The organism is Haloferax sp. ATCC BAA-644 (assembly GCF_000336975.1).
In the GTDB taxonomy this organism is placed as follows: domain Archaea; phylum Halobacteriota; class Halobacteria; order Halobacteriales; family Haloferacaceae; genus Haloferax; species Haloferax volcanii.
Map to the genome: position 1 here is coordinate 1 of NZ_AOLF01000025.1, position 54,996 is coordinate 54,996.

The window sequence follows — 54,996 nt, forward strand, 5'->3', positions numbered from 1 at the left end:
TTCGATATGTCTCAAATCCCCTTCGGCGTCCCCCGCCTCGACAGCATCATCGGCGGCGGCGCACCCCCGGGGAACGTCGTGCTCCTCGCGGGGGAGTCCGGCGCGGGCGCTCGCGAGTTCCTCTACACGAGCGCGACGATGAACGCCCTCTCGCACACCGACGAGGAGCTGTTCGACCTCCACTACGGCTCGCTCGCGGACACCGCGACGCCGCCGCCGGAGATTCACTACGTCTCGTTTACCGCCGGCGAGGAGTACCTATGCCGCGAGATGGGGTACACGATGGACGACGAAGTCGTCGAGTCCGCGGTCGAACACATCGAGTTTCACGACCTCTCGCCGGAGTACTTCCAGCTCAGCCCGATTCCGCGCGAGTGGTACCTCGGCCAGCCGACGAAGTTAGAGGACCTCGGCCACCGACACAACCGCGAATCCGTGTTGGGCGCGCTGGGGAGCACCCTGAGCGAACACGCCGCCGGGAACCTCGTCGTCATCGACTCCCTGACCGACCTCGTGGCCAGTCAGTCCGACGAGATGACGTGGTCGGACATCGCCATGGTCATCAAGGGACTGGAGAAGGCCTCCTACCAGTGGGGCGGGCTCATCCTCGTGCTCGCGAGCACCGAGGCGCTCTCGAAGACCGAACTCGGCGTCCTCAAGGGCGCGACCGGCGGGACGCTGCTGTTCGAGTGGGAGTCCGGCGGGTCGAAGCGCGCGCGGACGATGGTCGTCCAAGAGTTCCGCGGCGTGCTCGCCCGACTGGAGAGCGAGAACATCGTGCAGTTCGAGACCGAAATCAACGAAAGCGGCCTCGACGTGAGCGACGTGCGGAAGATTCGCTGAGCGACCCGCCGCGACGGGGACGCGATGAACTGTCGAGAATTCGGGGATAGTTCTTAAGTCCACAGGGACAAAGAGGGGACGAAGATGCAAGGGGAAGACCGGGCGTCGCTCCCAGACGACCTCCGCACGTGGGTCGAAGCGCGCGCCGACGAGGAGGGCGTCGACCCGGAGACGGTGCTCGCGCGGGCCCTCGGGACCTACCGGCTCGCCGTGAGCGATGCGGGCGAATCGCTCGACGGCGACGCGACGGTCCCCGAACGCCTCGACGGGGTCGAAGGGCGCGTCGAGGCGCTCGAAGGCGAACTGGACGAAAAAATATCCGACGTGCGGACGCGCGTCGTGCAGGTCAAACGCGAGACCGACGAGAAAGCGCCGCGCGACCACGCGCACCCGGAGTTGGACGCCGAACTCGACCGACTGGCCGACGACGTGCACGCGACCCGAAACCGCATGGCTGACCTCGACGAGCGGGTCGACGCCGGCTTCGAGAACTTCGAGGAGATTCTCACCTATCTCGACGAGACGACCGCGACGGTCGACGAGAACCTTCGGACGGTCGCGCGGACGCTGTTGGACCTCCGCGCGAGGGCGGCGGACCTCGAAGCCGCCGAGCGCGAACGGACGGCGCTCTCGGAGCTCCTCCGGACTGCGAACGCGACCGGAGAGAAGAAAGCCCGGTGCGAAGACTGCGGCGAGACCGTTCACTTAGACCTGCTCGCCGAGCCCCGCTGTCCGTCGTGTCGGACCCCCTTCCGCGACCTGTCGTCGTCGCCCGGCTTCTTCGGCTCGGCGACGCTCCACACCGGTCGCCCCCCCGCGCTGGAGTCGGCCGATTCGGCCCGCGCGACCGACGCGGTCGAAGACCTGCTCGACGAGGCGCTCACCGGCGTGGTCGACGACGACCCCGCGACCGGCGACGTGACCGACCGCGACCGACCCGCGGCTCCCCGAGAGGAGGAGTCGCCCCAGCAGGGCGCTGCGGCGGGGAGCGAACACGGTGACGACTGACACCCCACGAGGACGATGACCGACGACAACGACACGGACGACGCGGCGAGACACGAGCCGTTCACCCTCGGTGACCGCGACGACGGACGACCCGAGCGCTCCGACCCGACAGACGGCGTCTCCGACGCCGAGAACACCCCGGAAGCGGACCGTGACGGCCGCGACGACGATTCGGCCCCGCTTTCGGACCTCGCGGGCCGCGTGGCCGAGCGCCGCGGGCGCTCGCACGTCTCCGACCAAGGCGACGACGTGGACGAACTGTTCGAGTCGGTCGAAGTCGGGGAACTCGACCGCGACGACGTGTGGACGGCGCTCGTCGAAGGTGGGGACGCGGCGGAATCGGAGGGTGTCGGCGTCGGCGCCGAGGCCACCCCGGTCGACGACGGCGAGGGCGCCGCGGACCACGTCGTCCCCAAGACCGAGTTCTGCCAGCGCTGCGAGCACTTCGCCGCGCCGCCGAAACTCGCGTGCCACCACGGGGGGACGACCATCGTCGAACTCGAAGACGGCGACCACTTCCGGGTGCGGAACTGCCCGATGGTCGAGAACGACGACTGACGGCGGTCGCGCGGCGGGCCGGACCCGACTCTTCCCGCGACGGCTCGGAGTGACAGCTTCTTTGCCCTCGGTCCGCTACCGGCGGGTATGCAGTTCTGCGACGAGTGCGGTTCGATGATGGTGAACCAGAACGGCGCGATGACCTGCACGAACGACGACTGCGGGGGCACCGCCGAGCGCGACGAAGAACTCGCGGCGGAGTTCGTCTCTACCGAGGCGCAGTCGGGCGACGAACTCATCGAGACCGAAGAGGGCGCGGAGTTCGAGGGCAAGCCGACCGCGAAGGACGTGCACTGCGACGACTGCGGCCACACGAAGGCGTGGTACACCATCAAACAGACCGGCTCTGCCGACGAACCGCCGACGCGGTTCTTTAAATGTCAGGAGTGCGGGTATCGGTGGCGGGAGTACAACTGAGAGCCTGACGACGCCCCATTTCTCCACGCTCACGAATCAAGCCCCGAGAGCCGAATCACCCCTCTCCCAACTCCGCGGCCGTCACCGCCCCCGGCCCATCCTCACGCTCGTCCTCGGAATCGCTCGCGAGCGCGTAGCCGTAGGGGACGAGCAACAGGCTCCCGAACCAGCCGACGACGAGTCCCAGAGCGCCGAAAATCGTCCCGACGAGGCCGATGGCGACGGCGTCGGCCGCGATGACGACCGCGACGAGCGCGACGCTCCAGCCGACGAGCGACTTCCACGACCCGCGGCGGATGCAGAAGCCGGCGAACAGGCCGAAGGCGGCCACGGCACCGATACCGGGGATGAGGACGTAGCGCATGCCGAGCGACCCCGAGTTGGTGAGCGTCGTCGCCAGCCACATGGCGACGAGCGTGCCGGGGACGACCAGTAGGGCGGTTCTGCGGTCCAGCGGGCGGGCGCGGCCGTGAATCCGGAGCGCGCCGAGGAGACCGAGGCCGGCGACGGTGTACGCCCAGCCGATGGGGTTGAACAGGAACCCGCCGATGAGGGCGAGGAAGTTCCCGAGAATCTCGCCCTCGTTCGCCGGGTGGACGAGGTAGTGCGCGTCGCCGCGCTCGTAGAGCCCCGGCACGACGAAGGTGCTGTTGGTGACGGTGCCGCCGTCGATGGCCTCGCGCACGTCGGCGCTGGCGTTCGCGGCGGGCGACGACGCCCCGGCGGCGACGGTCTCCCAGTCGGTCGGGTCGAGTTCGATGGTCGCGCGAACCGGGTCGCCCGAGACGTTCAGCGAGAACCGATAGTACCGGCCGTCGTAGACCGCGAACGCGGCGTCCTCGTTCACGTCCGAGAGGGTCATGTACGCCTCGGGTTCGATGTCGCCGTCGTACCGGCCGGTGCGGGCGGCGGTGGCGACCGGCTCTCGGAGTTGCGGCGTCCGGTTCACCGCCTCGTCGAGGTTGACCACGTCGGGGTCGTAGGAGGCGACGCGGCCGGGCGGCGAGTCGGCGGTCACTTCCTCGGCTTCGTACGTCGATTCGAGCGACGAGGTGGTGGTTGCGACGGCGAACGACTGACTCAGCGCGACGCCGACGAGGAGAAGGGCGACGACGGCGGCGAGTCGCTTTCGGGGGACCATAATCCCGGCTTCGGAGTCGAACCAAAAATGTCGTTCGGTCGAATTTTCGTCGGGCGGTTCGTCGCAGGTCGCTGACGGCGGGGGCGACCCAGTCGCTCACTTCCGTTCTCACTCGACGCCGAGGTTCGATACGAGGAAGTCAGCGACGGCGGCCGCGACCTTGTCTGCCTGTCCGACGAAGAAGTGGTCGGCCGCGAACTCGACGACCGGCTGGTGGTACTCGCGGGCGCGCTCGACGACGGGCTTCCAGTCAGCGATGTCGTCGCGGGTGCCGTAGACGACCTGCACGGGGACGGGGATGCGGTCGAAGGCGGCGACCGCGTCGAGGTCGTCGGCGAGTCGCCCGGCGGGGCCGAGCGCGGAGACGGCTCCCACGTCAGCCCCCTCGGCGGCCGCGAGGAGCGCCATCGCGCCGCCGAACGAGAAGCCGAACAGGCCCACGCGGTCGTAGCGCTCCGCGGCCCACTCGACCGCCCGAAGGGTGTCGGCGCGCTCGCCGTAGCCCTCGTCCCACGCGCCGTAGTCGAACCGGAGGCAGTCCACGCCGCGGGCGGTGAGCGCATCGCTGACGGCGACGAGGCGGGCGTCGCCGCGGTGACCCTGCTGTTGCGGGTGGGGTGGACAGGCGACGACGACCGCGTCGCGTCTGGCCGCCGCGTCGACGGTATCGTCAGTCTCGTCCGCGTCGTCGATACCGTCTCCGCGGGCGCGGTCGAGGGTCGCCCGCACGTCGCGGCCGCCGGGCACGAGAATCGTCTCGGTCATGGGGACAGGTTGCGCTGGTGAGGTTTTAAGCCGAACGTCGCGTAGTAATGGGGTATGGGAATTCTCTCTCGCACGTCGTACGTCATCCGGTCGAAGATAAACTCCCTCCTCAACCGTGCGGAGGACCCGACGGAGACGCTCGACTACTCCTACGAGAAGATGCGCGACGAGCTACAACAGGTCAAACAGGGTATCGCCGACCTGACCACCCAGAAGAAGCGACTGGAGATACAGAAGCGTCGCCTCGAAGAGAACGTCGAAAAGCACAACGACCAGGCCCGCGAGGCCGTCCAGCAGGACCGCGAGGACCTCGCCCGCAAGGCGCTCGAAAAGAAGCAGGCCAAGATGAGCCAAATCGAGGAGCTGGAGACGCAAATCGCCAGCTTGCAGGAGACACAGGACCAACTGGTCAACAAGAAGGACGAACTCCAGAGCCGCATCGAGGAGTTCCGCACCAAAAAGGAGACGATGAAGGCCCGCTACGAGGCCGCCGAGGCGTCGAGCCGCGTCTCCGAGGCGATGACCGGCGTCGGCGACGAGATGGCCGACGTGGGGCGCGCGCTCGAACGCGCCGAGGAGCAGACCGACGAGATGGAGGCCCGCTCGGCCGCGATGGACGAACTCATGGACTCCGGCGCGTTCGACGACGCGCTGTCGGACAAGGATTCCATCGAGCGCGAACTCGAAGCCGGCCGTACCAGCGCCGAGGTCGACACCGAACTGGAGACGCTCAAAGCCGAGATGGGCAAGTCGTCGGGGTCGTCGAGCGAGAGTTCGGCCGACGCCGACGTGGACGTCGAGACCGACGTGACCGACGAGGAGGTCGAAGCCGAACTCGAAGAGCTGAAGAACGAAGACGACTCCTCGTCCTCCTGAGCGCGCCCGCCCGAACCGACGCCGTGCAGTCCCCCACGGCCCACCCGCTCCCGCGACTCGCCCGCCAGTACGCACTTGACCCCGCCCCGCGATAGCTTCGGTCATGTCGAACACCGGCGGGCCGTCGGCCGGCGAGCCCGACGACACGATGCGGGAGCGCGGGACGACGAGCCGCGCGAAGCTCCGCGCCCTCCTCGACGCGGACCGCCGCGTCGTCGCCGCGGCCCCGCTCGTCGTCGTCTTCTGTAGCGTCGTCGTCCTCGGCCAACTGGACCCGACCCCGCTCCGGGTCGCCGTCGAGTCGTCGGACCCAATCGAGACGCTCGCGCAGGGGCTTCTGACCGCGATTATCACGGGCGTCACGCTCGTCGTCACCATCAACCAGCTCGTGCTCTCGCGGGAACTCGGGCCGCTGGGCGACCAGCGCGACCGGATGGAGGGGTCGATGAACTTCCGCGAGGACGTGGCCGACCTGCTGGACGCGCCGGTCGCGCCGCCGGAGCCGTCGGCGTTCCTGCGCGCGCTGGCCGAGGGCATCGCGTCGCGGGCGCGGGCGGTCGAAGACACGCTCGATGCGGATGGGAACGGGGACGCCGGCGAGAGCGACGGCGCGGCCGCGAGCGACGCCGACCCGCCGACCCGCGTCCGTGAGTTCGCAAGGGAGGTCGAGTCGAACGCCGAGGCGGTCGCCGGGCGGCTGGAGGGCCGGCAGTTCGGGACGTTCGCAGTGCTGTCGGCGGCGCTGGACCTCAACTACTCGTGGAAAATCTATCAGGCGGCGCGGCTCCGCCGCGTCCACGACGCCGACCTCTCGGCGGAGACGAAGACGGCGCTGTCGGAGCTTCGCGACGCGCTCGAACTGTTCGGTCCCGCGCGCGAGCACGTCAAGACGCTGTACTTCCGGTGGGAACTGGTCGACCTCTCGCGGACGATGTTCTACGCGGCCGTTCCCGCGCTGGTTGCGAGCATCGGCGCGATTCTCTTTCTCGACGACCCGACGACGATTACGGGCGCGACGCTCGGCGTGTCGAACCTGCTTCTCACCGTGGCGTTCGTGGTGGCCGTCTCGCTCGCGCCCTTCGCGGTGCTCGCGGCCGCGGTCCTCCGCATCTCGACGGTCGCAAAACGGACGCTCTCCATCGGGCCGTTCGTGCTCCGGTCGGAGACCCGCGAAGACGACCTCGACTGGGAGTCCTGACAGGGGTTCGGGTCGGCGTCGCCGCGTTACCGCGCCCGGCTCACCGACGCTGCGCGCCGGTCCCCGGTCGGTCGAGCGCGTCGAGGTCGATTTCGCCGTTCGGCATCGGGACGCCCTCGTAGGGGTCGTCCGCGAGGAGGAGCGAGCCGTCGAGGTCGGCGTAGTCGAGCAGCGGCGCGAGGTGACAGCCCGCCGCGATGGCGGCGTTCGACTCTATCATGCAGCCGAGCATGACCTCCAGCCCGTGGGCGCGGGCGGCGTGGATGGCGCGTTTCGCCTCCGTGAGGCCGCCGCACTTCATCAGCTTGAGGTTCGCGATATCGACGCGGTCAGCGATGCGCGGGATGTCGGCGGCGGTGATGCAGGACTCGTCGGCTGCGATGGGGAGCGCCCCGCGGTCGTAGACGAACTTCAGGCCCTCGTGGTCCTCGGCGGGGACCGGCTGTTCGACGAACTCGACGCCGTGGTCCGCGAGGAACGTGGTCATCTCGACGGCCTCGCGGGGCGTCCACGCCTCGTTGGCGTCGACCCGGACGGTCGCGCCGGGGGCCTCGTCGCGGACGGCCTCGATGATGGCGCGGTCGCGGTCGGTGCCGAGTTTGACCTTGAGCACGTCGTAGCCGGCCTCGTAGGCCTCGGCGGTCTTCTCGCGCATCGTGTCGAGGTCGTCGAGACCGACGGTGTACGACGAGGTGGGCGTCCGCGAGGGGTCGAGCCCCCAGAGGCGGTACAGCGGGACGCCGAGGCGCTTGGCCGCGAGGTCGTGCAGCGCGATGCTCACGGCGGTCCGCGCGGCGGGATTGCGGCGGACCGTCTCGGCCATCTCGCGCTCGATGCGGTCGATGGCGTGGGCGTCCCCGACCGCCTCGACCACAGACAGCAGGTCGGGGAGGACGGCCTCGACGGTGTCGGCGGTTTCGCCGTAATGGGACGACGGGGCGGCCGCGCCGACGCCCGTCATGCCGCCTTCGTCCTCGATGCGGACGACGACGTTCTCGGCGTCGGTCTGGACGCCGCGGGCGATGCCGAACGGCTCCGCGAGCGACATCGAGACGCGCTCGAACTCGGTCGCGAGCATCTAGAACACCTCGTCGACGAGGTCGGCCGAGCCGAACCGCACGGGGTCGACCGCGGGGACGCCGAGTTCGTCCGCGAAGGCGTCGACGGCCTCGGCCGCCTCCACGTCGTCGTCGACGTGGGAGGTGTTGAGCATCCCGGCGACCACGTCGGCCTCGTGGACGGGGTCCGCGAGGTTCTCGTACAGCGAGACGTACTCCGAGAGGTCGGGCAGGGCGAACTCCTCGTAGCCGTGAATCGCCTCCCGGGTGGCCTCGTGACAGAGGACGAGTTTGTCGGCCATCGCGCCGTGAAGGATGCCGCAGGTGACCGCGGAGTACGCCGGATGGACGATGCTCCCTTGGCCCTCGACGAACAGCACGTCGTGTTCGTCGCCCTTCTCCAGAATCATCTCCTCGACCGCGCCGGCGGTGAAGTCGCTCACGACGCGGTCGACGGGGTTCCCCCAGCCCGCAATCATGATGCCGGTCTGGCCGGTCGGGATGAACCCCGCGTCGATGCCGCGCTCGCGGGCGGCCTCGACGAGTTCGAGCGTCGCGGTCATCTTGCCGACCGAGCAGTCGGTGCCGACGGTGAGGACGACTTCGGCGTCGACGTCGGCGGCTTTGCCCTGCGCGACCCCGAGGTCGTCGCGGGGCTTGCGAACGTCGTTGATGTCGCAGCCGTGTTCGGCGGCGAGGCGGGCGAACTCCTCGTCTTCGGTGAGGAAGTAGTGGAGGCCGGAGATGAGGTCACAGCCGCGTTCGAGGGCGGTGCGAACGTCGTCGCGCCACGTCTCGTCGAACGCGCCGCCGATGGGCGAGATGCCGACGAGGAGGGCGTCGGCGTCGGGCGCGTCGGCCATCGAGGCGACGACTGGCACGTCGGGGAGGTCGCGGCGGTGGTCGGCCGCGGAGGTGCCGGGGTTGTCGCGGTCGAGAACGGCCACCACGTCGTAGTCGGCGTACTTCAGGACGCCCGTGGCGGTCTTCGCGCGGCCGGGGAACTTCTCGTGTGCGAGGACGACGACTCGCTGTGGGTCGCTCATACAGGGTGTCACTACGTGCCACCCTAAAAGGGGAGGCGATTCGGCGGCGACTGCCGGGTCGCGCCGCCGAGTCGTCCGCGTGTCTTCGGCGTAATCGGAGAGTCGCGGGCGAACATCCGCGGCGTCGCCGCCGGCTCAGAGCCGGTAGAGCCGCGTGGTCCAGAACTCTCTGGACGCCTCCGTGAGCGCCGTCTCGGGGTCGCCGCTGGCGTCGACGGTCGCGGTCAGCGCGGCGCGGTCGCGGAACTCACCGAGGACGGTTCGCTCGCCGAGCACGACGAGGTCTGCGTCGTCGCCGGCGGCTTCCGCGACCGCGCCGGAACCGCCGCCGAGGAACTCGTCGAGCGTCTCGTGACAGCGGTCGAGGTGGTCGTCGATTTGGCCCTCGCGGATGCGCTCGAAGCGCGCCTGCGAGAACCCGCCCTTCGAGTGGGCCGACTTCACGTCGCTCTCGAAGCCCTCGACGAATTCGAGGTCGCCGCCCTCGTAGCGGCCGAGGGCGAACAGGTCGCCGCGGACGAGCGCGACGGCGGTGGTCTCGGTCGGGTGGAACCACGCCGGGTCGAGGTCGAAGCCGTCGCTCCAGCGGTCGAAGTCGTCGGGCTGGCGGGGCGGCGAGAGCGCGACGCTCACCACTCCGGCGTCGTCGGTGAGCGCGACGCAGGGCGCGGCCCGGCGGACGAGCGGGGCGCGGCCGCCGAAGGCGGAGTCGGCGGCCGCGGGGAGCGAGCGGTCGTCGGAGACGGCTGCGGTGAGCGCGCCCTCCGCGTCGGTCGAAAGCGAGTCGAGGCGCGACAGCACCTCGCGGAGGCGGTCGCCGCGGAGGCCCTCGGTCCCGCGGAAGTCCAGCGAGTCGTCGTCGCCCGAGAGGCGCTCCACGCGGTCTTCGAGTTCGGTGATGCGGTCTTCGAGGCGGTTGACCTCCGCCTCGGCTTCCTGTCGCGCGCGGGCCGCCTCCGCTCGCCGCTCGGACTCGCCCTCCAGACGCCCGGCTAACGCGTCGCGTTCGTCTTCCAACTCGGCGATGCGCGCTTTGAGTTCGGCTCGACCCAACAACTCGTCCAGCATACACGGACGCGTGCGGGCCGACCACTTGAGCGTTCGGACGCGGGGACGAGGCGCGCGGCGGGCGTTCCGCCAGCGCGACGACGGCGGCAGAGCGACTCAGGCCAGCCTGTCGTCGGGTCGGTCGGGGCCGGAGCCGCCGGGGTCGCCGGGTGCGAGGTCGTCGGGATCGTAGCCGGCGTACCGGAGCAACTCGGCGGCTCGCGGGGCGTCGGCGAGAAGCACCGGTCGGTCGTCCGGGAGCGCGTCGGAGTCCACGGCGTCTCGGGGGAGCGCGAGCGTCCCCGAGGGAACGCCGTCGTCGCCGACGACCGGGAAGTGGGCCGTGTCGAGTTTCATCACGAGCGGGTAGTCGACTCGCTCGACGCCGCGGCCGTCCGTGTAGACGCACTCGTTGAGTCGCTCGTGTTCCGTTCGGTGAATCGCCGCCTCGGCCCCGTCGTACGGTTCGACGTACAACCGGCCGAGGAAGTAACTGCTGGAGAAGCGTTCGAACATCTGTGCGTGTGAATGTCAACCATGAACAGTGATAAGCCTTGTCGGAACCATTTATATCGACACGCAATTCCACCGCCGGGACTCGGGGACGGCAGTCGGCATCGGCAGACGAGAACGCGGCGCTAGTGGGGGAGAATCGGTCGCGAAAACGGGCCGGTTACGGGGGCTTTACTCGTCGCCGCGGGTCGCCGCGGTCATCGACCAGACGGCGACGAGGCCGAGCGCGAGCGCCGGGAGCATCGGCAGGGCCAGCATGGCCGCGAGGTACGGCAGGCCGGCCATCGCCGGGAGCGACGGCACGAGATACACCGCGCCGGGGATGACGAGGAAACAGAGCGCGACGACGCCGACGAGCACCCAGCCGCGACTGCCGAAGCCGGTCGCCTCCGGTTCCGAGTCGGAGCCGGAGCCGCCGACCGCGACGCCGTCGGGTCGGTGGACGTAGGTGTCGGACTCGGCGGTCGCGTCGTCCCGAGCCGTGGTGTCAGAGCTCACTATCGGGGATTACGACCACCTTGCCAAAGCCCTGTCGCTCCTCGATGAGCTCGTGCGCGCGGTCGATTTCGCTCATGGGGAGCGTCTCGCGGATGCGGGGTTCGAAGGTGCCGTCCCAGACGAGGTCGAGCACCTCGTCGGCCTCGCCGGGCGTCGCCATCGTCGAGCCGATGACCGAAAGCTGGTTCCAGAAGATGTAGTTGAGGCCCGCGCCCGGGTCGGGGCCGGTGGTCGCTCCGCAGGTGACGACCCGGCCGCCCTTGACGAGGCTCTTGAGCGACTGCTTGTAGGTCGCCTCGCCGATGTGGTCGACGACCATGTCGACGCCGCGACCGTCCGTGAGCTTCTGAATCTCCTTCGAGAAGTCGTCTTCCTCGTAGTTGATGACGTGGTCCGCGCCGCACTCCTCGGCGTACTCCAGTTTCTCGTCGGTGGAGGCGGTCGCGTACACCTCAGCGCCCGCGTAGTCAGCGATTTGGACGGCCGCGTGGCCGACGCCGCCGGACGCGCCGAGGACGAGCACTTTCTCGCCGGGGCGGAGTTCGCCGCGGTCGACGAGCATCCGCCACGCGGTCTGGAAGACGAGCGACGCGGAGCCGGCGACCTCCCACGGCACGCCCTCGGGGACGGGCACGAGGTTCTCCTCGGGAATCGCCGCGAACTCGGCGTGGACGCCGCGGACGTGCTCCCCGATGATGTGGAAGTCCGGCGCGAGCGTCGGGTCGCCCTTCCGGGAGAACTCGTCGCCGCCGCCGGCGACCCCCGCGATGAGCGCGACGCGGTCGCCCGCCTCGAACCGGGTCACGCGCTCGCCGACCTCGGTGACGACGCCGGCCATGTCGCTGCCGGGGATGTGCGGCATCTCCAACTCGACGCCCGGAAGCCCCCGCCGCGTCCAGATGTCGAGGTGGTTGAGCGACGCCGCCTTCACGTCAACGAGGACCTCGTCGGGACCGACTTCCGGGTCCGGGAAGTCGCCGTATTCGAGGACGCCTCGGTCGCCGTGTTCCGTGAATTGGACCGCTTTCATCTCGACCCGACCGACGATGGGCAGGAACTAAAGTGTGTTTTTACGCCGATTGTCTTTCCTATTTTTCGACAGCCAACGAATCTCGCGGGTTCAAATCATATCGGTGCGAAGATATATACGACGCAGCGTTCCCAACACAGTCGGGTTTGGAAGCCGCACTCGCCGACGGGTCTCGGCGAGCCGAACAGCGGCATCGGCAGGCGTTCGGCGCCGTTCGAAGGAGTATCAGGTACGTGAACGGAGACGAGACTTCAGCACAGCTTTCGCACCTCCTCGTGAGGCGGTCGTCGTTCATCCGGGCGCTCGCGGAGCGACCGCGAGACAAGCGCGGCCTCGCGGACGACCTCGACACCTCGCGGTCGACCGTCGACCGCGTCGTCCGCGAACTGCTCGACGCCGGCCTCGCCGAGCGCGCCGAGGGTCGGTATCGGCTGACCTGCGTCGGCCGGTGCGCGCTCGGCGCGTACGACGAGTGTCTCGACTCGCTCCGCGGCGTCCGCGCGGCTCGGGACCTCCTGTCGATGCTGCCGGCCGACGCGCCGCTCGACCCCGCGTTTCTGACGGGCGCGACGGTCCACACGTCGACGCCGGACATCCCGGACAGCGCGATTCAGGAGCTGTTTTCGAGCGTCGAGGACGCGGAGCGAGTCTACGGCGTCGCCCCGGTCGCGCTCGTCGGCCAACTTCGCCCGTTCTACGAGACCGCCACCGAGGGCGGGACGGTCGTCGAGATGGTTATCGCCGACGAGCTGTTCGACCGACTCGCCGCCGCCCCGGACTCGCACGCGGTTATCGTCGACCAGCTCCGACACGACTCGGTGACGCTCTACCGCGGGGAAGTCCCGTTCCGGTTCGGCCTCTGGGTGACCGAAGCGGAGGCTGGACTGGTCGTCTACACCGAGACGGGCGTCGGCGGGGTCGCCCGCAACGACACCGAAGCCGCCGTCCAGTGGGCCACAGCCCAGTTCGAAGCGCTCCGCGAGAACGCGGACCGCCTGACGCTCGACTCGCTCGACGAAGTCACAGACGGCGGGTGAGCCGCGCCCTCCGAAGCGGCGTGTCCGTGAACCGGCAGCCGCAGACCGACGACCGCCGGGCGACGCGGGAATTTTATCGCCAGACGACGAAGCTGCGGCCGTGAGCGACCACGACCAGCACCACGGGGCCGACGACCACGGCCGCGACCAGCACCACGGCGGAGGGGACGGCGACGACGACCACGGCCATCACCACCACGACGACCACAGCCACAGCCGCGACCATCACCACCACGACGTCGACGACCTCGAAGCGGCGGTGCTGACGATTTCCTCGACCCGCGACGTTGACGACGACCCCGCGGGCGACGCGATAGCGGAACTGCTCCACGAGGCGGGCCACTCGGTGTCGGTCCGTCGGGTCGTCGACGACGACTACGACGAGATACAGACCGCGGTCGCGCGGATGGCCGACCGCGGCGACGTCGACGTGACGGTCACGACCGGCGGAACGGGCGTCACGCCCGACGACCGAACCGTCGAGGCGGCGACGCAGTTGTTCGAGAAGACGCTTCCCGGCTTCGGTGAACTGTTCCGGCGGCTCTCGTACGACGACATCGGCACCAGGGTCGTCGGCACCCGAGCCACCGCGGGCGTCGTCGACGGGATGCCGACGTTCTGCCTGCCGGGGAGCGAGAACGCCGCCCGGCTCGGAACCGCGGAGATAATCGTCCCGGAAGCACCGCATCTCACCGGACTGGCGCGGCGCGACGCGGAGTAGGAAAACGCCCACAGAATCGGGGGTCGTCGGGCGAATCCGACTGCAACGTCTGCCCAGTCGCGGCCATTTAAGTTCGCGCACGCGCTCCGAAGAGGTATGAGCCAGCAGTCCCCACGCGAGGAGGACCCGGACGACGTGTTCTCCAGCGGTAAGGACCCGAACCTCCGCAGCACGGAGGTCACTGAGGGTCCCGACAAGGCCCCGCACCGTGCGATGTTCCGCGCCATGGGCTTCGACGACGAGGACTTCTCGTCGCCGATGGTCGGCGTGCCGAACCCCGCCGCCGACATCACCCCGTGTAACGTCCACCTCGACGACGTTGCCGACGCGGCAATCGAGGGCATCGACGCCGCGGGCGGGATGCCCATCGAGTTCGGGACCGTCACCATCTCCGACGCCATCTCCATGGGGACGGAAGGCATGAAGGCCTCGCTCGTCTCCCGCGAGGTCATCGCCGACTCCGTCGAACTCGTCTCCTTCGGCGAGCGCATGGACGCGCTCGTCACCGTCGCCGGCTGCGACAAGAACCTCCCCGGGATGATGATGGCCGCCATCCGGACGGACCTTCCCTCCGTCTTCCTCTACGGCGGCTCCATCATGCCCGGCCAACACGAGGGCCGCGAGGTGACCGTCCAGAACGTCTTCGAAGGCGTCGGCACCTACGCCGAAGGCGACATGAGCGCCGACGAACTCGACGACCTCGAACGCCACGCCTGCCCCGGCGCGGGCTCCTGCGGCGGGATGTTCACCGCCAACACGATGGCCTCCATCTCCGAGGCGCTCGGGATGGCCCCCCTCGGGTCGGCCTCCGCGCCCGCCGAGTCCGACGAGCGCTACGAGAACGCCCGCCGCGCCGGCGAGGTCGTCCTCGACTGCGTGGAGAACGACCGCCGCCCCTCCGACATCCTCTCGAAGAAGTCCTTCGAGAACGCCATCACCCTGCAGGTCGCCACCGGCGGGTCGACAAACGCCGTGCTCCACCTGCTCGCGCTGGCCGCCGAGGCCGGCGTCGACCTCGATATCGAGGAGTTCAACGACATCTCCCGTCGCACGCCGAAAATCGCCAACCTCCAGCCCGGCGGCACGCGCGTCATGAACGACCTCCACGAAATCGGCGGCATCCCGGTCGTCATCCGCCGCCTCGTCGAGGCCGGTCTGTTCCACGGCGACGCGATGACCGTCACCGGCCGCACCATCGCCGAGGAACTGGAGCACCTCGACCTCCCGGACGACGACGAGCTCGAAGCGGACTTCCTCTACACGGTCGACGAGCCGTATCAGGACGAGGGCGCAATCAAGATTCTCACCGGTAATCTCGCGCCCGACGGCGCGGTGCTGAAGGTGACCGGCGACGACGCCTTCCACCACACCGGTCCCGCCCGCGTCTTCGAGAACGAGGAGGACGCGATGCGCTACGTGCAGGAGGGCCACATCGAGGAAGGCGACGTCATCGCCATCCGCAACGAGGGACCGCGCGGCGGCCCCGGGATGCGCGAGATGCTCGGCGTCACCGCCGCCGTGGTCGGACAGGGCCACGAGGACGACGTGGCGCTCCTCACCGACGGTCGGTTCTCCGGCGCGACGCGCGGCCCGATGGTCGGCCACGTCGCCCCCGAGGCGACCGAGGGCGGCCCCATCGGCCTCCTCGAAGACGGCGACGAGGTGACCGTCGACATCCCGAACCGCGAACTCTCCGTGGACCTCACAGACGAGGAACTCGAAGCGCGGAAAGAAGACTGGGAACCCAAGCCGCCGGCGTACACCTCCGGCGTGCTGGCAAAGTACGCCCGCGACTTCGGCTCCGCCGCGAACGGCGCGGTGACGAACCCGGCGCTCACGCGCGACGAATAACGGCGAGTCGCCGCGGCGACTCCCGCGACGCGGACGCCGCCGTCAGCCGTCAGAACAGGCCGAATCCGAACGCTCGGTACAGAGCGAGTATCCCGATTCCGAGCGCGGTTCCGGCCGGAACCATCGCAATCACGTTTCGCGGCTGTTCGGTGAACCCGTAGACGCACAGGCCGAACGGGACGGACCGAAGCACGTCTATCGTCCACGCCGGGAGGGCGGGCGAAAGCGCCGACCACGGGGCGAACACGAAGAGTCCGAGACCGCCGAAGAAGGCGAGAATTCGGTTCCACCGCCACGCTGAGAACTGCACGGCGCAGTCGATAGTTGCTACTGAGTTGATAGTTTCGGTGCGGAATCCGGTCGCGGCGTCACCGACTCCGCATCTGCGATGTCACCGACTCCGCGCCCGCGGCGCCGGTGTAGTTCTGCTCGACTTAGGCCACGCGGTTCCGCAGGTCGTCGTCGCCGGCGTCCAGTTTGTCGAGGTTCTCAGCGATGATGTCGGCCATGCGCTCCCAGTATTTCGGGGTGTGGCCGGCGTTGTGGGGCGTGATGAGGACGTTTTCGAACTCCCAAAGCGGGTGGTCGGCGGGGAGCGGTTCGGGGTCGGTCACGTCGAGGGCGGCCCCGCGGATGCCGTTGCTCCGGAGTTGGGAAACGAGTGCGTCGGTATCGACGACCGGGCCGCGGCCGACGTTGACGAGGACCGTGTCGGGAGCCATCGACGCGAACGCGTCGGCGTCGACGAGGCCGCGGGTGGCGTCGGTCAGCGGGCACGCGATGACGACGTAGTCGGCGCGGGCGAAGGCGTCGTGGAGGCCCTGTTCGTCGTCGAAGCCGACGACCTCGTCGGTCGGGCCGCCCTTTGCCGGCGAGTAGCGCACGCCGACGGTCTCGACGCCGAACGGGTCGAGTCGGTCCACGATTGCCTCGCCGAGCGCGCCGAGGCCGACGACGGCGACCGTCGAGCCTTGCAGTTCGACCGTCGGGTACGACTGCCAGACGTTCGCCTCCTTCTGTCGCTCCGCGACGTGGAAGCGGCGGGCGAAGTAGAGGAGGCTGCCGAGGACCTGCTCGGCGATGTTCGGGCCGTGGACGCCGGAGGCGTTGGTGACGGCCACGTCGCGGGCCTCGAACGCCTCGATGGGGAGGTGGCCCGTGCCGGCGAACACGCAGGCGAACAGGTCGAGGTTCTCGGCGGCGTCGAGGTCGGCTTCGCTCACGTCGAACCCGGTCGCGACTTGGACGCGAGAGAGGAGGTCGCGCTCCTCGGCGGGCGTCGTTGCGAGGGCGACTTCGCGGTCGGGGAGGCGCTCGCGGAGCGTTTCGGCGTACGCCTCGGCAGACAGGCCGTGAATCTTCTGCCGAAGCACCGCGATATCTGGGTCGGACATGCTCGATGATTCTCGAAGGCGGTGATGAATCTGTCCGATTCGGGCGGGGCAGAGCGGGGCGGGGGGCCGCTCACTCGATGGGCTCGCGCCGCCGCGGGCGACGTTTCGAAATCGTTCGGGTGACCGCGACCGCATCGACCGTCGGGTCGACGACGAACCGGGAACCGTCTTCACCGAGTTTCCACGCAACGGGCGCATACCCCTGTGGGGCGGGGCCGCCGTCGACGAAGACGAGGTCGCCCGTCTCGTCGCGGAACACGACGGGCTCTCGCGGTTCGTCCGGCTCGTCTGCGGTCATTGACTCGGAGCTACCGCGGTCTCCGCTATAAACCTCCGTCTCTGGTTATCAGACGCGGTATTTAGTTGGTATTCTCCGACAAAACCGATAGCAACTACCGAGATGTTTGTCTTCTCGAAATTATCTCTGCTCGTATCGTCGGGCGCGATGCGGAGGCCGTCGGGGCGTCGTCCTCGGAGCGTGGCCGAGCGGCGGCGCGTCGGTGTCGCGGTCGCGCCACGCGCCGGAAAGCGCGGCGAGCGGCGCTCGGGCGCGCGGTCTCGAAATCGTTGGACGCCGCGTCGGTTCAGGGGGTTTAATACCCGAGCAAAGTGCTGTAACGGTATGGAACGCGTAGATGTCGCCATCATCGGCGGCGGTCCGGCCGGCACGTCGGCGGCACACGCCGCGGCCTCGGCCGGGGCCTCCGCCGTGGTCCTCGAAAAGGGCGTCCCCCGAGCAGACCGACCGGGCCTCGGGCCCGATTCGACGGACGCGGCCGGTATCCTCGACTACTGGGTGGACATCATGGGCATCCACCCCGACGAGTTCCCCGACGACATCGTGCTCGATATCCTCGACCGCGCGGAGTTCATCGGGCCGAACGAGTCGCTGACGCTTCGAAGCACCGGTATCGACTCCTCGTACGACGAGTTCGGCTACACCTTCCACCGCGCGAAGTTCGACGACTGGCTCCGCAGTCGCGCCGAAGACGCCGGCGCGGAGTACCGCGTGAAAGCCTCCGTGCGCGACGTGGAGACCGACCTCGACGCCGGCGACGACCCCCGCCACGTCGTCCGCCTCGCCAACGGCGAGGACGTGGGCGCGGCGTTCGTCGTGCTCGCCGACGGCCCCCAGCGGACGGTCACGAACAAGGTGCTCGACGACCTGCTTCCGTTCCCCATCACGGACCGGCTGTCGTCCACCGAGGCGAACCACATCGCCTATCAGGAGCACCGCGAGTTCCCGCCGGAACTGTTCGACGAGGTCGACGGCGCGATTAAGTTCTGGTGGGGCTACATGCCCGGCCACACGGCGTACCCGTGGGTGTTCCCGAACGATAACAACGTCTGCCGGGTCGGGCTCACGATGCCCATCGGCCTCGATATCGACGGGGTCGAGGACCGCGATGCGTACGCGCTCCTCCGCGAGGACGACGAGCGCATCCCGCAGGGCCGGGAGTACGTCCGCCGCCTCCTCGAACAGGAGTACGGCGACGAGTACGACATCGACGAGGACTTCCCGCTCGTCGAGGACCGCGGGAAGACGAAGGGAACCGAGACGTACGCCATCTCCTCGACGCGACCCATCGACTCGCCCGCGAAAGCCGGCATCGCCGTCACGGGCGGCGCGATGGGCGCGACCTCCGCCTTCCACGAGGGCGGCGACCACGTCGCCGTCCGGACGGGGGCCATCGCCGGCGAACTCGCCGCCGAGGGCGACCTGAGCGACTACAACGACCGCTGGAAGGACGCCATCGGCGACGAGATTCTCCGCAACGTCGCCATGGCCGAAATCGTCCACGACTACGGCCCCGCCCAGTGGGACAAGACGTTCAAGGCGGCCCGGAAACTCCTCGAAAAGGACGAGGGCTACAAGGCGTTCGGGGCCTCGAAGCTCAGCGCCGGGTTCAGCGCCGCCAAACTCGCCACGCAGTACCAGCGAACGAAGATGAAGTACCGCAAGGGCAAGTACGTCCAACTGCGCGAAGACGAGTACGCGTTGTAGCCGACCGAAGAGTTATCGGTTTCTCCGAATCTCTGTTAGTCGATGGCCGGTCGACCCTCTCGGCGTCAGCTGCTCCGCCGCGGAGCCGTCGCCGTCGGCGTCGGACTGACCGGCGCGCTCGCGGGCTGTTCGTCGCTTCGAGGCTGTTCGTCGGCCGAAATCTTCCTCCGGGCGGAACTGGTCGGAACGGCACCCGAGGAGGCGACCGTCGTCGACGCCGCCGACCCGCGGGTCGCAAACAGCCCGTGGGTGCTGAAGGTGGTCGAGGCGGCCGCCGAGGGACACCCGCGCGAGTCCAGCGTCACGGACTGTCTGAGCGACTACGACGCCCTCCGCGCGGACCTCGACGCCCTCCCGTCGGTCGACCGGTCCGAGGACCGTCTCTACTACGTCCGCGTCGACGGACAGGTCGTCCGGCTTCGGGCCGTCTTCTTCGCCGGCGACGACGCCCGCCGGTCGGAACTCGTTTTACCCCCGGCGCGCTAGGGTCGGGTGCGTACCTCAAGTCCCCGGCCGAGTGTTCCCGCTTCGGGAGCGATGACAGCACGGCGAACCCGGGTGCGCAACAGCTACTGGCCGGCTGACGCCGGCGTACTTCGGAACGTCCGCGCCCGAAAGACGGACCGCCCGGCACGAGGGTTTCCCGGTCGACGCGGCACGCCGCCTCGGGATGAGACCGGCCGTTAGTGTTCTGGGCGACAACTCAGACTTCTCTGAGATACGTCTCCACTACTTCGACTACGCTGTCGACGAATGCATTCGTCACGCATCCTTGCCACGCGACGAAGTCCTCGCTTCGTGGTGAATGAACCGCCCACGGAGAGACAAACGACTGCCGAGGAACGCCACCGACTTCCCAGATGTCCTCTGTGAGTGGAATCGAATCGTCGTACTCTTTCGTCGAGATGGCAACAGCGATGTACTGTTCGCCGTCGAACGGGTGGGAGTGGAGTCGTTGCTCACGATGAGCCATGGTCGCTGCCGGTCGTCACCCAGTTTGAACGGATCTGAACTTCGAACCACGTCGGCACGCTCCGGTTGCATCTACGTCGCGTCCTCGCCCGCGTTCCGCTCACTCGGATGCGGTGTATCCGGTGCAGCCGTGTCCCACTCGTTCGCATCGATGCCACCGTCGTCACCGTCGAGTCGCTCACTGACGATGTGTAGGTCGTATGCAGACTCGACTCTATCTCTGTCGTTCGTTATCGCCCAGTACTCCCCCTTGTGCCGAACCAGCTCACGCCGCTTCAATCGTGAAAGGGCGGTCCCGACGGTATTCGGACTCTCTCCAATCGCACTCGCAATCTCCGAGCGAGTGAACGCCTGGTCACGGTGGGTGTGTAGATAGACGACCACCTGTTCCGGAACGCTCGGTCCTTGTGGGAGATCCCCGGACTCGAACTCGTCGATACTTACCGGCATACTGTGAAGTTAGTGTGCTGATGTAATCAGTGTACTGCTGTACTTAGTCAAGTCCCTCCTAGTAGTTTGTCGATTCATAGTGTTCTGGGCGACACACACTCTCGGCGAGAGGCTTCTTCGGGGATCGTATCTCTCTCACTCGCGAGCGTGGCGACTCCGAACTCCCGGGAGCGACCGCTATCGGTCCCCGAACGTACCGGACCGTCCACCGAGAGCCACGAGTATCGCCCGGCGGTAGCGGGCGGCCAGCGCCGTCACTACGAGTCTGTCGCGGTCGTTGACGCCGAGGGCGACGAGCGCGACGACGTAGGTCACCGCACCCAGTATCGCACCGGCGACGACGACGAGTCCGCCGGTCCCGGCTCCGACCAGCGTCTCGCGGACGAGGAGCATGACGCCGGCCGCGGCGACGCCCGCGCCGAGGGGTTTGAGAAACGTCGCGTCGAAGGGCCACAGCCCCTCGAAGCGCCGCAGGAGAACGACCTGAACCGAGTTCTGGACGGCGATGGCGACGGCCGTGCCCAGCGCCGCGCCGGCGAGGCCGAACGCCCGGACGAACGCGAACGTGAGGAGCGTGTTGAGGACGGCCAGAAGCCAGTCGAGCGCCATCCGGGCGTACTGGTGGTCGGTCATCATGAGCAGCCACCCCGTCGCGCCGACGGCGCTGCCGACTAACACGCCGCCGAGGTAGACCACGAGCGGGACGTAGCCCGCCGCGAAGTTCGGGCCGAACGCGGAGAGAATCGACCGCCCGTACACCGCGAGCACGGCGAGAATCGGAACGACGCAGGTGACGATAAGCCGCGTCACCGCCGTGTACACCGCGTTGAGCGTCTCCATCTCGTCGTCGGCGTAGAGCCTCGACGCGACCGGCGGCAGGAGCATGTTGAACGAGAGGAGCGGAATCCACGCCAGCGTCACCAACACGAGCACGACGTTGTAGACGCCCGCGGCCCTCGCGGTCAGGAGGAAGCCGACGAGCATCACGTCGACGCGGTTCTGGAACACCTTGCCGAGGCTGCTCAGCGCGATGGGCGCGGAGTGGTTGTAGAACCGCCGGGCCTCGGAGCGCAGGCCGCCGACGGACGGTCGGATGCCGCTCGCCGAGACGACCATCGGAAAGCCGAGTACTGCGAGTCCGGCCATACCGACGACGAACGCGGCGGCGACGCCGACCAGCGAGTACCCGAGCGCCATCGCACCCACGGCACCGACCAGTTTGACCGCCGGGCGGAGGACGCGATTGAAAAGCGCCTCGCCGCGGGCCGACTGCACGGCTCTGAGGACGCCGGCGTGAATCCGCACCACGCCGACGAGGACGACCAGCGCCGCGAACAGGTGTATCGTCGGTGGGAAGTCGGGGTGCGAGACCGTCGCGTCGTTGAGCCGCCCGCTCGTGAGCACCAATCCGCCGGCGAGTCCGAGCCCGACCGCGAGAGTCGTGAGATACGCCAGTGCTACCACTCGCCCCCGTCGCTCGGGGTCGTCGTCGTCCGCGGAGAGATACCGCTGGAGCGTCCCGACCGACCCGAAGTTCACGAGGCGAAACAGGAGTTGCGAGATGCGCCACGCGAACGCGTAGACGCCGTAGGTGACCGGGCCGAGGCCCTGCGCAAGCGCGTACTCGGTCGCCGTCGTCAGCGCCCGCTGGAGCGACTGCCCGCCGGAGGCGACGACCGCGCCGTGACCGATGGTCAACAGCGCCTCGCGCTCGTCGTCGGGGATGTCGGCGTCGGGGACGGCGTCGGGACTCCGGTCGTCGGAACCGTCGGCGTCGGGTGTATCGGAGGGCACGGTCGCGTCTCTGTCGCTTGTCGAGGTCGAAAATAAGTCGCCTGATTCGCCCGCGAGTCACCACCGCGCGGGACCGCGGTCAGTCCCGACGCGAGGTGAGCGCGAGCCAGCCACCGCCGGCGACGATGCCGAGGATGCCGACCAGTCCGAGCGGCCCGGAGGCCCCGAACAGCGTCGCCGCGAGGCGGTACGAGCCGGCGGCACGAAGGGCGACGCCGGCGGCCGCGACGCCGAACGCCGAGAGCCAGAGCGCGCCGCCAAGTCGGGCCAGCCGACTGCGCCACAGGCGCTTTGCGAGGCTCGTGAGCGGCCGTCGGGGCGGGCCGTCGTCGGGGTCGGTCGCGGCGGCGAAGGCGGAGTCGTCTCCGCGGTCGTCGTCGGATGGAGACTCGCGGGGCGAGAGGAACGCGGTCCCGACGCCGACGACGAAGCCCGCGAGGCCGACCGCGAGCGAGTGCGGGGCCGCGGCCCCGTTGAGCGCAGCGGCTATCGCCACGAGGCCGACGAGCTTCGAGCCGGCGTCGACGAGGCGGAACGCGCGGGGCGAGAGTGGAACGTTCATAGTCGAAGTCGGGTTCGGTGGGTCGCGGGTCTGTGCGGTCAGCCGGCGGTTCCGGTCCGGCTCTTGCGGCGTTTACGGCGTTTGAGGAGCCAGTAGACGACGGCGAAGTCGAAAAGCGGCATCCCCACGGTCAGCGCGACGAGCCACGGGTAGAGGACGGCGTCGGAGACGCCCAACACGGCGGCGACGGTGGCCCGCATCCCGTCGATAGAGAGGACGATGATGAGCATGACGGCCGCGACGCCGAGGGCCGTCTGGAGCGGTCGGTCGAGCGGGTCGGCGGTGAAGTGGACCGGGTGTTCGGGGTTATCGAGGAGCGGCCAAATCATCATCACGCCGATGATGAGCGAGGGGACGACGACGCCGCCGGCGAACCGGCCCCACTCGCCGAGCCACGAGGGCATCATCTTCAGCGAGCCGAACACCCACATGAAGAACCAGTCCGGGCCGACGTGCGAGGGCGTCGACGTGGGCGTCGCCGGGCCGATGGCGGCGATGCGCTGAACCGGGAAGAAGCCCGCGAGGAAGGCGACGGTCGCGGCTGTCAGGAGGAAGACGATAGTCGAAACGAGGAACTGCTGGGGAAAAAGCGGCATGCCGACGACGACGCTGTCGTCATCGTCGTCGGGGCGGCCCTCGCCGCGGGAGCTCGGCGCGTGTTCGGTGTGTTTCTGCCGCATCAACACGGCCATGTGGAGGACGATAGCGCCGACCAGCGCGGCCGGGATGAGAAAGACGTGGAGGAAGAACATCCGCGGGATGACCTGGTCGGCTCCCGCCGGGAACGCCCCGCCGAAGACGAGCGACTGCAGGAACGACCCGACGACCGGAATCGTGCCGGTCATCTGGAAGCCGATGGTCGTCGCGGTCTTGCTGAAGTTGTCGTAGGGGAGCGCGTAGCCGAAAAAGCCCTCCACGAGGGCGAAAAGCAGGAGGGTGCTCCCGATGAACCAGTTCGGCTCGTGGGGGTTGCGGTACGCGCCCGTGAAGAAGACGCGGAACATGTGCAGGGCGATTGCGGCGATAAAGAGGTACGCCGCCCAGTGGTGCATCATGCGCGCGAACATCCCGAAGGTGGTGTCGTAGGTGATGTGCAGGACGCTCGCGAACGCCGCGGGGACCTCCGTGCCGGCGTACTGGAGCGCGTTGCCCTCGTAGGTGACGCTGTTGACCGCCGGATTGTACAGGAGGCCGAGGAACGTCCCCGTCAGGCCGAGGATGACGAAGGTGAAAAGCGCGATTTCGCCGAGGAGGAACGAGCCGTAGTTGTCCTCCGGGAACGCCTTGCCGAGGAGCGTGTGGTCCAGTTCGAGCCGCTGGTCCAGCCAGTCGAACAGGGCGTTTCTGGGGTACGCCTCGTGGGTCCGGACCGTCAGGTCGGTCTCCGGGAGGTCGCCGCCCGCCTCGCCGCCGTCCGGCCGCGCGTCGGGTCGGTCGTCGCCGGAGCCGTCGTCCGGTGCTGTCCCCGTCATCTCATTCCTCCGTCCCGATCGGTCCCTCGAACGGCCCCGTCGCGAGCAGGAGCGTCCCGTCCTCGTCGTCGGCGATGCCGAGGGGGAGCTGCGGGAGCGCCCGCGAGGCCGGGCCGCCGGTCACGGACGCACCCTTCGTGGGGTCGTAGAGGCTTCCGTGACAGGGACACCGGAGCTCCGAGTCCTGTTCGCCCGCGACGAGACAGCCCTCGTGGGTGCAGACCTTCGAGTAGGCCACGTAGCCCTTGGCCGTCCCCTCGATGTTCGTCGGCGACTCGTACTCGTCTTCGGGGAACCGAAGCAGGAGCGTGGTCGCGCGCTTCGTGACGAGCGCCCCGCCGCCTTCCTTCTCCGGGAAGACGTCCATCTTGTCGAACTCATCGGTCGAGAGCGCGTCGGCGGCGGTCAGTGGGTTGCCGTCCCTGTCGACGAGGCGGGTTCCCTCGACGTAGAGCGTCTCGCTTCCGGTGTCGAGGCTGCCGGGAAGCCCGGCCGCGTAGTCGACGCCGAAGCTTCCGATGGCGGCCGCGCCGCCGATGCCGGCGAGGAGCTTCGCCATGTTTCGCCGCGTCAGTTCGTCGTCTGTCTGCGGGATGTCCGGGGCGTCTGTGTCGGTGTCGGTCTCAGTGTCGGTGTCGGTGGTGCGTTTGCTCATGTCCGTGCGGGTGGTCAGTGGTCTCTGGTCTCTGCGACGGTGATGCTCGGGACGAAGTACGCCGTGTACGCGAGGACGGTCAGCGCGAGCGAGAGGAACAGCATCCCGGCGTAGGTGCCGAGGAACTGCGTCCGCGCCGGGCCGAGCCCCTCCAGCGCGAGGAGGGCGGCGAACGACACGTCCACCCACGAGAGGAGCGCCACGACGAGCAGCCCCGTCCGCGACGACACGGCCGGGACGTAGTCGAGGATGCGTCTGGACTCGGTCTCCATGTACGGGGGGACGGAGACGGTCGCGCGGCCGCCGTCGGCGACGACGGAGTCCCCGAGGTGGCTGATGCGGTCGAGGAAGCGCTTCGTCCCGACCATCACGCCGACCATCCCGAGGAGCGCGACCCACGCGACGACGCCGGCCTGATTGACGCCGACTTCGACCGGGCCGGGGAGGTAGCCGCTCGCGGGCTGGAGGTCGGACGAGGTGTTGACGGCGACCGGTTCCGCGCCGGTGCCGACGCCGATACCGCCGCCTTCGGTCCCGCTCGTCAGCGCGACGTACCACATCGGGAGCAGTACGACCGCGATGAGGAGCAGGATGACTGCGGTCTCACGCCGCATCGGTTCTCACCGCCGAACGTCGGGTCGGGTTCACCACGAATTTCATGAATGTACCAATAGTCTTACCTAATCGTTACTGCCGGATTGGCGCTCCCACGACTGTGGGTCGACCGCGGATTCGCGGGAGCGACGATGCCACGTAAGCGTTCAGACGAGCGGTTATCTGTCTTTCTGTTTCGGAATGTTCGAGAACCAACAGAACTACAAGATAGTAGACGAACGGTCAGGTAGTAGGCAGTATCAGCGGTAATACGAACTCAAACACCATTATGAACAGACGAACGTTCATGAAAAATATCGCGGGTGGAGTCGCCGTCCTCGGGGCCTCGACGGGCGTCACCGGGGCGTCGAACGAGAACTCGACCGCCGAGTCAGGCGGCAGTACAGACGCCGGCGGCGGTTCGGGCGGCGGCGGTTCGACCACCCATACTATCCAGATGGTGACAGAAGACGGGGAGTACTATTTCGACCCCGTCGGACTGCACGTCGACCCCGGCGACACCGTCGAGTGGGTCCTCGAAAGCGGGGACCACTCCGCGACGGCCTACGCCGAGTCGAATCAGGCCGAACAGCGCATCCCGGCGGACGCGTCCGGTTTCGACAGCGGTCTCTTGGAGGAGACCGGTGCGAGCTTCTCGTACACGTTCGAAGTCGAGGGCACCTACGACTACTTCTGTAGCCCGCACAAGCAGCTCGGGATGGTCGGTCGGGTCGTCTGCGGCGACCCCGGCGGGCCGGCCGAGGAGGGCGCGATTCCGAACGAGCCGGGGTCCGGTCTCATGCCCGGGTCGGGAGACATCGTCGAGGCGGGGTCGCTGTCGTACCCCTACGTCCCGAGCGGCGGGTCCTCGGGGTCGCTCCCGTGGCAGTTCTGGGCCGCGACGGGCGGGCTCGGGACCGCCGTCGTCGCGATGGTCTCCAAATACGACCGGGCGTCGGGCCGTTACAGCGAGTGAGCCGGGTCGCCCGCGGTTCGGATTCAGGTCAGGCCGCGGTCGGTCGCCCGACCGTCTCGCGGACGAACTTCCCGAGCAGGCCGAGCGTCGCCGCCCCCATCGCCGCGGCGAAGACGACGACGAAGACGGAAAGCGGGTCGCCGAGGTCGGAAAGCGCCCGCGAGCGGACGAAATTCGCGGCGAGAACCGTCGTGACCGCGAACAGGACGACGCCGCCGAGGTTCGCCAGCGTCGAGTTCGGCTCCGAGACCGCGTCGCCGTTGAGTAAGACGAGCACGACGGCGATGGCGAACGGCGTGCCGACGAGGCCGAACGCCAGCACCAACACGAGAAGCGGGAAGAAGGCCCCGCCGAGGAACGCGCCGACGCCGGAGAACAGCGCCACGCCGGCGAGGAGCGCGCGGTAGCGGCCGTCCGAGAGGTCCGTCCCCCAGCCGAGTTTGTCGGCGACGAGGAACGGCGGGACGACGGTGTTGCCGCCGAGCGTGGAGACGGCCGCGCCCAAGAGGCCGAGCAGGAACAGCCACTTGGCGTTCGCGCCCGCAATCGGGCCGAGCGCCTGCGCGGCCGCCACCGCCGTGAGGTCGCCCGCGGCCACCTCGGGGCTGTGGAGGACGCTCGCGGCGACGAGGAAGATGGCGAGGCTGTAAACGCCGAAGGCGACGAGCATCGACGCGCCCACGTCGAACGTCGCCAGCCCGTAGTCGCGGGTCGTCCAGTCGCGGGCGCGCATCGTGTACGAGTGCATCGTGATGAGCGTGATGTGGACCGCGCCGCCGAGGATGCCGGCGGCGACGAGCGCGCCGTCGACGCCGGACGGGATGCGAGGGACGAGCCCACCGGCCGCGGCCGCCGGGTCGATGGGAACCAACACCAGCGACGCGAGAAACGCGACGACGACGGCCGCCACGAGTCCCTTCGCGAGGAGTTCGACGAAGCGGTAGCCGCGTCCGGCGAGGCCGGCGGCGAGGACGACCGCCCACACGACGCCCCAGACGCGGGCGTCGACGCCGGTTATCGTCGCGCTCACGTTCGCGAGGCCCTGCATGATGACCAACTGAGCCAGCCCCGCGGCCAGCACCGCGTCGGCGACGAGCACCCACGCCCAGCCGTCGCCCAACTCGCGTTCCACGACCGAGACGATGCCGTCCTCCGTGAGCAGGCCGAGCCGCATCGAGAGATACTGCGCCGACGCCCCGAGCACCGCCGAGAGCACGACGACCCACAGCATCGCGTAGCCGAACGTCGCGCCGGCCGTGAGCACGGTCGCCATCGTCGCCGGCCCCGCCGCCACGGCACCGGCGACCCACGACGGCCCCATCTCCGAGAGATATCCCCGCCAGTCGCCGCCCGTCACCGCCGATACGTCGAGTCTGGGTTCGTTCATGCCGTCGTGGTCTCGGCGGTCGTCACAAAAGTGTTGCTACTGGGTGATACAACCGAGTAATTCCCCGCGTTGCGGGGGGTGGCACGCGATGTTTTATCCGATGTTCGCGACAAACACAGATAATGAACGATGGTGTCGGCACAATGAGACTCCTCGTCGCCGCTGACTCGGGCGTCGCGGCGGCGGTCACCGAGGCCGTCCGTCGGCGGCTACCACGGGTCGACATCGAGGAGGTTCGAACCGCGGCTGCGGGGCTGACACTGCTCGACGACGCCGATGCCGACGCCGGTTTCGACTGCGTCGTCTCGGCGGACGACGTGGGAGCGACCGACGCGCTCGACTTCCTCGCCGCGGTTCGGAAGCGAGACGCCGCGCTGCCGTTTCTCGTCGTCGCCGGCGGGGACTGCGAGGTGACGGCGAGCGACGCCCTCGACGCCGGCGTCACCGACTACGTCCGGGTCCGAGGGCCGGAGGGGTACGACGAGGTGGCCGCCCGAGTCGAGCGGGCGGTCGCGGCGTCCGGCCGGCGACCGGTCGATCCGTCGGTCGTCTACGAACGCGTCTTCGAACAGATACTCGAGGGGGCGTGCCTGTACGACCGCGATGGGCGGTTCATACTCGTGAGCGATTTCTTCGCCGGACTCTACGGGGCGACGCCCGCCGAACTCGAAGGCGAGCGGAGCCGCCTCGTCGAGACGATTCGCGAGGAACGCCCGGGCGACCCGTATCAGCGGCTCTTGGACGGCGAGATAGACTCCCTCGAAGGCGAGACCGAACTCGTCACGCCGGACGGCGAATCGCGGATACTGAGCTATCGCTTCGCGCCGCTTCAGATGGCCGGTGAGGTCGTCGGCGTCATCGGCGTATCGAGGGACGTCACCGAACGACAGGAGCGAGAGCAGAAACTGAAGCGCGCCCGCGAGGAGTACCAAGAGCTCATCGACGGGATGAACGACACCGTCTGGGTCATCGACATCGACAGCCACATCCTCGCGGTGAACGAGACCGCGGTGGAGCTGCTGGGCTACTCGCGGGACGAACTCCTCTCGATGACGGTCCACGACATCGACGCGGGGCTCAGCGACGACGAGGCGTCGGCGCTCGTCACCCAGATGCCGACCGACGGGACGCAGGTGTTCGAAACGGTCCACCGGGCGAAAGACGGTCGAGAGATACCCGTCGAAATCAGTTCGAGCCTCGTGACCTACCGGGGGGAGACGGTCGTGTTGAGCGTCGCCCGCGACATCACGACGCGGAAGCGCTACGAAGCGGAGCTCCGCGAACAGAATCGCCTCCTCGAAACGCAGCGCGACGAGCTCGGGGTCCTGAATCAGGTCGTCCGCCACGACGTTCGCAACGACCTGCAGTTAGTGACCGCCTACGCGGAACTGCTCGCTGAGTACGTCGACGACGACGACGCGCGGGAGTACGTCGAAATCGTCCGGAAGCGCGCGAACCACGCGGTCGAACTGACGAAGACGGCCCGCGACATGGCCGAGATGATGAGCACCCGAGGGGTCGAGACCAAGCCGGTTCCCCTCCGGGGGGTGCTGGACGCGGAACTCGCGTCGGTCCGCGACATGGCACCGGACGCGAACGTGGCGGTCGACGGCGAGGTGCCCCCGGTCACGGTGCTCGCCGACGACATGCTCGGCTCCGTCTTCCGAAACCTCCTGATGAACGCCATCCAGCACACCGACGAAGACGAGCCGACTGTCGACGTGTCCGTCGCGCACGACGAGCGCGAAGGCCGCGTCGTCGTCCGCGTCGCCGACGACGGCCGCGGCGTCCCGGACGAGCGGAAAGACGCCATCTTCGCCAAGGACGAAAAGGGGCTGGAGAGTCGGGGGACCGGGCTCGGACTGTACCTCGTGCAGTCGCTCGTCGAGAAGTACGGCGGCGACGTGCGGGTCGAGGACAACGACCCCAGCGGGTCCGTCTTCGCGGTCGAACTCCGACTCGTCGACGGCGGTCAGTCCGACTCGGACCAGTCGTCCCCGACGCGGTCGTAACCCATCATCTGGCTCCCCTCGTGTTCGGTGAAGACGACCTTCTGGTTCGACTCCGGCACGCCGAACCGCTCGGTGACGGCCTCGATGACCGCGAGGGCGAGGTCGCGCTTCCGGTTCGCCGTCCGGCCCGCCCGGATGTCGGCCTGCAAGACGACGGTCTTGTCTCCGGTCGCCCGGCCGAGGTGAATCGCCCGGGCTTCGCGGACGCTGACGGCGGCGTAGTCGGTGTCGGCGTCCATCCGTTCGGCGTACAACTCGGCCATCTCGGTCGCGAACTGGTCCGCCTCGCGCGCCGTGACCTCGAAGTCGAGGTCGAACTGGAGATGCGGCATCTGCGGCGGGGCTCTACAGGTCCGCCACGTCTTCGATGGCGTCGGTCAGCGCCTTGATGGACTCCACGTCGTGTTCGCCCATGTGGCCGATGCGGAACGTCTCCTCCCCGAGCGCGGAGCCGTAGCCGTTCGAGAACGCCATGTCGTACTTCTCGTTGACCGCCTCGATGGTGGCGGCGACGTCGATACCCTGCGTGTTCTCGATGCAGGCGACGGTCTGGGACTCGTAGCCCTCCTCGGGGAACATATCGAAGTGCTCGTAGGCCCACTCGCGGGTGTACTCGGCCATCTCGCGGTGGCGCTTGTCGCGGCCCTCGTGGCCCTCGTCGAGCATGTGCTTCATCTGCTTGCGGTACGCGAGCATGATGGGAATCGCGGGCGTCGAGTGGGTCTGGCCCTTGCGGTCGTAGTAGTCGAGGGCGCGCTGGAAACCGCCGTACCACGACGCGGAGTCCTTCGACAGTTCGCGCTCGTACGCCTCGTCGCTGACGGTGCAGATGGCCAGCCCCGGGGGCATGGCGAACGCCTTCTGCGACGAGGCGAAGATGACGTCGATGTCGTGCTCGTCGATGTCGACGTAGTCGCCGCCGAGGGCGGACACCGCGTCGACGACGAAGTAGGTGTCGGGGTACTCGGAGACCACGTCACCGATCTCCTCGATGGGGTTGCGGACGCCGGTCGAACTCTCGTTCATCACGGTGGCGACCACGTCGTACTGCTTGTCGCTGGATTCGAGCGCCTCGCGGATGTCCTCGGGCTTGATGGCCCGTCCCCACTCGTACTCGATGCGGTCGACGTTCTTGCCGAGGCGCTCCGCGACGTTCGCGTGGCGCTCGCTGAAGCTCCCGCAGGTCGGCACGAGGATGTTCTCGTCGACGAGGTTGAGCGTCGAGGACTCCCAGATTTCGGTGCCCGACCCCGTGAGAATCATCACGTCGTTGTCCGTGCCGAGGAACTCCTTCGTGTCCTCGACGATGGTCGTATAGAGGTCGGTCATGCGGTCCATGCGGTGGCCGAACATCGGCTGGCACATCTCCGCGATGACGTCCTCGCGCACCTCGGTCGGACCGGGGATGTACAGCGTCTTGTCCTGATAGTCGTCCGTGTATTCGCGTTTTTCCGTCACGTCATCCACCTGAATACGGGTCACTGCGTCGTGGGCGATGATGGTACTTGTGATTGCGACACTCGTCGCAGTCGCTCAGGTGGTGTTAACACGGGACAAAACGGGGCGTCCACCGGGCGGGAACGGTGCCGGACCGGTTCGGGGTCGGGAGTCAGTCGTCGGCCTCGGCGGCCTCGGCCCGCGGCACCGTCACGTCGGTCAGGCCGGCCTCTATCTGCTCGCGCCGACCTTCGAACTCGCCGGGGAGGACGAGGCGGCCGCCGAGGTCGTCGAGGGGTTCGTCGGCGGTGTAGCCCGGGTCGCTCGTGGCGAGTTCGAACAGCACGCCGCCGAACTCGCGGAAGTAGACCGACCGGAACCAGTGGCGGTTGATTTGGGCCGTCGGGCGCAGGCCCTTCGACTGGACGGCCTTGCGCATCGCCTCTTGGTCCTCGTCGGTCGGCGTCTGGAAGGCGACGTGATGGACCGTGCCGAGGCCCTGTCGGCTGCTCTCGATGGTCGGCAGCACGTCAACGTACGTCCCGACGCTCCCGGTCGCGGCGAACCGCGTCCGCTCGTCGCCGGGGGTGTCGCCCTGCGCTTCCTCGGTGCCGACGCGCTCGAAGCCCATCGTTTCGAGGAGGTCTTCGGTGGGTTGGGGGTCGGCCAGCCAGAGCGTTACGGAGTGGAAGCCGCGAATCGCAACGTCTTCTGGGACGAACTCGGTCCACGGGACGGTCGGGTCGTCGTCGGGAATCTCGACTTCGACCAGTTCGACCGGGAGACCGTCGGGGTCGCTGAAGGGGAGGACCGTTTCACCGAATCGCTCGACTCGCTCGTCGTAGTCGACGCCGTACTCGTCGAATCGGTCCTCCCAGTAGTCGAGGCTCCCCTCGGGCACGCGGAACGCGGTCCGCGAGACCTGTCCGGTGCCGACCTTCCCCCGCGAGAGGTTCTCCCACGGGAAGAACGTCATGCTCGTGCCGGGGGTCCCCTCCGCGTCCGTGAAGAAGAAGTGGTACGTGCTGGGGTCGTCCTGATTGATGGAGCGCTTGGCGAGGCGGAGTCCGAGCGTCTCGACCCAGAAGTCGAGGTTCTCCTGCGGGTCGCCCGCGATGCAGGTGACGTGGTGGATGCCGGGTGTGGGCGTGATGTCTACCATGGCCGGTCCTACGGGCCGCAAGGACTTGAGTATCCGCTGACGCGAGTGTTACCGGGTCGCGGCGGCGTCATCGCCGCTCGCACGGACCCGGCAGTCGAATCGGTGAGACACACGTTTTTGCCCATCGACGATGACAGTCGAGATATGCAAACCCGCGCACTCGGCGACACCGGCCACGAGAGTAGCATCGCGACGTTCGGCGCTATCGCGCTCAACTGGCTCGAACAGGAGGGCGCGAACCAGATGGTCGAACACGTCCTCTCGAAGGGCGTCAACCACTTCGACGTGGCCCCGACCTACGGCGACGCGGAGCTCAAACTGGGGCCGAAGCTCCGCCAGCACCGCGAGGACATCTTCCTCGGCTGTAAGACCCAAGAGCGAGGGTACGAGGGCGCGAAACGGAAGCTCGACCGCTCGTTCGACCGCCTCGGCGTCGATTACATCGACCTCTATCAGGTCCACGGCCTCGAATACGAGTCCGAACTGGACGAAATCACGGCCGACGACGGCGCGCTCGCGGCCTTCCGCGAGGCGAAAAACGAGGGAAAAATCGGCCACATCGGCCTGACGAGCCACGGGAATCCGGGACTCATCCGCGACGCCATCGACCGCATCGACGATCTCGAAACGCTGATGTTCCCGCTGAACCCCGTCGTCGTCGGCAAGGGCGACGAGGAACACGACTACGAGGGCGTGTTCGAGGCGGCCGAAGAGGCCGGTATCGGCACGCTCGGCATCAAGGCGTTCGCCCGCGGCCCGTGGCCCGACACCGACGAACTGCCCGAGGCCGACCGACCGTTCCCCAACTGGTACGAGCCGGTCGACACCCCGAACGAAATCGCGGAGCGGTTCGACTTCGCGGCCGCGCAGGGCCTCACGAGCGTCGTCACGCCGGGCGACCCGAAGCTCGTCGCGATGGTTCTCGACGCCGCGACGCGGTACAACGGCATGGACGAGACGGCCCAGCGGTCGCTCGTCGAGCGCCTCCGCCACGACGAGAGCCCGGTGCCGGAGCAACTGCACCACTAGCGAGGCGAGACGACCCCCGCCTCGGGTTCCATCCGCCGCCAATGGACGTTCCAACGACCGTCACGGCCGCCCTCGACGACCGACCGGTCCGGGGCGCGGTCTGTCTGGAGGCCGGCGCGGGGACCGGCAACGCGACCGCCGGACTCCTCGACGCGGGCGCGAAACGCGTCTACGCCGTCACGAACGACCCGGAGCACGCGACTCTCGTCCGCGACCGCGTGGCCCCGTCGCCGACGGACAGAGCGAGGACCGCCGTGTTGGAAGCCGACGTTCGGAGCCTCCCGCTCCCCGACGACTCGGTCGAGGTCGTCACCGCCCACGGGCTGTTCAACCTCGTCGGTCCCGAGTCGCCGGCCGCCGTCGCGCGCGAACTGACGCGGGTCGCCGCGCCCGGCTGTCACCTCGTCGTGGACGACTACGAACCGCTCCCCGACGACGCCGCGATTCGGGAGCTGTTCGCGCTCGAAAACGCGGCGAGCCAGTTGGCCCGCGGGCGACCCGCGCTGACGTTCTACCCGGCCGACGCGCTCGGGGCGCTGTTTTCGGGGTACGGCTGGCGCGTCGACCGCGAACTGACCCTGCTCGACCCGGTGCCGTGGTCCGAAAGCCACGTCGAGGCACACGCGTCGGTGGCGACATCGTTCGCGGCCGACGTTCCCGACCCGGTGGGCGGGACGCTCGCCGCCGAGGTCGAGCGCGTCGCCGACGCGGTCGAATCGGAGTCCGCGGGCGAGATGTACAGCGTGGCGATGCGGCTGTCCGACTCGGCGGCGGCGGCGGACGCTCCCGAATAGGCGGCCGCTACTCCCCGCGGTCGACTGCTGCGTCGTCGAGCCAGCCGTCGACGACGCCCTTGAGCGCGCCGGTAGTGCTGCCGAGATTGATGAGTTGATAGCCGTTTTCCGCCTTCTCGTTCACGTCGTCCATGCCGAACCCGAGACCGCCGACGGAGACGCCGGCCTCGACCGCGGCCGAGCGAATTCGCTCGACGGCCTCCTGTACGTCCGGGTGGTCTATCTCGCCGGGGTGGCCGAGCGCCACCGAGAGGTCGAACGGGCCGATGAAGACGAAGCCCAGTTCGGGCACGTCGAGAATCGCGTCGAGGTCCGCGAGCGACTCGGCGGTCTCGATGGTCGCGCCGACGAGCGTCTCGCGGTCCTCGGCGGCCACGTAGTCGTCGGCGAGGCCCCACCGGCGGGCGCGGGGCGACGCGAGGCCGCGGTCGCCGGGGCCGTCGCCGTAGGTGAAGCGGGCCGACCGGACCGCCGCGCGGACCTCCGCGGCCGACTCCACGCGCGGGAGGAAGACGTTCCTGACGCCGAGGTCGAGGGCCTTCCGGACGAACTCGGGGTCTGTCGTCGGGAGTCGAACCAGCGGCTCGACGCCGGTTCGCTCCGCCGCGCGGAGGAGGTCTTCCATCGCGCCCGAGTCGAGCGAACTCGGCCCGCCGTGTTCGAGGTCAAGCCAGACGAAGTCGAGACCGAGTTCGCCGTAGAACTCCACGAGCGTCGGGCTGTAGGTGTTGTCGAGGACGCCGAGCGCGACGCCGCCGGCCTCGATTCGGGCGCGGAGCGCGTTCGATGATGGTGTCGCTACCATGTTCGTGATACGACACGTAGCCGGAAAAGGGGCGTGACGAGCGTCGGAGAGCCGCGTCGCCGGTCGTCGGTCGCCGGTCGTTGGTCGTCGGTCGTCGGTCGTCGGTCGTCCCTTACGACTCGTCGGGCGTCCAGCCGTCGCCGACGCCGACGAGATGGTTCACGCTCCCCGCGCCCCCGCCCACGTCGGCGGGTTCAGCGAGGGTCGCACGCGTGAACTCGATGCCGTGCCGGACCGCGTCTGTGAGGTCGTCGCCGCGGGCGAGACGGGCGGCGACGGCGCTCGAAAGCGTACACCCGGAGCCGTGGGTCGCCGCCGAGTCGATGCGCGGGTTGACGAACGTCGTCGTCTCCGTCGGCGTGACGAGCGTGTCGACCACGGTGTCGCCGTCGGTGGCGACGTGGCCGCCCTTCAGGAGCACGGCGTCGGCACCCCGGTCGAAGAACCAGTCGGCGGCCTCGGAGACGGCCGCCGGGGAGTCGGGGAACACGCCCGTCAGCGCCTCGGCCTCGTCGGCGTTCGGCGTGACGAGCGTCGCGCGCGCGAACAGGGCGTCGTAGGCGTCGACGGCGTCCTCGGCCAGCAGTCGGTCGCCGGAGGTGGCGACCATCACGGGGTCGAGGACGACCGGGCCGTCGTAGTCAGCGAGGCAGCCGGCGACCGTCTCGACGGCCTCGGCCGTCGCCAGCATCCCGAGTTTCACGGCGGCGATGTCGAAGTCGTCGGCGACGGCCTCGTACTGGGCGCGAATCGACTCGGTCGGGAAGACGTGCGACCCCTCGACGCCGCGGGTGTTCTGGGCGGTCGCGGCCACGATGACCGACCCGCCGTAGACGCCGAGTCGGGTCATCGTCTTCAGGTCGGCCTGGATACCCGCGCCGCCGCCGGAGTCGCTGGAGGCGATGGTGAGGGCGTACGGCGGCGTCTGCGGGTCGGGCGCGGTTCCCGGCATCTACCGCACCTCGATTCGGTCGATTCGGTCGGCGATGTCTGGCGTCGAGGCGTCCGCGAGTCCCGCGACCGCGTCGAGGAAGGCGATTTTGTAGCTCGCCGGGCCGCGGTAGTCCCCGAACGCGCCCTCGGCGGCGAGTTCGCCCGCGAGTCCGTACGCCGCGGTCCCGGAGAGCACCGCCGCAAGCGGGTCGTCGAGGGCGGCCCCGAACACGGCGAGCGTCGCGCCGAGCATACAGCCGGTGCCGACGACCGCGCCCATCATCGAGTGGCCGGTGTCGACCTCGAAAGCTGCCTCCTCGGTGGCGACGATGTCGGTCTCGCCGGAGGCGACGACGACCGCGCCGGTCTTCCGGGCGCACTCGACGGCCGCGGCGGCGATTTCGGCGTACTCCCCGACCGACTCGACGCCGCGGACCTCGGCGTCGTCGCCGGCGAGCGCGGATATCTCCCCGTAGTTGCCGTTGAGCACGTCCACGTCGAGGTCGGTGACGAGGCGGTCCGCGACCCGGTCGCGCGTCGGGGTCGCGCCGACGCCCACGGGGTCGACCACGAGGGGGACGCCGCGCTCGTTGGCGGCGCGACCGGCGGTCAGCATCGTCTCCTCGCCGGACTCGCTCACGGTCCCCATGTTGAGCAGACAGCCGTCCGCAATTCCGACCATGTCGCCGACCTCGCGCTCGTCGTCGGACATGACCGGCAGGCCGCCCCAGTAGAGCGTGACGTTCGCCACGTCGTTGACCGTCACGTCGTTCGTGACCGAGTTGATGAGCGGTTGCTCGCCCGCGACCGCGGCGAGCGCCTCGTCCAGCGCCACGTCGGGGACGCCGCCCGCACCGGTCGCGTCGTCCGAGCCGCCCGACCCACCCGCGCCGTCCGAGCCGTCGCGTCCGCTCATCGGCGGTTCCTCCCGGCGGCGACCGAATCAGCGAGGTGGCGGGTCGCGTCGGCGGGGTCGTCAGCGGCGGTGATGGCCGACACGACCGCGACGCCGTCGGCTCCGGCGGCGACCACGTCGGCGGCGTTGTCGGGCGTGACGCCGCCGATACCGACGAACGGAATCGAGACGGCGTCCGCGATGGCGGAGACGCGCTCGGTCCCGATTTCGGACTGCTCCGGGTTCGTCTCCTTCGTATCGGTGGCGAACACCGCGCCGACGCCGAGGTAGTCCGCGCCGGCCTCCTCGGCGGCGCTCGCGCCCGCGACGGTCGAGACCGACCGGCCGACGATTGCGCCCTCGCCGAGCTGTTCGCGCGCGACCGAGACGGGCACGTCGTCGTCGCCGAGGTGGACGCCGTCGGCGTCGATGGCGGCCGCGATATCGACCCGGTCGTTGACGACGAGCGGGACGCCCGCATCGGCCGTCACGGCGCGAACCTCGCGGCCGACCTCGTAGCGGTCGCGGGCGCTCGCGTGCTTCTCGCGGAGTTGAACGACGTCGACGCCGCCGTCGACCGCGGCCCGCACCACGTCCGGCGTCGACCGCCCGCCGGAGCGGTCCGACTGCGTGACCAGATAGGTTCCCATCGAGGTATTCATGAGTTGTATTTTGGAGTGATGCGGCGACGGGGAAAACAGTTCCTCCTCCGGGCGTCGTCCGGCCGGATTCCCGGCGGCTGAGAGCTGCCGGCTGCCGTTATGGTGTGAGAGAGCTAACAGGAACGCGGTGAGCTGTATGGGGACGATACTCGTCGCGTACGGGAGCAAGGAGGGACAGACCGAGAAGATAGCCGGGCGCATCGCGGTGGCGCTGGCGGCCCACGGACACGACGTGCGGACCGAATCGGTCGACGACGCCGCCGCCGCCGAGGCGCTCGTTGACGCCGACGCGGTGCTCGTCGGGTCGTCGATTCACCTCGGCGCGCACTCGAAGTCGGTGTACGGGTTCGTCCGCGAGCACCGCGACGACATCGAGGCGCGGCCCAACGGCTTCTTCCAAGTGTCGCTGTCGTCGGCGCTCGACGACGCGGACGCCCGCGCCGAGGTCGCGACGTACATCGACGAGTTCATCGAAGAGAGCGGTTGGCACCCCGAGCGGATGGCCGCGTTCGGCGGGGCGCTTCGGTACTCCGAGTACGGCTTTCTCACCCGGCTGGTGATGAAGCGCATCGCCACGGACGCGACCGGCGACACGGACACGTCCCGGGACTACGAGTACACCGACTGGGACGAAGTCGAGTCGTTCGCCGCCGACTTCTCCGAGTACGTGGAATCGACGGCGGGCACCGCCGCAGGCGGCGCGGCGGTCTGAGCGGGCGCGGCGACCCGCCCGACCCGCGGGAGACGAACCCGACCCGTCGCGACCGACTACCGCTTCGGGCAAACGTAGCGAGCCACACACAGGTTTTTGCCATCTTACACGATTATAGGTGATAATGTCTGGTGACGGCCCTTCACGGGCGACACGAATCACGGCGGAGACGGACGGCGAGAGACGGGGCGACTTCCGGCGATTTCAGGAGTCGCGCGACTACGACGTGGCGGACGTGGCCGAACACGCCGACCTCGCCGCCGACCTCCGGGAAGCCGTCTCCGGCGAGGTGCGGTTCGACGAGTACGCGCAGGTGTTGTACGCGACCGACGGCTCGATTTACCGGGCGCGCCCGGCGGGCGTGGTCGTCCCCCGCAACGAGGACGACGTTCGCGCCGCGGTGCGGACGGCGGCCGAACACGACGTGCCCGTGCTCCCGCGCGGGGCGGGGTCGTCGCTGGCGGGCCAGACCGTCGGCCCCGGCTGTGTCGTCGTCGACTGCTCGAAGTACATGGACGAAATCGTCCGCGTGGACCCCGACGCGCGGCGGGCGCGGGTCCAACCCGGCGTGGTGCAGGACGACCTCGACGACCGCCTCGCGGACCACGGCCTGAAGTTCGCGCCGGACCCCGCCTCCTCGAACCGCTCGACCGTGGGCGGCGGCATCGGCAACAACTCCACCGGCGCGCACTCGGTCCGCTACGGCATCACCGACGCTTACACCGAGGAGCTGCGGGTCGTCCTCGCGGACGGCTCGGTCGTCCACACCCGCGACGTGGTCGTCGGGAGCGACGAGTGGGACCGCATCGTCGGCAAGGACGACCGCGAGGCCGCCCTCTACCGGACCGTGCTGGGTCTCGTCGAGGACCACGAGGAAGAAATCGAGCGGCGGTATCCGAACCTCAAGCGGTCGGTGTCGGGCTACAACCTCCACAAGGTCGTCTCCGAGACCGACGACGGCGAGACGGTGGTCAACCTCTCGAAACTGTTCGTCGGCGCGGAGGGCACCCTCGGCGTCGTCGTCGAGGCCACCGTGTCGCTCGTGACGGTCCCCGAGGAGACGGCGCTCGTCCTCTACGCCTACGACGACCTCGTCGAGGCGATGGCGGCGGTCCCCGACGCGCTCGACTTCGACGCCAGCGCGGTCGAACTCATGGACGACGAGGTGTTGCGGATGGCCGCCGAGTCCAGCGAGTACGCCCAGTACGTCGAGGAGATTCCCGACGGGACGGCGGCGACGCTGATGCTGGAGTTCGATTCGGAACTGCACGACGACTTCGAGGCCGTGATTCGCGAGGCGAACGACCACTTCCTGCGAGACGGCGACGCCGGGTCGGCGGCGGGTGACGTGCCGGCGGCGGGCGACGACGCCGACGACACCGACACCGACACCGACGACGGCGGCGCGTTCGAGGCCATCGAGGCGTACACGCCCGCGGCGCAGGCCGACCTCTGGAAACTTCGCAAGGCGGCGATACCGCTTCTCATGTCACTGCCGGGCGACCCGAAGCCCTACCCGTTCATCGAGGACGCGAGCGTCCCGCCCGAGGAGCTGGCGGAGTACGTCCAGTCGTTCGAAGACGTGCTGGAAGCCCACGGCACCTCGGCCGCGTACTTCGCCCACGCCGGCGCGGGGACGCTTCACATCCGCCCCATTCTGAACCTGAAAGACGGCGCGGGCATCGAGACGATGCGCGCCATCACCGACGACGTGACCGACCTCGTGTTGGACCACCGCGGAGCCTTTTCGGGCGAGCACGGCGACGGAATGGCCCGAACCGAGTGGAACCCCAAGATGTACGGTCCGGAACTCTGGGGCGCGTTCAAGGAGTTGAAGACGGCGTTCGACCCCGACTGGCGCATGAACCCCGGGAACGTCGTCTACCGCGACGGCCCCGACGACCTCGGGCCGGACGGCGACCGCGGCGTCGGCGCGGACATGCGCGAGCACCTCCGATACGGCGCGGCCTACCAGTCTATCGAGCCAGCGACGACGCTCGACTTCTCGGACGAGGGCGGATTCTCGCACCTCGTCGAACTCTGTAACGGCTGCGGTACCTGCCGGCAGACCGGGTCGGAGACGATGTGTCCGACCTACCGCGCCTCGAAGGACGAAGCCGAGACGACTCGCGGGCGGGCGAACATGCTTCGGGCGGCCATCTCGGGCGAACTCCCCGAGGACGAGATTCACTCGGACCGCTTCCAAGAGGAGGTCCTCGGGCTCTGCGTCGGCTGTAAGGGCTGTCAGAACGACTGCCCGACCGGCGTCGATTTGGCGAAGCTCAAAGCCGAGGTGAAACACGCCCACCACGCCGAGGAAGGCGCGTCGCTTCGCGAGCGCCTGTTCGCCAACATCGACCGACTGGCCGGCGTCGGCAGCGCCCTCGCGCCCGTCTCGAACTGGGCGGCCGAACTCCCGGGCGCGCGGGCCGCGATGGAGCGACTCGCGGGCGTCGCCCCCGACCGGTCGCTCCCCTCGTTCACCCGCGACACGCTCGAATCGTGGATGGACGGGCGACGACCCCGCGTGCCGGCGAGCGAGGCGGACCACCGCGTCCTCCTGTTTCCCGACACCTACACGAACTACGTCACGCCCGAAATCGGGAAGGCGGCGGTGCGGGTGCTGGAGGCCGCCGGCGTCCACGTCCGCCTCGCGGAGGGCGTCGAGCCGAGCGGTCGCGCCGCCTACTCCGGCGGCTTCCTCGACCTCGCGCGGCGGCGCGCGGGCCACAACGTCGAGACGCTCCGCCCGTCGGTGGAAAACGGCTGGTCGGTCGTCTTCGTCGAGCCCTCCGACGCGGTGATGTTCCAAGACGAGTACGCCGACCTCCTGCCGGACGACGCGGTCGCCCCGGTCGCCGCGGCCGCCTCCGGCGTCATGGAGTTCCTCGACACCCACCGATTGGACGAGTCCCTCCCGGTTCGCGGGCGCTCGGCCGACGGCGACGCGGCCGGGACCGTCGCCTCCGCGGTCGCTGACGGCGGTACGCTCGGCTCGCTCACCTACCACGGCCACTGCAACCAGAAGGCGCTGAACAAGGACCACCACGCGGTGGGCGTCCTCCGGCGGGTCGGCTACGAGGTCGACCCGCTGGATTCGAGCTGCTGCGGCATGGCCGGGAGCTTCGGCTACGAGGCCGAACACTACGACCTCTCGAAGGCCATGGGAGACATCCTGTTCAAGCAGGTCGACGACAGCCGGGGCGACGAGGTGGTCGCCCCCGGCGCGTCGTGTCGGACGCAACTCGAAGACAGGGACGACGCGGCGCGGCGACCGCCGCACCCGATAGAGAAGGTCGCGCAGGCGCTGTCGGGCTGAGCGGGCTGAGCGGACTGGGAGACCGGTCGATGTCTGCTTCGTTTCGCGACGTTCCGCAATCACATCCCTTTTGCCGGTTTGCGTGGCAGGTGAAGGCAGACCATGTCCGATGCACCCGATGTCGGCGAACTCAGCCCGCCGAATCGCACGCTGATGGGCCCCGGCCCGAGCGACGTTCACCCGCGCGTGCTCCGCGCGATGTCCACGCCGCTCGTCGGCCACCTCGACCCGTCGTTTATCGAGGTCATGAACGAGGTGCAGGAGCTTATGCGCTACGCGTTCCGCACCGATAACAAGTGGACGATTCCGGTCTCGGGGACCGGGTCGGCGTCGATGGAGGCGGCCATCGGCAACCTCGTCGAACCGGGTGACACGATGCTCGTCCCGACGAACGGCTACTTCGGCGGGCGCATGGAGTCGATGGCCGAGCGCGCCGGCGGCGAGGTCGTCCACGTGGACGCGCCGTGGGGCGAGCCGCTCGACTCCGCGGACGTACAGGACGCCTTCGACGAGCACCAGCCGGACGTGTTCGGGTTCGTCCACGCCGAGACCTCGACGGGCGTGAAACAGCCGAGCGTGCCCGAACTGACGAGCATCGCCCACGACCACGACGCGCTCGTCGTCGCCGACACCGTCACCTCGCTCGGCGGGGTCGAACTCGAAGTCGACGACTGGGGCATCGACGTGGCCTACTCCGGCCCGCAGAAGTGCCTGTCGTGCCCGCCGGGCGCGAGCCCGCTGACGCTCAACGACCGCGCGATGGACAAGGTGCTCTCGCGGGAGGAGCCGCCCCGCTCGTGGTACCTCGACCTGTCGCTGTTGGAGGGTTACTGGGGCGACGACCGCTCGTACCACCACACCGCGCCCATCACCAACGTCTACGCCATCCGCGAGGCGCTCCGACTGGTCGCGGAGGAAGGCATCGAAGCGCGGTGGGCGCGCCACCGCCGGGTCGCGGGCGCGCTGAAAGCCGGCGTCGAGGCGATGGGCCTCGGCCTCAATCCCGAAGACGAGTACTGGCTGCCGAGCCTCAACGCGGTGCTCGTCCCCGACGGCGTGGACGCCGGCGCGGCAATCGACTACGTGCTCGACCACTACGACCTCGAAATCGCCGGCGGCCTCGGCGCGCTCGCGGGCGACATCTTCCGCGTCGGCTGCATGGGCCACTCGGCGCGGCCGGAGAACGTCTCGTTCCTCCTGACCGCCCTCGGCGAGGCGCTGGAGGCGCAGGGCGCGGACGTGGACCCCGAAGCCGGCTTCGCCGCCATGCGCGAAGCGCTGAACCAGTAACGGCTCCGAACCGGCGGTAATTCGCCGTAATTCGCGTCGAAACTCAGCGAAACCGACGCAAAACGCCCGCCACGGTGTCCGCTTTTCATGAGCATCGACCCGCGAGTGGCGACCGGAGCGACTCACCATGAACCGACGCAGACTCCCCCTCGTCGGCGTCTCGCTCGCCGTCCTCGTCACGACCGCGGGCGTCGCCGCCGCCGCACCGAACGACACCGCGCGCGAATCGTCCCCCGCGTCCGAGGCCGGCCAGCGGGGGCCGCCCGGCGAACTCCCCGACCCGGTCCCCGAGTTCGTCTCAGGCGTCCACGACCTCGTGAGCGACTTCCTGAGCGGGGCCCTCGACGGGTCGCTCGGGGACTCGCTGAGCGACCGCGCGAACGACGTTTCGGGTGCGTAACTAAGTGTGACCCGACGCTATCGAGCAACGTGGCACATGACAGCCGCCCAATATGAGGTCCCGACTCAGTTATGAGACGCACAGCTTTCGTCGCCGCGACAGTGCTGGTCCTGCTCACGGCCGGTGTCGTCGCCGCGTTCCTGGCGGGAATCGGACCGTTCGCTGACACTACCTCCGCCGACGCCCCCGACGGAGCGTTCCCCACGCAGACGACCGCGTCGCCCGACGGCGGCGGGAGAGACAGCAGCGACGCCGGCGGGAGCGACACCGGGAGCAACGACGGCGATAGCGGCGACGGTGACGCGACCGAGACCCAATCGAGGCCGCCGTTCGGCGTCGTCGTCGACGACATCGAGGAGTGCGGACAGACCTGCCGCGACGTGACGAGCACGATAACGAACCAACAGGACACCGACAGCTCCGGCGTCACCGTTTACAGTCGCATCTTCGTCGGCAACGACACCGACCCGGACGACGAGGTCTGGCGCGGGACCCAAGCGGTCGGTGACCTCGCGGCCGGCGAGTCGTACACGACGACGAAGCGCGTCGAACTGTCGTACTCGGAGGCGTTCGCGGTCCAGCAGGCGGACGGCTGGATTACGGTCCAGACGACCATCGAGACGGACAACCAGACGCTGACGTACACTGAACAGCGCGACGTGGCGTAGTCGGAGAGGCCGCGGCGCGGGACTGAACGACGAACCCCCCCGCCATCCCCGTCGCGCGCTAGTCTTCGGTCACTGGTGGGCCGGCCGTCACGCTTCCGACTGACACCGCGACTGTGGTTCGCGTCTGAAACGACCGACAGCAGTTTTACTGGGTAGATAAAACTATTATTTAGACATGGCAAATTCAGACATTTGCGTACGTGAACAACCGAGGTGGCGGTAGGGGATGCGCCCCTCGCTCCGCGAACTGCTCTCGTACCTCGGCCCCGGCTTTATCATCAGCGTCGCCTACATGGACCCCGGTAACTGGGCGACAAACATCTCGGGCGGCGCGAAGTTCGGTCCCGCCCTGCTGTGGGTCATCGTCCTCGCCAGCGTCATGGCGATGGGGATTCAGGTGCTCGCCGCCAAACTCGGCATCGCCACCGGGAAGGGCGTGGCACAGCTCTGCCGGGAGCGCTTTTCAGGTCCCGTCGTCGTGGTCCTGTGGGCCGCCGCGGAACTGGCGATGGTCGCCACCGACATGGCCGAAATCATCGGGGCCGCCATCGGGTTCAGCCTCGTCTTCTCCTTGCCGCTGTGGGCCGGAGCCGTCCTCGCGGCGGTGAGTTCGTTCGCCCTGCTCGGCGTTCGGACCGCACACAAACGGGGGTTCCGCTGGGTCGAACTCACCATCATGTCGCTCGTCGGCGTCATCGCCCTCGCGTTCGTCTTCGAGATGGCGCTGGCGAGACCGACCGCTTCGACCGTCGCCTCCGGCCTCGTCCCGACCGTGCCGAACGCCTCGGCGCTGTACGTCGCCATCGGCATCCTCGGCGCGACCGTGATGCCGCACAGCGTCTATCTCCACCCGTACATCGTACAGGACCGCCGCGACCGGCTCATCGAGTCCGACGGCGACACCGAGGCCGTCCACCGCCGACACTTCCGGCTGGAGCGCCTCGATACCGTCGTCGCGCTCTTCGGCGCGATGTTCGTGAACGCCGCGATGCTCATCGTCGCCGCCGCCGCGCTTCAGGGGACGGGCATCGAAACGCTCGAAGAGGCGTACGTCACCCTCAGCGGCGTCTTCGGGGCGAACGCGAGCCTCGCGTTCGGCGTCGCGCTCATCGCCGCCGGGCTCTCGTCGTCGCTCGTGGCGACGATGGCCGGCCAGACCGTCATGGACGGCTTTCTGGACCTCAACATCAACGTCTGGCTCCGGCGGTCGGTCACGCTCGTGCCGAGTCTCCTCATCGTCGCCGCGGGCTTCGACCCCACGTCGGTGCTCGTCGCCTCGCAGGTCGCGCTGAGCTTCGAGCTCCCGTTCGTCCTGATTCCGCTCCTCTGGTTCACCCACGAGGCGTCGCTGATGGGAAACTTCCGCAACCGGGCGACCACGACCGGCGTCCTCGGCGTCGTCATCGCCGTTATCGTGGCCCTGAACGGCTGGCTCCTGTACTCGACGCTCCTCGGGTGACGGGACGACGGCAGTCGCCCGCCGACAGCCCGCCCCACCGCTTCCGCAACGACTTTTCGCGCCGGCCGCAAAGCCGGGGTATGAACATCGAGGTTCGCGAACTGGCCGACCTCGGCACCGACGCCCGCCGCGCCTTCTTCGAGCGGGACGCCGGCGTCGGGGAGGTCCGGTCCGACGTGCGCGACATCGTCGAGCGCGTCCGCCGCGAGGGCGACGTTGCGGTCCGGGAGTTCTCAAACGAGTTCGACGGCGTCCAGGTCGGCAACATCGACGTGACCGACGCCGCCGAGCGCGCCTACGACGAACTCGACGACGACGTGCGCGAGGCCATCGAGGCCGCCGCGGCGAACGTCCGCGCGTTCCACGAAAAACAGGTCCCCGAGGACTGGCGCGAGGAGTTCGGTGGCGACGGCACCCGCGAACTCGGGCGTCGCTACCGGCCGCTCGACCGGGTCGGCGTCTACGCCCCCGGCGGCACCGCCGCCTACCCGTCGAGCGTCCTGATGGGCGTCATCCCCGCGAAGGTCGCGGGCGTCGAACACGTCGCGGTCGCCACGCCGCCCGCGGAGCCGATGAACCCCGTCACGCTCGCCGCGATGCACGTCGCGGGCGCGGACGCGGTCTACTCGGTCGGCGGCGCGCAGGGCATCGCCGCGCTCGCCTACGGCACGGAGACGGTGAAGGCCGTCCAGAAGGTCGTCGGCCCGGGCAACAAGTGGGTCACGGCGGCGAAGGCCGAGGTCCGCGGCGACGTTGACATCGACTTCCTCGCCGGCCCCTCCGAGGTGCTCGTCGTCGCCGACGAGACCGCCGAGGCGCGGTTCGTCGCCGCCGACCTCGTCGCGCAGGCCGAACACGACCCGAACGCGTCGGTCGTCGCCGTCACCGACGACGCCGACCTCGCCGCCGATGTCGTCGCGGAGGCCGAGCGACAGGCGGGCGAGCGCGAGCGCACGGAGACTATCGAGGCTGCGTTCGAAAGCGACGCGTCGGGCGTCCTCCTCGCGCGGTCGATGTCCGAGGCGGTGCTGTTCGCCGAGGAGTACGCCGCCGAGCACCTGACGATTCAGGCCGACGACGACGAGGCGCTGTTAGAGCGCATCGACTCCGCTGGGAGCGTCTTCCTCGGCCCGTACACGCCCGTCGCGGCCGGCGACTACGCCTCCGGGACGAACCACGTCCTCCCGACCGGCGGCGGCGCGAAGCGACAGGGCGGGCTCTCGGTGGACCACTTCGTCCGCTCGACGACGGTCCAGCGCCTCGACCGCGACGGGCTGTCGGAGCTTTCCGAGACGATTACGACGCTCGCGGAAGCGGAGGGTCTCGACGCCCACGCCCGGAGCGTCCGCGAGCGGTTCGAAGAGTGAACTGAGGCGTTCCACCGGGTAGCCACAGCCTACCGGGGCGGCGCGCGAAGTTCCGCCTGCGCCACAGTTATCCGTTCCCACAGTATAGTGGGACGTATGAGCACGGAATCCGCGAGTGGCGGCGGCGATGTGGCGGTCACGGTCACGCCCGCGGCCGCGGACGAAGCCGTCTCCCTCCTCGAAGGGGAGTCGATGGACACCGACGTGGCCGGACTTCGGCTGTTCGTCCAGCAGGGCGGCTGCGCCGGACTGTCCTACGGGATGCGCTTCGACAACGAACCGGAAGACGACGACACCGTCGTCGAACAGCACGGCCTCCGCGTGTTCGTCGACCCCGCGAGCATGAACTACATCGGCGGTTCGACCCTCGACTTCGAGGGCGGCCTGCAAGGCGCGGGCTTCCACGTCAACAACCCGAACGCCGAGAGCAGCTGCGGCTGCGGCGAGTCGTTCCGGACGTAGGGACCAATTTCTTAAGCCACCCGCGCGCGAATCGGTGGCATGGCCGAACTCCAGACCCAGACCGTATCGAGCGGTAAGACCGTCTTCGTCGCCACCGACGAGCCCGAACGCGGTTCGAAGGGACCGTTCTACGTCGTCTATTCGACCGAGGACGCCGAGAACCGATGGGGCTATCTCTGCGGCAACTGCGACTCGTTCGACACCGCGATGGACACGATGGCCCGCATCGAGTGCAACAACTGCGGGAACGTCCGCAAACCCGAGGAGTGGGACGCCGCTCACGAGTAGCCGGGCGTCTCGGCGCGACCGTTCGTCAATTATTGGTATGGTATGGCGTGACAATCTTTATCAGGAGTGCGGGTGTACGTAGACGTGCATGGCCCAGGCTTCGATGCCTCCCGTTCAGGAGGCTCGGTCGATATTCGGCCGGCTCGGCTACTCCGTCTCGGGGGACGGACCCGATATGCTGGCCGAACGCAAGTGGCGTACGGTCCACGTGACCGCACTGAGTTCGCGCGAAGCGACCGAATGCCGTCCGGTGCTCGCAGACGGCGGCACCGAGACACCGTATCGGTTCCGCTGCTTCGTGACGTGGGACGACCACATCAGCGCGCTTCGAGAGCGGCTTCGCGGTATCGACCTTCCATACGAGTGGGCAATCATCGGCGTGTCGAACGGTGGTGGGAACGACTACGAGGTCGTTCACGGCACGAACACGTAATCGAAACGGGGCGTCTTCGCCCAAACGTTTTCTCAGCCCGTCGCTAACGGACGAGCATGTCGCAGGCCGCACAGACGGAGCTGGCGCAATTCGTCCGGAGCAGACGACTCAACGCGGCGCTCGCGTGGCTGTTCGTTGGCTTCCTCGTCGCCGTCGCCGTCGGGAGCGTCGTCACCGGCGGCGACCTCGTCTGGGGCGGCTTCGCGGCCGTCGTGGCCGCGGTCACCGTCGTCCCGGCCGTCGCCTTCCGCGAACCGCGAGCGATGCTGCCGTGGGAGGTCGTCGCGCTCGCCTCGCTCCCGCTCGTCGCCCGCGTTCTCGTCCGGGGCCAGACCATCGGCGGCGTGACGTTCACCGGGCGCGTGTCGACGTACCTCGCGGTGGCCGCCATCGCGCTCATCGTCGCCGTCGAACTCGACGTGTTCACGCCGGTCCGGATGAACCACTCCTTCGCCGTCTTCTTCGTCGTCATCGCCACGATGGCCGCCGCGGGCGTCTGGGCGGTCGTCCAGTGGCTCTCGGACCTCTACCTCGGGACGCGCCTGCTGTTGAACGGGCGGCCCGAGCACGTCGTCGAGGCGGGACTGATGTGGGACTTCGTCGCCGCCACCGTCGCCGGACTCGTCGCCGGATTGCTGTTCGAGTACTACTTCCGCCGCCGCGCCGGGTCGCGCGAGCGACTCCCCGAGGAGGTGGCGGAGATGGCCGAGGAGTCGGAGGCGGCGGAGGTAGCCGGGCTGTCGGACGCGGCGGAGACGGACCGCGATTCCCGCGCGCCGGAGGGAGGTGAGTCGCCGTGAGGATTCGCTCGCACCTCCGTATCGACGAGCGGCGGCAGTCCCAACTCTCGCGGGCGATGCAGGTCGTCCTCGTCGGTCTCGTCTTCATCGGCCTCGACCGCGGGAACCTCGGCATCGTCGTCAACGCGCTCGTCGGTCTCGGCGTGACCTATCTGCCGGCGATACTCGAACGCGACTACCGCATCCCGATGGACGCCGGGCTGACGCTCTGGATATCCTCCGCGGCGTTCCTCCACGCGGTCGGGACGGTCGGCTTCCCCGGTTCGGAGACCAGTTTCTACGCGGGCGTCTGGTGGTGGGACCATCTCACGCACGCGCTGTCGTCGTCGGTCGTCGCGGCCGCCGGCTACGCGACCGTCCGCGCGGTCGACGAGCACACGGCGGACATCTACCTGCCGCCGCGGTTCATGTTCGTCTTCATCCTGCTTTTCGTCCTCGCGTTCGGCGTCTTCTGGGAGGTCATCGAGTTCGCCATCTCCGGGGTCGCCTCGCTCGCCGGCACCGCGTCGGTGCTGACGCAGTACGGTCTCGACGACACGCTCCTGGACCTCGTGTTCGACGCCGTCGGCGGCGTCATCGTCGCCATCTGGGGCACCGCGCATCTCTCGGACGTGGTCGGCGCGTTGCAGCGGCGGTTCGAAACGGCATCCCGCTGACACGAATCGGCGGGACCAGGCCGTCAGAATCAGCCGACAGCAGTCGATTTCTCTCGAATCCCGATATACATTTGTACACGGACTGAGACGTTCACACCGATGTCGAGTTGGATCGGTGACGGAGACGAGGACGCCGCCGACGCGTTCGAGACGGTCGGCCGTCGCCGGCAGATTCTCCAAGCGCTCTCGACGGAGTCACTTTCGAAGGCCGAACTGGTCCGCACGCTCTCGGTCTCTCGGTCCACCGTCGACCGCGGCGTCGAGCGACTCGTCGGGCTCGGTCTCGTCGAGCGGTCGAACGGTAGGTTCGTCGCCACGAGCGCGGGTCGAGTCGCGCTGGAGACACACGACGAAGCGATTCGGGCGATGGCGAACGTGCTCGGCGCGGTACCCGTGCTCGACCACCTCCCCGAGTCGGTCGAGCCGCCACCCTCGCTGTTCCGCGAGGCGGTCGTCTGTACCGGCGACCTCTCGGAGATGGAACGGCGCGCACCGCTCGATTTCGATATCAACGAGGTGACGGAGCTCGCCGGCTTCAACGGCCCGTTTCTGTTCAGTAACTGGCCCGAGGCGCGCGAGCAGCTCACCCGGCTCGGCGACAGCGTCACGCTCGTCCTCTCCGCGGAGTCGCTCGACTGGCTCTCGAACCGCTATCCCGACGGCCTCGACGCCATGGTCGACGCCGGCGTCCGCGTGTCCGCGGTCGACGAGGACCCGACGTTCGGCGTCGTGGTCATGGACCGACCGACGACCGCCTCCGTCACGCTCGTCGTCTACGACCACATGTCGGCTCCGGAGGCGCTGGTCGTGAGCTACGAGCCCTCGGCCGTGGCGTGGGGTCGCAGACTCGTCGCGGCGCGCGCCGAGACCGCGCGCGCGTATCGGCCCGACGAGTGAGCCCGCGACGGCGCGATATGGGATGACCCGTCCGCCCACCGCCGTCGAATCAGGGACGATTATTTGTGATAGTACGACGAAGGGTCCGACGAGATGGTGTTCAAGAAAATCACCCTCGTCGGTCGGAGTGCAGAGAGTTTCGACGCCGCCGTCGACGACGCGATTAACCGCGCGGAGGAGACGCTCGCGGGCGTCCACTGGGTCGAAGTAAAGGAACTCGGCGTCGAACTCGCGTCCGTCGAGACGCGAGAGTACCAAGCCGAGGTCGAAGTCGCGTTCGAACTCGAGGGAGAAGACGACGAGTAGCGGCGAACTCGCCCGCGTCGAGGCGCTGGCGGCTGCCCCGGTTCGCCGCCGGTTCCGCGCCGTCTCGCCCGCCCGCGGGCCGTCCCGACGGCTTCTTATCCGCCCGCACCGCCACATTCGAGAAGCGAATGCCTCGGCTCCTCCACTACTCCGACATCGAGAACGTCTTCGACGACTCCGAGCGCGCCGGCCGCCTCGCGGGCTGCGTCCGCGCCCTCGACGGCGACGACACCCTCGTGGTCGGCTCCGGCGACAACACCGCGCCGGGCGTCCTTTCTCTCGTCGAGCGCGGCGGACAGGCGCTCGACTTCTACGACGCCGTGGACGCCGACCTCGAAACGTTCGGCAACCACGACTTCGACTACGGTGCGACCCGGACCCGCGAACTCGTCGCCGCGAGCCGGCCGACGTGGGTCACGAGCAACGTCCGCGGCGAGGACGGCGGTCGGTTCGCCGCCGCCGAGGGAACCGTCCCGCGAACGACCCGCGAGGTGGACGGACTGACGCTCGGCTTCTTCGGCGTCACCGACCCCGCGACCGGCACCATCAACCCCGAGGCGACCGACCTCGACTTCGCGGACCCCTACGCGGCCGCCTCGGTCGCGGCCGACGCCCTCAGGGACGACGGCGCGGACCTCGTCGTCGTGCTCTCGCACCTCGGGAGCGGCGACGACGAACTGGTCGCCCGGTGCGACGTGGACCTCGTCCTCGGCGGCCACGTCCACGCCGAGCGCGACGACGTGGTCGACGGCGTGCCAATCGTCCGCCCCGGCGCGAACGGCCACGTCGTCTGGGAGGTCCGCGTCGCCGCCGACCGAATCGAGACGGTCCGCCACCGGACCGCCGAGTACCGTCCCGACGCGGAACTCGTCGCGGCGCTGGAGGGCCGGGTCGACGCCGCCGGCCTCGACGAGGTGCTCTGCCGCATCGACCGCCCGATGGACCGCGCCGAGGAGACCGTCGCGGCCGGCGAGTGTCGCGTCGGCAACGCCATCGCTGACGCCTACCGCTGGGCGACCGGCGCGGACGTGGGACTCCAGAACAGCGGCGGTATCCGCTCCGGCCCGCCCGTCGGCCCCGAGATAACCCACGCCGACCTCGTGAGCCTCGTTCCCTTCGAGGAGCACCTCGTCGTCGCCGACGTGACCGGCACGGAGTTGCTCGCGGCGTTCGGGGCCGCCCGCGGTGCCGAGATGGGCTTCGGGGAACCGGACTGGTGGCACGCCCACGTCAGCGGCGCGCGCATCGTCTGGGACGACGACCGAAACGAGGTCGTCGAGGCGTTCGTCGGCGGCGAGCCACTCGACCCGGAGGCGCGCTACACCGTCGCCACGAGCGACTACCTGCTCCACAGCACACAGGAGTTCCCGGCCATCACGCAGGCCCACCGGGGCGGCGAGTTCGAGATTCAACACGACGCGCTGGCGCGCTACGCCCGCGAGGTCGGCTTCGACGCCGCCGTCGAGGGGCGCATCGAACGCCGGTCGGCCAGCCGCGCCGACGACTGAAGCGGAGACGGAAAGAGCGTGAGCAACGGCGACGCGGCCGTCGGAGAGGGAAAGGTTCACGCACGCCCGGCGAGTGGTCTCGGAGTATGACACGGGTCGTGGTCCCGGTTCGGTATCCGCTCTCGAAGCACTCCCGGGCGACGCTCGAAGAGGCCGTCCGCGTCTCGCGCGAGCGCGACGCCGAACTGACGGTCCTCCACGTCGACCTCTACCAGTCGAACCGCGGCGTGACGCGGACCGAACTCAAGCAGGCGGTCGAAGCCGAGTTCGGGCCGCTCGTCCGCGCGCGCTACGTCGTCCGCCGGGGCTTCCTCGTCGAGGAGACGATTCTCGAAGAGGTCGCCGCCGAGGAGGCCGACATCGTCGTCATCGGGTCGAAACAGGCGAGCCGCTGGCGGCGGATGCTCCGCCGGTTCCTCGACGACCCCGACATCGACGTCTTCCTCCGCGAAAAGCTCGACTGCACGGTCATCACCGTCCGCGCCGACGACTGAGCCGGCGGCGCACGGGCCGGTTCGGTTCGAGTTCGGACTCGGATTCGAGTTCGGTTCCCCCGTTTTCGATGCGACCAGTTTCGACTGCGTTCGCCGTTCCCCGTCAGTTCTCGGCGGTATCCGCTGACTCCGCGTCCGCCGAGTCCGGGGCGTCGGTCGCGTCGGCCGAATCAGCCGCATCGACCGGGGCTTCGCCGCCCTCCCCGGAGACCGGGTGGGTAGGCGCTCCCGGTGCCGGCGACGCGGTGGCGTGACGCCGGTTCGCGCCCTCGTCGCCGGTGACGTGGAGGCTCCCGCTCGTCTCGTCGAAGACGAGGTGCGTGTGCGGGTAGGCGAACTCGACGGTCGCCTCTGACTCCTCGACGTGCGTCCAGAGCCGCGTCTGGACCTCCGACTGGATGCGGCCGATTTTGTACGGTTTCAGCGCCCAGTAGCGGAGGCGCAGGAGGACGCCGTTGTCGGCGTAGGAGTTGATGTAGGCGGTCGGCTTCGCCGGGTAGCGGGCGCTCCCGATGCGGATGTCCGGCCCGCCTTCGACCACCGCGTCGCAGTCGCGGGCGGCGCGCTCGACGAGGTCGCGGGCGGCGTCGATGTCCGACTCGTAGGTGACGAGTACGTCGAGCGACAGGCGGGTGCGCTCGTCCTCCGCGGAGTAGTTGATGACGTCGCGGTCGCGGATATTCGAGTTCGACATCACGAGAAAGGTGTTGTCGAGGGTGAATATCTTCGTGTAGCTCAGGGTAATCTCGTCGATGAAGCCCTTCGTGCCGTCGTCGAGTTCTATCATGTCGCCGATTTCGAACGGCTGGTCCGAGAGGACGAACACCCCGTTGATGATGCTCCCGACGATGGGCGCGAGAACGATACCGAGCACCGCCGAGAACACCGTCACCGAGAGGACGATGTCGCCGAGTTCGAGGCCGAGCACGTTCGCGCCGACGCCGACGCCGACGAGGACGATAGAGAGGCGGACGATTCGGAGCACCGTCTGGGCGACGCTCTGCCGGCGGAACTGTCGGGCGACCGGCCGGCCGAGCAGGCGGACGATGTACTTCGAGAGCCCGACCGACAGGGCGACGATGACGAGGGCGACGGCGATACGCCACCCCGGAAACAGGAAGTAGTCCGGCACGAACGCCGGCGGCGTGAGCGCCGTCGACTGGAGCGGGGCGACCGCGAGGTGGCCCCCCGCGGTCGATACCCCGCCGACCGCGGCCGACGCGTCGGCACCCCCCTCGACTCCGTGCATGGAACCCGCAACGGGGAGCGGCGAAAAAAGGGTTGTTACTCCGGGGGGTTCGGTCGGGGTGAACGGCTACGTGTCGGGCCGTCGCAGTATCCGCATGGCCGACGCGACGACCGCCCGCCTCGCCGCGCTTCGTCCCGCTTGCCTGATTCGACTCGCTCCGCCCCGCTCCGCTCTGCTCCACCCGTCGTCCTGCCGTCCCGCCGTCCCGCGACTGTCGGCCGACGACCTGCCATCAGTTGTGCCACTTGTTTTCGGAATTTCGTGCTACTCGGATTTCAGTAAATGATTTAGGTGATGCCGTACACGTCACGAGCATGGCTGACGAACTGCGGCTCACCATGGAGCGAGTCGGTGAGCGCTTCAACCTCGGCGAGTACGAAATCGACGCGTATCTGGCCGTTCTCGAACACGGACAGTTGACGGCGAGCGAAATCGCCGACCGAACCAGCATCCCCCAGCCGCGGGTGTACGACACGGTCCGAAGCCTGTCGGACCGCGGCCTCGTCGAACTCCGCGAGTCGCGCCCGATGAAAATCGTCGCCGTCGACCCCGACGACGCCTTCGCGAACGTCAAGACCTCGCTGGAGGAGCTCATCGAGGAGTTGGAGGCACGCTACACCGCCCCCGCCCGCGACACCGAGGCCGTCTCGCTCGTCAAGTCGCGGTCGACCATCCTCCGCTACATCGAGGAGATTATCGAGGCCGCGGAGTACGAACTCGTGCTCTCGTTGACGCCCGACCTGCTCCGTCGCTTCCGCGACGACCTCGCGGCGGCCATCGACAGCGGCGTCAGCATCGACCTGCTCGTGACGCCCGCCTCCCGCGCGCCCGACCCCGAGGAGTTCAACTACCTCGACGTGGCGACCATCGCCCGCGCCCGCCGCGGCATCACCTCGCCCGTCCTCGCGGTCGCTGACGGCGAGTACTCCATCTACGCGACCCAAGACGCCCTCCGCGACGACCGCGACCGCTACGGCGTCATCTTCAACCGCTCCGCGCTCGGCTTCCTCGTCAGCGGCTTCTTCGGGACCGTCCTCTGGAGCACCGCCGAGACCATCGTCGCAAACGGCAAGCGCCGGCCGTTCCCGCGC

At 68.9% G+C, this 54,996-nt stretch carries 59 protein-coding genes (1 of these 59 only partly in view); 32 read left to right on the forward strand and 27 right to left on the reverse strand.

The genetic code is table 11. From position 1 onward, the window contains the following. Window positions 1–6: 6 nt before the first annotated feature. From C458_RS11745 to C458_RS11760, 4 genes are all read left to right on the forward strand, one after another. Window positions 7–843, forward strand: coding sequence for an HTR-like protein (locus C458_RS11745; protein ID WP_008578042.1), 837 nt, complete (start codon window positions 7–9; stop codon window positions 841–843). Window positions 844–927: 84 nt separating this feature from the next. Continuing rightward, window positions 928–1,851, forward strand: coding sequence for a hypothetical protein (locus C458_RS11750; protein ID WP_008575955.1), 924 nt, complete (start codon window positions 928–930; stop codon window positions 1,849–1,851). A 15-nt stretch (window positions 1,852–1,866) separates the two neighbouring features. Continuing rightward, window positions 1,867–2,409, forward strand: coding sequence for a hypothetical protein (locus tag C458_RS11755; protein ID WP_008575957.1), 543 nt, complete (start codon window positions 1,867–1,869; stop codon window positions 2,407–2,409). An 87-nt stretch (window positions 2,410–2,496) separates the two neighbouring features. Then, window positions 2,497–2,826 (forward strand): transcription factor S, encoded by a 330-nt coding sequence (locus tag C458_RS11760; protein WP_008575958.1) that lies wholly within the window; start codon window positions 2,497–2,499, stop codon window positions 2,824–2,826. 55 nt (window positions 2,827–2,881) lie between these two features. Here the strand turns inward: C458_RS11760 and C458_RS11765 are convergent, their stop codons facing one another. Together C458_RS11765 and C458_RS11770 are read right to left on the reverse strand one after the other, a co-directional pair. Then, a complete protein-coding gene (locus C458_RS11765) occupies window positions 2,882–3,967 on the reverse strand; it encodes a hypothetical protein (RefSeq protein WP_008575961.1) in 1,086 nt (361 codons plus the stop codon). A 108-nt stretch (window positions 3,968–4,075) separates the two neighbouring features. Continuing rightward, window positions 4,076–4,732: a dienelactone hydrolase family protein gene (locus C458_RS11770; RefSeq protein WP_008575965.1), complete on the reverse strand. Its 657-nt coding sequence runs from the start codon at window positions 4,730–4,732 to the stop codon at window positions 4,076–4,078. A gap of 54 nt (window positions 4,733–4,786) precedes the next feature. Between C458_RS11770 and C458_RS11775 the strand changes: the two genes are divergently transcribed. Both C458_RS11775 and C458_RS11780 read left to right on the forward strand, forming a co-directional pair. Continuing rightward, a complete protein-coding gene (locus C458_RS11775; RefSeq protein ID WP_008575968.1) occupies window positions 4,787–5,608 on the forward strand; it encodes a PspA/IM30 family protein in 822 nt (273 codons plus the stop codon). A gap of 103 nt (window positions 5,609–5,711) precedes the next feature. Continuing rightward, window positions 5,712–6,806 (forward strand): hypothetical protein, encoded by a 1,095-nt coding sequence (locus tag C458_RS11780; RefSeq protein ID WP_008575970.1) that lies wholly within the window; start codon window positions 5,712–5,714, stop codon window positions 6,804–6,806. Window positions 6,807–6,846: 40 nt separating this feature from the next. On the opposite strand, the gene C458_RS11785 is transcribed toward C458_RS11780, so the two are convergent. From C458_RS11785 to C458_RS11810, 6 genes are all read right to left on the reverse strand, one after another. Further along, window positions 6,847–7,884 (reverse strand): dipeptide epimerase, encoded by a 1,038-nt coding sequence (locus tag C458_RS11785; protein WP_008575971.1) that lies wholly within the window; start codon window positions 7,882–7,884, stop codon window positions 6,847–6,849. Next, on the reverse strand, window positions 7,885–8,910 hold the full coding sequence (locus C458_RS11790) for a DUF1611 domain-containing protein (RefSeq protein WP_008575973.1): 1,026 nt from the start codon (window positions 8,908–8,910) through the stop codon (window positions 7,885–7,887). Between the two features lie 135 nt (window positions 8,911–9,045). Beyond that, window positions 9,046–9,978, reverse strand: a complete 933-nt coding sequence (locus C458_RS11795) for a Vms1/Ankzf1 family peptidyl-tRNA hydrolase (protein ID WP_008575975.1) — start codon at window positions 9,976–9,978, stop codon at window positions 9,046–9,048. Between the two features lie 96 nt (window positions 9,979–10,074). Continuing rightward, the gene (locus C458_RS11800; RefSeq protein WP_008575977.1) at window positions 10,075–10,473 is read right to left on the reverse strand and encodes a DUF5802 family protein; all 399 of its coding nucleotides are present in this window, start codon (window positions 10,471–10,473) and stop codon (window positions 10,075–10,077) included. 168 nt (window positions 10,474–10,641) lie between these two features. Then, window positions 10,642–10,968, reverse strand: a complete 327-nt coding sequence (locus C458_RS11805) for a hypothetical protein (protein ID WP_008575979.1) — start codon at window positions 10,966–10,968, stop codon at window positions 10,642–10,644. Then, window positions 10,958–11,998, reverse strand: coding sequence for a zinc-binding dehydrogenase (locus C458_RS11810; RefSeq protein WP_008575980.1), 1,041 nt, complete (start codon window positions 11,996–11,998; stop codon window positions 10,958–10,960). The genes C458_RS11805 and C458_RS11810 overlap by 11 nt, the downstream gene beginning before the upstream one ends. Before the next feature lie 233 nt (window positions 11,999–12,231). Here C458_RS11810 and C458_RS11815 point away from each other — a divergent pair, with 233 nt between their 5' ends. From C458_RS11815 to ilvD, 3 genes are all read left to right on the forward strand, one after another. Continuing rightward, complete coding sequence (locus tag C458_RS11815) at window positions 12,232–13,035, forward strand: winged helix-turn-helix domain-containing protein (RefSeq protein WP_008575983.1); 804 nt, start codon at window positions 12,232–12,234, stop codon at window positions 13,033–13,035. A 100-nt stretch (window positions 13,036–13,135) separates the two neighbouring features. Further along, complete coding sequence (locus C458_RS11820) at window positions 13,136–13,756, forward strand: molybdenum cofactor biosynthesis protein B (RefSeq protein ID WP_008575985.1); 621 nt, start codon at window positions 13,136–13,138, stop codon at window positions 13,754–13,756. Between the two features lie 96 nt (window positions 13,757–13,852). Next, window positions 13,853–15,607, forward strand: a complete 1,755-nt coding sequence (gene ilvD / locus C458_RS11825) for a dihydroxy-acid dehydratase (RefSeq protein WP_008575988.1) — start codon at window positions 13,853–13,855, stop codon at window positions 15,605–15,607. A gap of 49 nt (window positions 15,608–15,656) precedes the next feature. On the opposite strand, the gene C458_RS11830 is transcribed toward ilvD, so the two are convergent. From C458_RS11830 to C458_RS11840, 3 genes are all read right to left on the reverse strand, one after another. Then, window positions 15,657–15,917: a hypothetical protein gene (locus C458_RS11830; protein WP_008575990.1), complete on the reverse strand. Its 261-nt coding sequence runs from the start codon at window positions 15,915–15,917 to the stop codon at window positions 15,657–15,659. A 124-nt stretch (window positions 15,918–16,041) separates the two neighbouring features. Beyond that, complete coding sequence (locus C458_RS11835; RefSeq protein WP_008575993.1) at window positions 16,042–17,001, reverse strand: D-2-hydroxyacid dehydrogenase; 960 nt, start codon at window positions 16,999–17,001, stop codon at window positions 16,042–16,044. A gap of 70 nt (window positions 17,002–17,071) precedes the next feature. Further along, the gene (locus C458_RS11840; protein ID WP_004042773.1) at window positions 17,072–17,299 is read right to left on the reverse strand and encodes a hypothetical protein; all 228 of its coding nucleotides are present in this window, start codon (window positions 17,297–17,299) and stop codon (window positions 17,072–17,074) included. 324 nt (window positions 17,300–17,623) lie between these two features. Between C458_RS11840 and C458_RS11845 the strand changes: the two genes are divergently transcribed. Next, complete coding sequence (locus tag C458_RS11845; RefSeq protein WP_008575994.1) at window positions 17,624–19,006, forward strand: NAD(P)/FAD-dependent oxidoreductase; 1,383 nt, start codon at window positions 17,624–17,626, stop codon at window positions 19,004–19,006. A 42-nt stretch (window positions 19,007–19,048) separates the two neighbouring features. Then, window positions 19,049–19,492 carry a hypothetical protein gene (locus C458_RS11850; RefSeq protein ID WP_004042777.1) on the forward strand — a complete coding sequence of 148 codons (444 nt, stop codon included), beginning with the start codon at window positions 19,049–19,051 and terminating at the stop codon, window positions 19,490–19,492. 217 nt (window positions 19,493–19,709) lie between these two features. Here the strand turns inward: C458_RS11850 and C458_RS17920 are convergent, their stop codons facing one another. The 7 genes from C458_RS17920 to C458_RS11880 form a co-directional block, all read right to left on the reverse strand. Further along, a complete protein-coding gene (locus tag C458_RS17920; protein ID WP_239638761.1) occupies window positions 19,710–19,979 on the reverse strand; it encodes a hypothetical protein in 270 nt (89 codons plus the stop codon). A gap of 71 nt (window positions 19,980–20,050) precedes the next feature. Then, window positions 20,051–20,428 carry a winged helix-turn-helix domain-containing protein gene (locus tag C458_RS11855; protein WP_008575995.1) on the reverse strand — a complete coding sequence of 126 codons (378 nt, stop codon included), beginning with the start codon at window positions 20,426–20,428 and terminating at the stop codon, window positions 20,051–20,053. Between the two features lie 177 nt (window positions 20,429–20,605). Then, window positions 20,606–22,222: a lipopolysaccharide biosynthesis protein gene (locus C458_RS11860; protein ID WP_008575996.1), complete on the reverse strand. Its 1,617-nt coding sequence runs from the start codon at window positions 22,220–22,222 to the stop codon at window positions 20,606–20,608. Between the two features lie 79 nt (window positions 22,223–22,301). Continuing rightward, window positions 22,302–22,784 (reverse strand): hypothetical protein, encoded by a 483-nt coding sequence (locus C458_RS11865; RefSeq protein WP_008575999.1) that lies wholly within the window; start codon window positions 22,782–22,784, stop codon window positions 22,302–22,304. A gap of 38 nt (window positions 22,785–22,822) precedes the next feature. Beyond that, window positions 22,823–24,256: a cytochrome bc complex cytochrome b subunit gene (locus C458_RS11870; protein WP_008576001.1), complete on the reverse strand. Its 1,434-nt coding sequence runs from the start codon at window positions 24,254–24,256 to the stop codon at window positions 22,823–22,825. Window position 24,257: 1 nt separating this feature from the next. Then, entirely contained in the window at window positions 24,258–24,911 is a 654-nt protein-coding gene (locus C458_RS11875) for a ubiquinol-cytochrome c reductase iron-sulfur subunit (RefSeq protein ID WP_008576003.1), read from the reverse strand. 14 nt (window positions 24,912–24,925) lie between these two features. Next, on the reverse strand, window positions 24,926–25,525 hold the full coding sequence (locus C458_RS11880) for a hypothetical protein (RefSeq protein WP_004969479.1): 600 nt from the start codon (window positions 25,523–25,525) through the stop codon (window positions 24,926–24,928). A gap of 269 nt (window positions 25,526–25,794) precedes the next feature. Between C458_RS11880 and C458_RS11885 the strand changes: the two genes are divergently transcribed. Further along, on the forward strand, window positions 25,795–26,481 hold the full coding sequence (locus C458_RS11885; protein ID WP_008576005.1) for a plastocyanin/azurin family copper-binding protein: 687 nt from the start codon (window positions 25,795–25,797) through the stop codon (window positions 26,479–26,481). A 28-nt stretch (window positions 26,482–26,509) separates the two neighbouring features. Here C458_RS11885 and C458_RS11890 read toward each other — a convergent pair whose 3' ends face one another. Next, complete coding sequence (locus tag C458_RS11890; protein WP_008576007.1) at window positions 26,510–27,868, reverse strand: NRAMP family divalent metal transporter; 1,359 nt, start codon at window positions 27,866–27,868, stop codon at window positions 26,510–26,512. 143 nt (window positions 27,869–28,011) lie between these two features. On the opposite strand from C458_RS11890, the gene C458_RS11895 reads away from it, so the two are divergent. Then, entirely contained in the window at window positions 28,012–29,880 is a 1,869-nt protein-coding gene (locus C458_RS11895; protein ID WP_008576009.1) for a PAS domain S-box protein, read from the forward strand. On the opposite strand, the gene C458_RS11900 is transcribed toward C458_RS11895, so the two are convergent. From C458_RS11900 to C458_RS11910, 3 genes are all read right to left on the reverse strand, one after another. Further along, window positions 29,841–30,212 (reverse strand): tautomerase family protein, encoded by a 372-nt coding sequence (locus tag C458_RS11900; protein WP_008576010.1) that lies wholly within the window; start codon window positions 30,210–30,212, stop codon window positions 29,841–29,843. The genes C458_RS11895 and C458_RS11900 overlap by 40 nt on opposite strands. A 13-nt stretch (window positions 30,213–30,225) precedes the next feature. Next, window positions 30,226–31,338, reverse strand: a complete 1,113-nt coding sequence (locus C458_RS11905; protein ID WP_008576011.1) for an alanine--glyoxylate aminotransferase family protein — start codon at window positions 31,336–31,338, stop codon at window positions 30,226–30,228. Window positions 31,339–31,489: 151 nt separating this feature from the next. Then, a complete protein-coding gene (locus C458_RS11910; protein ID WP_008576012.1) occupies window positions 31,490–32,479 on the reverse strand; it encodes a ring-cleaving dioxygenase in 990 nt (329 codons plus the stop codon). 144 nt (window positions 32,480–32,623) lie between these two features. Between C458_RS11910 and C458_RS11915 the strand changes: the two genes are divergently transcribed. Next, window positions 32,624–33,508 carry an aldo/keto reductase gene (locus tag C458_RS11915; protein ID WP_008576013.1) on the forward strand — a complete coding sequence of 295 codons (885 nt, stop codon included), beginning with the start codon at window positions 32,624–32,626 and terminating at the stop codon, window positions 33,506–33,508. A 41-nt stretch (window positions 33,509–33,549) separates the two neighbouring features. Then, window positions 33,550–34,302: a class I SAM-dependent methyltransferase gene (locus tag C458_RS11920; protein WP_008576014.1), complete on the forward strand. Its 753-nt coding sequence runs from the start codon at window positions 33,550–33,552 to the stop codon at window positions 34,300–34,302. A 7-nt stretch (window positions 34,303–34,309) separates the two neighbouring features. Here C458_RS11920 and C458_RS11925 read toward each other — a convergent pair whose 3' ends face one another. The 4 genes from C458_RS11925 to thiE all read right to left on the reverse strand — a co-directional run bounded on the left by C458_RS11925 (window position 34,310) and on the right by thiE (window position 37,585). Beyond that, window positions 34,310–35,107, reverse strand: a complete 798-nt coding sequence (locus C458_RS11925; protein WP_008576015.1) for an HpcH/HpaI aldolase/citrate lyase family protein — start codon at window positions 35,105–35,107, stop codon at window positions 34,310–34,312. A 112-nt stretch (window positions 35,108–35,219) separates the two neighbouring features. Continuing rightward, window positions 35,220–36,059: a bifunctional hydroxymethylpyrimidine kinase/phosphomethylpyrimidine kinase gene (gene thiD, locus C458_RS11930; RefSeq protein WP_008576016.1), complete on the reverse strand. Its 840-nt coding sequence runs from the start codon at window positions 36,057–36,059 to the stop codon at window positions 35,220–35,222. Continuing rightward, entirely contained in the window at window positions 36,060–36,956 is an 897-nt protein-coding gene (thiM, locus tag C458_RS11935; protein ID WP_008576017.1) for a hydroxyethylthiazole kinase, read from the reverse strand. Further along, on the reverse strand, window positions 36,953–37,585 hold the full coding sequence (gene thiE / locus C458_RS11940) for a thiamine phosphate synthase (RefSeq protein WP_008576018.1): 633 nt from the start codon (window positions 37,583–37,585) through the stop codon (window positions 36,953–36,955). The genes thiM and thiE overlap by 4 nt, the downstream gene beginning before the upstream one ends. 148 nt (window positions 37,586–37,733) lie before the next feature. Between thiE and C458_RS11945 the strand changes: the two genes are divergently transcribed. The 16 genes from C458_RS11945 (at window position 37,734) to C458_RS12020 (ending at window position 52,656) form a co-directional block, all read left to right on the forward strand. Further along, window positions 37,734–38,309: a flavodoxin domain-containing protein gene (locus C458_RS11945; RefSeq protein WP_008576019.1), complete on the forward strand. Its 576-nt coding sequence runs from the start codon at window positions 37,734–37,736 to the stop codon at window positions 38,307–38,309. Window positions 38,310–38,433: 124 nt separating this feature from the next. Next, window positions 38,434–41,628: an FAD-binding and (Fe-S)-binding domain-containing protein gene (locus tag C458_RS11950; RefSeq protein ID WP_008576020.1), complete on the forward strand. Its 3,195-nt coding sequence runs from the start codon at window positions 38,434–38,436 to the stop codon at window positions 41,626–41,628. Between the two features lie 153 nt (window positions 41,629–41,781). Then, window positions 41,782–42,918 (forward strand): alanine--glyoxylate aminotransferase family protein, encoded by a 1,137-nt coding sequence (locus tag C458_RS11955; protein ID WP_008576021.1) that lies wholly within the window; start codon window positions 41,782–41,784, stop codon window positions 42,916–42,918. A 127-nt stretch (window positions 42,919–43,045) separates the two neighbouring features. Next, complete coding sequence (locus C458_RS11960) at window positions 43,046–43,318, forward strand: hypothetical protein (RefSeq protein ID WP_008576022.1); 273 nt, start codon at window positions 43,046–43,048, stop codon at window positions 43,316–43,318. A 71-nt stretch (window positions 43,319–43,389) separates the two neighbouring features. Further along, the gene (locus C458_RS11965; protein WP_049896855.1) at window positions 43,390–43,986 is read left to right on the forward strand and encodes a hypothetical protein; all 597 of its coding nucleotides are present in this window, start codon (window positions 43,390–43,392) and stop codon (window positions 43,984–43,986) included. 226 nt (window positions 43,987–44,212) lie between these two features. Then, window positions 44,213–45,445, forward strand: coding sequence for an Nramp family divalent metal transporter (locus C458_RS11970; protein ID WP_008576024.1), 1,233 nt, complete (start codon window positions 44,213–44,215; stop codon window positions 45,443–45,445). Between the two features lie 86 nt (window positions 45,446–45,531). Continuing rightward, entirely contained in the window at window positions 45,532–46,812 is a 1,281-nt protein-coding gene (hisD, locus tag C458_RS11975; RefSeq protein WP_192815239.1) for a histidinol dehydrogenase, read from the forward strand. 96 nt (window positions 46,813–46,908) lie between these two features. Next, complete coding sequence (locus C458_RS11980) at window positions 46,909–47,274, forward strand: iron-sulfur cluster assembly accessory protein (RefSeq protein WP_004062279.1); 366 nt, start codon at window positions 46,909–46,911, stop codon at window positions 47,272–47,274. A gap of 39 nt (window positions 47,275–47,313) precedes the next feature. Beyond that, on the forward strand, window positions 47,314–47,562 hold the full coding sequence (locus C458_RS11985; RefSeq protein ID WP_004042840.1) for a DUF5816 domain-containing protein: 249 nt from the start codon (window positions 47,314–47,316) through the stop codon (window positions 47,560–47,562). Between the two features lie 88 nt (window positions 47,563–47,650). Beyond that, window positions 47,651–47,995 carry a hypothetical protein gene (locus C458_RS11990; protein WP_013035460.1) on the forward strand — a complete coding sequence of 115 codons (345 nt, stop codon included), beginning with the start codon at window positions 47,651–47,653 and terminating at the stop codon, window positions 47,993–47,995. 56 nt (window positions 47,996–48,051) lie between these two features. Further along, window positions 48,052–48,795, forward strand: a complete 744-nt coding sequence (locus C458_RS11995; protein ID WP_008576029.1) for a hypothetical protein — start codon at window positions 48,052–48,054, stop codon at window positions 48,793–48,795. Beyond that, the gene (locus C458_RS12000) at window positions 48,792–49,451 is read left to right on the forward strand and encodes a hypothetical protein (RefSeq protein WP_008576030.1); all 660 of its coding nucleotides are present in this window, start codon (window positions 48,792–48,794) and stop codon (window positions 49,449–49,451) included. Before C458_RS11995 ends, C458_RS12000 begins: the two co-directional genes overlap by 4 nt. A gap of 99 nt (window positions 49,452–49,550) precedes the next feature. Further along, the gene (locus C458_RS12005; RefSeq protein ID WP_008576031.1) at window positions 49,551–50,348 is read left to right on the forward strand and encodes a winged helix-turn-helix domain-containing protein; all 798 of its coding nucleotides are present in this window, start codon (window positions 49,551–49,553) and stop codon (window positions 50,346–50,348) included. Window positions 50,349–50,441: 93 nt separating this feature from the next. Continuing rightward, window positions 50,442–50,654 (forward strand): dodecin, encoded by a 213-nt coding sequence (locus C458_RS12010; protein WP_008576032.1) that lies wholly within the window; start codon window positions 50,442–50,444, stop codon window positions 50,652–50,654. A gap of 128 nt (window positions 50,655–50,782) precedes the next feature. Next, a complete protein-coding gene (locus tag C458_RS12015) occupies window positions 50,783–52,162 on the forward strand; it encodes a bifunctional UDP-sugar hydrolase/5'-nucleotidase (RefSeq protein ID WP_008576033.1) in 1,380 nt (459 codons plus the stop codon). Window positions 52,163–52,248: 86 nt separating this feature from the next. Beyond that, window positions 52,249–52,656 carry a universal stress protein gene (locus C458_RS12020; RefSeq protein ID WP_008576034.1) on the forward strand — a complete coding sequence of 136 codons (408 nt, stop codon included), beginning with the start codon at window positions 52,249–52,251 and terminating at the stop codon, window positions 52,654–52,656. Between the two features lie 103 nt (window positions 52,657–52,759). Here C458_RS12020 and C458_RS12025 read toward each other — a convergent pair whose 3' ends face one another. Next, the gene (locus C458_RS12025) at window positions 52,760–53,905 is read right to left on the reverse strand and encodes a mechanosensitive ion channel family protein (RefSeq protein WP_008576035.1); all 1,146 of its coding nucleotides are present in this window, start codon (window positions 53,903–53,905) and stop codon (window positions 52,760–52,762) included. Window positions 53,906–54,219: 314 nt separating this feature from the next. Here C458_RS12025 and trmB point away from each other — a divergent pair, with 314 nt between their 5' ends. Next, window positions 54,220–54,996 carry the 5' portion of an HTH-type sugar sensing transcriptional regulator TrmB gene (trmB, locus tag C458_RS12030; protein WP_008576036.1) on the forward strand. The gene runs 285 nt beyond the window's last position, so 777 of the gene's 1,062 nt are visible here — the first part of the coding sequence; the start codon lies at window positions 54,220–54,222; its stop codon lies beyond the right edge, outside the window.

Bases quoted from the DNA above. Each gene is read 5' to 3' on its own strand.
- C458_RS11745 (WP_008578042.1), top strand. From the start codon at position 7: ATGTCTCAAATCCCCTTCGGCGTCCCCCGCCTCGACAGCATCATCGGC.
- C458_RS11750 (WP_008575955.1), top strand. From the start codon at position 928: ATGCAAGGGGAAGACCGGGCGTCGCTCCCAGACGACCTCCGCACGTGG.
- C458_RS11755 (WP_008575957.1), top strand. From the start codon at position 1,867: ATGACCGACGACAACGACACGGACGACGCGGCGAGACACGAGCCGTTC.
- C458_RS11760 (WP_008575958.1), top strand. From the start codon at position 2,497: ATGCAGTTCTGCGACGAGTGCGGTTCGATGATGGTGAACCAGAACGGC.
- C458_RS11765 (WP_008575961.1), bottom strand. From the start codon at position 3,967: ATGGTCCCCCGAAAGCGACTCGCCGCCGTCGTCGCCCTTCTCCTCGTC.
- C458_RS11770 (WP_008575965.1), bottom strand. From the start codon at position 4,732: ATGACCGAGACGATTCTCGTGCCCGGCGGCCGCGACGTGCGGGCGACC.
- C458_RS11775 (WP_008575968.1), top strand. From the start codon at position 4,787: ATGGGAATTCTCTCTCGCACGTCGTACGTCATCCGGTCGAAGATAAAC.
- C458_RS11780 (WP_008575970.1), top strand. From the start codon at position 5,712: ATGTCGAACACCGGCGGGCCGTCGGCCGGCGAGCCCGACGACACGATG.
- C458_RS11785 (WP_008575971.1), bottom strand. From the start codon at position 7,884: ATGCTCGCGACCGAGTTCGAGCGCGTCTCGATGTCGCTCGCGGAGCCG.
- C458_RS11790 (WP_008575973.1), bottom strand. From the start codon at position 8,910: ATGAGCGACCCACAGCGAGTCGTCGTCCTCGCACACGAGAAGTTCCCC.
- C458_RS11795 (WP_008575975.1), bottom strand. From the start codon at position 9,978: ATGCTGGACGAGTTGTTGGGTCGAGCCGAACTCAAAGCGCGCATCGCC.
- C458_RS11800 (WP_008575977.1), bottom strand. From the start codon at position 10,473: ATGTTCGAACGCTTCTCCAGCAGTTACTTCCTCGGCCGGTTGTACGTC.
- C458_RS11810 (WP_008575980.1), bottom strand. From the start codon at position 11,998: ATGAAAGCGGTCCAATTCACGGAACACGGCGACCGAGGCGTCCTCGAA.
- ilvD (WP_008575988.1), top strand. From the start codon at position 13,853: ATGAGCCAGCAGTCCCCACGCGAGGAGGACCCGGACGACGTGTTCTCC.
- C458_RS11835 (WP_008575993.1), bottom strand. From the start codon at position 17,001: ATGTCCGACCCAGATATCGCGGTGCTTCGGCAGAAGATTCACGGCCTG.
- C458_RS11840 (WP_004042773.1), bottom strand. From the start codon at position 17,299: ATGACCGCAGACGAGCCGGACGAACCGCGAGAGCCCGTCGTGTTCCGC.
- C458_RS11845 (WP_008575994.1), top strand. From the start codon at position 17,624: ATGGAACGCGTAGATGTCGCCATCATCGGCGGCGGTCCGGCCGGCACG.
- C458_RS11850 (WP_004042777.1), top strand. From the start codon at position 19,049: ATGGCCGGTCGACCCTCTCGGCGTCAGCTGCTCCGCCGCGGAGCCGTC.
- C458_RS17920 (WP_239638761.1), bottom strand. From the start codon at position 19,979: ATGGCTCATCGTGAGCAACGACTCCACTCCCACCCGTTCGACGGCGAA.
- C458_RS11855 (WP_008575995.1), bottom strand. From the start codon at position 20,428: ATGCCGGTAAGTATCGACGAGTTCGAGTCCGGGGATCTCCCACAAGGA.
- C458_RS11865 (WP_008575999.1), bottom strand. From the start codon at position 22,784: ATGAACGTTCCACTCTCGCCCCGCGCGTTCCGCCTCGTCGACGCCGGC.
- C458_RS11870 (WP_008576001.1), bottom strand. From the start codon at position 24,256: ATGACGGGGACAGCACCGGACGACGGCTCCGGCGACGACCGACCCGAC.
- C458_RS11875 (WP_008576003.1), bottom strand. From the start codon at position 24,911: ATGAGCAAACGCACCACCGACACCGACACTGAGACCGACACCGACACA.
- C458_RS11880 (WP_004969479.1), bottom strand. From the start codon at position 25,525: ATGCGGCGTGAGACCGCAGTCATCCTGCTCCTCATCGCGGTCGTACTG.
- C458_RS11885 (WP_008576005.1), top strand. From the start codon at position 25,795: ATGAACAGACGAACGTTCATGAAAAATATCGCGGGTGGAGTCGCCGTC.
- C458_RS11890 (WP_008576007.1), bottom strand. From the start codon at position 27,868: ATGAACGAACCCAGACTCGACGTATCGGCGGTGACGGGCGGCGACTGG.
- C458_RS11895 (WP_008576009.1), top strand. From the start codon at position 28,012: ATGAGACTCCTCGTCGCCGCTGACTCGGGCGTCGCGGCGGCGGTCACC.
- C458_RS11900 (WP_008576010.1), bottom strand. From the start codon at position 30,212: ATGCCGCATCTCCAGTTCGACCTCGACTTCGAGGTCACGGCGCGCGAG.
- C458_RS11910 (WP_008576012.1), bottom strand. From the start codon at position 32,479: ATGGTAGACATCACGCCCACACCCGGCATCCACCACGTCACCTGCATC.
- C458_RS11915 (WP_008576013.1), top strand. From the start codon at position 32,624: ATGCAAACCCGCGCACTCGGCGACACCGGCCACGAGAGTAGCATCGCG.
- C458_RS11920 (WP_008576014.1), top strand. From the start codon at position 33,550: ATGGACGTTCCAACGACCGTCACGGCCGCCCTCGACGACCGACCGGTC.
- C458_RS11925 (WP_008576015.1), bottom strand. From the start codon at position 35,107: ATGGTAGCGACACCATCATCGAACGCGCTCCGCGCCCGAATCGAGGCC.
- thiD (WP_008576016.1), bottom strand. From the start codon at position 36,059: ATGCCGGGAACCGCGCCCGACCCGCAGACGCCGCCGTACGCCCTCACC.
- thiM (WP_008576017.1), bottom strand. From the start codon at position 36,956: ATGAGCGGACGCGACGGCTCGGACGGCGCGGGTGGGTCGGGCGGCTCG.
- thiE (WP_008576018.1), bottom strand. From the start codon at position 37,585: ATGGGAACCTATCTGGTCACGCAGTCGGACCGCTCCGGCGGGCGGTCG.
- C458_RS11945 (WP_008576019.1), top strand. From the start codon at position 37,734: ATGGGGACGATACTCGTCGCGTACGGGAGCAAGGAGGGACAGACCGAG.
- C458_RS11950 (WP_008576020.1), top strand. From the start codon at position 38,434: ATGTCTGGTGACGGCCCTTCACGGGCGACACGAATCACGGCGGAGACG.
- C458_RS11955 (WP_008576021.1), top strand. From the start codon at position 41,782: ATGGGCCCCGGCCCGAGCGACGTTCACCCGCGCGTGCTCCGCGCGATG.
- C458_RS11960 (WP_008576022.1), top strand. From the start codon at position 43,046: ATGAACCGACGCAGACTCCCCCTCGTCGGCGTCTCGCTCGCCGTCCTC.
- C458_RS11965 (WP_049896855.1), top strand. From the start codon at position 43,390: ATGAGACGCACAGCTTTCGTCGCCGCGACAGTGCTGGTCCTGCTCACG.
- C458_RS11970 (WP_008576024.1), top strand. From the start codon at position 44,213: ATGCGCCCCTCGCTCCGCGAACTGCTCTCGTACCTCGGCCCCGGCTTT.
- C458_RS11980 (WP_004062279.1), top strand. From the start codon at position 46,909: ATGAGCACGGAATCCGCGAGTGGCGGCGGCGATGTGGCGGTCACGGTC.
- C458_RS11985 (WP_004042840.1), top strand. From the start codon at position 47,314: ATGGCCGAACTCCAGACCCAGACCGTATCGAGCGGTAAGACCGTCTTC.
- C458_RS11990 (WP_013035460.1), top strand. From the start codon at position 47,651: ATGGCCCAGGCTTCGATGCCTCCCGTTCAGGAGGCTCGGTCGATATTC.
- C458_RS11995 (WP_008576029.1), top strand. From the start codon at position 48,052: ATGTCGCAGGCCGCACAGACGGAGCTGGCGCAATTCGTCCGGAGCAGA.
- C458_RS12005 (WP_008576031.1), top strand. From the start codon at position 49,551: ATGTCGAGTTGGATCGGTGACGGAGACGAGGACGCCGCCGACGCGTTC.
- C458_RS12010 (WP_008576032.1), top strand. From the start codon at position 50,442: ATGGTGTTCAAGAAAATCACCCTCGTCGGTCGGAGTGCAGAGAGTTTC.
- C458_RS12015 (WP_008576033.1), top strand. From the start codon at position 50,783: ATGCCTCGGCTCCTCCACTACTCCGACATCGAGAACGTCTTCGACGAC.
- C458_RS12020 (WP_008576034.1), top strand. From the start codon at position 52,249: ATGACACGGGTCGTGGTCCCGGTTCGGTATCCGCTCTCGAAGCACTCC.
- C458_RS12025 (WP_008576035.1), bottom strand. From the start codon at position 53,905: ATGCACGGAGTCGAGGGGGGTGCCGACGCGTCGGCCGCGGTCGGCGGG.